Source organism: Arthrobacter celericrescens (genome assembly GCF_003614925.1).
GTDB classification, from domain to species: domain Bacteria; phylum Actinomycetota; class Actinomycetes; order Actinomycetales; family Micrococcaceae; genus Arthrobacter; species Arthrobacter celericrescens.
Map to the genome: position 1 here is coordinate 57,672 of NZ_QYLP01000031.1, position 57,227 is coordinate 114,898.

General features: G+C 63.7%; 53 protein-coding genes, 1 tRNA gene, 1 pseudogene and 1 riboswitch (2 of these 56 cut by a window edge). Of the genes and pseudogenes, 10 read left to right on the forward strand and 45 right to left on the reverse strand.

The window, feature by feature from the left end; genetic code table 11:
• From D3654_RS06980 to D3654_RS07040, 13 genes are all read right to left on the reverse strand, one after another.
• Positions 1-279 carry the beginning of an AAA family ATPase gene (locus D3654_RS06980; protein WP_120520792.1) on the reverse strand. Its footprint begins 1,662 nt before the window's first position, so the window shows 279 of its 1,941 coding nt (coding positions 1-279); the start codon lies at positions 277-279; its stop codon lies off the left edge, out of view.
• Positions 276-1,004, reverse strand: a complete 729-nt coding sequence (locus D3654_RS06985; RefSeq protein ID WP_120520793.1) for a M48 family metallopeptidase — start codon at positions 1,002-1,004, stop codon at positions 276-278. The genes D3654_RS06980 and D3654_RS06985 overlap by 4 nt, the downstream gene beginning before the upstream one ends.
• A complete protein-coding gene (locus tag D3654_RS06990; RefSeq protein ID WP_120520794.1) occupies positions 991-4,089 on the reverse strand; it encodes a type I restriction endonuclease subunit R in 3,099 nt (1,032 codons plus the stop codon). Before D3654_RS06990 ends, D3654_RS06985 begins: the two co-directional genes overlap by 14 nt.
• Positions 4,090-4,126: 37 nt before the next feature.
• Positions 4,127-5,374, reverse strand: a complete 1,248-nt coding sequence (locus tag D3654_RS06995) for a restriction endonuclease subunit S (RefSeq protein WP_120520795.1) — start codon at positions 5,372-5,374, stop codon at positions 4,127-4,129.
• Positions 5,371-7,887 (reverse strand): type I restriction-modification system subunit M, encoded by a 2,517-nt coding sequence (locus D3654_RS07000; protein WP_120520796.1) that lies wholly within the window; start codon positions 7,885-7,887, stop codon positions 5,371-5,373. The genes D3654_RS06995 and D3654_RS07000 overlap by 4 nt, the downstream gene beginning before the upstream one ends.
• A gap of 270 nt (positions 7,888-8,157) precedes the next feature.
• Entirely contained in the window at positions 8,158-8,670 is a 513-nt protein-coding gene (locus D3654_RS07005) for a single-stranded DNA-binding protein (RefSeq protein ID WP_120520797.1), read from the reverse strand.
• Positions 8,671-8,723: 53 nt separating this feature from the next.
• A complete protein-coding gene (locus tag D3654_RS07010; protein WP_162943662.1) occupies positions 8,724-9,842 on the reverse strand; it encodes an ArdC-like ssDNA-binding domain-containing protein in 1,119 nt (372 codons plus the stop codon).
• 135 nt (positions 9,843-9,977) lie between these two features.
• Positions 9,978-10,547: a hypothetical protein gene (locus tag D3654_RS07015; RefSeq protein WP_162943663.1), complete on the reverse strand. Its 570-nt coding sequence runs from the start codon at positions 10,545-10,547 to the stop codon at positions 9,978-9,980.
• The gene (locus tag D3654_RS07020) at positions 10,474-12,255 is read right to left on the reverse strand and encodes a type IV secretory system conjugative DNA transfer family protein (RefSeq protein WP_162943664.1); all 1,782 of its coding nucleotides are present in this window, start codon (positions 12,253-12,255) and stop codon (positions 10,474-10,476) included. The genes D3654_RS07015 and D3654_RS07020 overlap by 74 nt, the downstream gene beginning before the upstream one ends.
• Before the next feature lie 36 nt (positions 12,256-12,291).
• Positions 12,292-13,554 carry an ATP-binding protein gene (locus D3654_RS07025; RefSeq protein ID WP_120520801.1) on the reverse strand — a complete coding sequence of 421 codons (1,263 nt, stop codon included), beginning with the start codon at positions 13,552-13,554 and terminating at the stop codon, positions 12,292-12,294.
• Between the two features lie 191 nt (positions 13,555-13,745).
• Entirely contained in the window at positions 13,746-15,206 is a 1,461-nt protein-coding gene (locus tag D3654_RS07030) for an SCO6880 family protein (protein ID WP_120520802.1), read from the reverse strand.
• Positions 15,199-16,575 (reverse strand): type IV secretion system protein, encoded by a 1,377-nt coding sequence (locus D3654_RS07035; protein WP_120520803.1) that lies wholly within the window; start codon positions 16,573-16,575, stop codon positions 15,199-15,201. Before D3654_RS07035 ends, D3654_RS07030 begins: the two co-directional genes overlap by 8 nt.
• Positions 16,576-16,581: 6 nt before the next feature.
• On the reverse strand, positions 16,582-16,869 hold the full coding sequence (locus D3654_RS07040; protein ID WP_115787455.1) for a hypothetical protein: 288 nt from the start codon (positions 16,867-16,869) through the stop codon (positions 16,582-16,584).
• 207 nt (positions 16,870-17,076) lie between these two features.
• On the opposite strand from D3654_RS07040, the gene D3654_RS20420 reads away from it, so the two are divergent.
• On the forward strand, positions 17,077-17,709 hold the full coding sequence (locus D3654_RS20420) for a GIY-YIG nuclease family protein (protein ID WP_162943665.1): 633 nt from the start codon (positions 17,077-17,079) through the stop codon (positions 17,707-17,709).
• A gap of 39 nt (positions 17,710-17,748) precedes the next feature.
• Here D3654_RS20420 and D3654_RS20425 read toward each other — a convergent pair whose 3' ends face one another.
• The 4 genes from D3654_RS20425 to D3654_RS07060 form a co-directional block, all read right to left on the reverse strand.
• Positions 17,749-18,510, reverse strand: a complete 762-nt coding sequence (locus D3654_RS20425; RefSeq protein WP_162943666.1) for a DUF5677 domain-containing protein — start codon at positions 18,508-18,510, stop codon at positions 17,749-17,751.
• A gap of 121 nt (positions 18,511-18,631) precedes the next feature.
• Positions 18,632-19,840 carry a hypothetical protein gene (locus D3654_RS07045; RefSeq protein WP_120520804.1) on the reverse strand — a complete coding sequence of 403 codons (1,209 nt, stop codon included), beginning with the start codon at positions 19,838-19,840 and terminating at the stop codon, positions 18,632-18,634.
• A gap of 53 nt (positions 19,841-19,893) precedes the next feature.
• Positions 19,894-20,826 (reverse strand): C40 family peptidase, encoded by a 933-nt coding sequence (locus D3654_RS20765; protein ID WP_162943667.1) that lies wholly within the window; start codon positions 20,824-20,826, stop codon positions 19,894-19,896.
• A gap of 995 nt (positions 20,827-21,821) precedes the next feature.
• On the reverse strand, positions 21,822-22,817 hold the full coding sequence (locus D3654_RS07060) for an RNA polymerase sigma factor (protein WP_162943668.1): 996 nt from the start codon (positions 22,815-22,817) through the stop codon (positions 21,822-21,824).
• Between the two features lie 98 nt (positions 22,818-22,915).
• Here D3654_RS07060 and D3654_RS21010 point away from each other — a divergent pair, with 98 nt between their 5' ends.
• The gene (locus D3654_RS21010; protein WP_120520808.1) at positions 22,916-23,239 is read left to right on the forward strand and encodes an ArsR/SmtB family transcription factor; all 324 of its coding nucleotides are present in this window, start codon (positions 22,916-22,918) and stop codon (positions 23,237-23,239) included.
• On the opposite strand, the gene D3654_RS07070 is transcribed toward D3654_RS21010, so the two are convergent.
• Positions 23,193-23,633 carry a hypothetical protein gene (locus tag D3654_RS07070; protein ID WP_245413130.1) on the reverse strand — a complete coding sequence of 147 codons (441 nt, stop codon included), beginning with the start codon at positions 23,631-23,633 and terminating at the stop codon, positions 23,193-23,195. The genes D3654_RS21010 and D3654_RS07070 overlap by 47 nt on opposite strands.
• Positions 23,634-23,755: 122 nt before the next feature.
• Positions 23,756-24,100, reverse strand: coding sequence for a hypothetical protein (locus D3654_RS07075; RefSeq protein WP_120520809.1), 345 nt, complete (start codon positions 24,098-24,100; stop codon positions 23,756-23,758).
• Positions 24,101-24,264: 164 nt separating this feature from the next.
• Here D3654_RS07075 and D3654_RS21015 point away from each other — a divergent pair, with 164 nt between their 5' ends.
• The 6 genes from D3654_RS21015 to D3654_RS20435 all read left to right on the forward strand — a co-directional run bounded on the left by D3654_RS21015 (position 24,265) and on the right by D3654_RS20435 (position 29,140).
• A complete protein-coding gene (locus D3654_RS21015) occupies positions 24,265-24,519 on the forward strand; it encodes a winged helix-turn-helix domain-containing protein (protein WP_425359398.1) in 255 nt (84 codons plus the stop codon).
• A 36-nt stretch (positions 24,520-24,555) separates the two neighbouring features.
• A complete protein-coding gene (locus D3654_RS07085) occupies positions 24,556-24,801 on the forward strand; it encodes a hypothetical protein (protein ID WP_120520811.1) in 246 nt (81 codons plus the stop codon).
• Positions 24,802-25,675: 874 nt separating this feature from the next.
• The gene (locus D3654_RS07090; RefSeq protein ID WP_120520812.1) at positions 25,676-26,533 is read left to right on the forward strand and encodes a hypothetical protein; all 858 of its coding nucleotides are present in this window, start codon (positions 25,676-25,678) and stop codon (positions 26,531-26,533) included.
• 281 nt (positions 26,534-26,814) lie between these two features.
• Complete coding sequence (locus D3654_RS07095; RefSeq protein WP_162943669.1) at positions 26,815-27,747, forward strand: restriction endonuclease; 933 nt, start codon at positions 26,815-26,817, stop codon at positions 27,745-27,747.
• A gap of 101 nt (positions 27,748-27,848) precedes the next feature.
• Positions 27,849-28,004 (forward strand): CPBP family intramembrane glutamic endopeptidase, encoded by a 156-nt coding sequence (locus D3654_RS20430; RefSeq protein WP_162943670.1) that lies wholly within the window; start codon positions 27,849-27,851, stop codon positions 28,002-28,004.
• Positions 28,005-28,087: 83 nt separating this feature from the next.
• The gene (locus tag D3654_RS20435) at positions 28,088-29,140 is read left to right on the forward strand and encodes a hypothetical protein (RefSeq protein WP_162943671.1); all 1,053 of its coding nucleotides are present in this window, start codon (positions 28,088-28,090) and stop codon (positions 29,138-29,140) included.
• Positions 29,141-29,187: 47 nt separating this feature from the next.
• Here the strand turns inward: D3654_RS20435 and D3654_RS20770 are convergent.
• The 3 genes and pseudogenes from D3654_RS20770 to D3654_RS07110 all read right to left on the reverse strand — a co-directional run.
• Positions 29,188-29,471, reverse strand: a pseudogene (locus tag D3654_RS20770) (IS21 family transposase); the annotation flags it as partial.
• A gap of 237 nt (positions 29,472-29,708) precedes the next feature.
• Positions 29,709-30,839: a tyrosine-type recombinase/integrase gene (locus D3654_RS07105; RefSeq protein ID WP_120520815.1), complete on the reverse strand. Its 1,131-nt coding sequence runs from the start codon at positions 30,837-30,839 to the stop codon at positions 29,709-29,711.
• 88 nt (positions 30,840-30,927) lie between these two features.
• Positions 30,928-31,009 (reverse strand) — tRNA-Leu (locus D3654_RS07110).
• 179 nt (positions 31,010-31,188) lie between these two features.
• Here D3654_RS07110 and D3654_RS07115 point away from each other — a divergent pair.
• Complete coding sequence (locus D3654_RS07115) at positions 31,189-31,794, forward strand: ANTAR domain-containing response regulator (protein ID WP_120520816.1); 606 nt, start codon at positions 31,189-31,191, stop codon at positions 31,792-31,794.
• Positions 31,795-31,948: 154 nt separating this feature from the next.
• On the opposite strand, the gene pyk is transcribed toward D3654_RS07115, so the two are convergent.
• From pyk to hisI, 11 genes are all read right to left on the reverse strand, one after another.
• On the reverse strand, positions 31,949-33,445 hold the full coding sequence (pyk, locus tag D3654_RS07120; protein ID WP_120520817.1) for a pyruvate kinase: 1,497 nt from the start codon (positions 33,443-33,445) through the stop codon (positions 31,949-31,951).
• Positions 33,446-33,497: 52 nt separating this feature from the next.
• Positions 33,498-34,955 carry a glutamate synthase subunit beta gene (locus D3654_RS07125; protein ID WP_120520818.1) on the reverse strand — a complete coding sequence of 486 codons (1,458 nt, stop codon included), beginning with the start codon at positions 34,953-34,955 and terminating at the stop codon, positions 33,498-33,500.
• On the reverse strand, positions 34,948-39,561 hold the full coding sequence (gene gltB, locus D3654_RS07130) for a glutamate synthase large subunit (RefSeq protein WP_120520819.1): 4,614 nt from the start codon (positions 39,559-39,561) through the stop codon (positions 34,948-34,950). Before gltB ends, D3654_RS07125 begins: the two co-directional genes overlap by 8 nt.
• Before the next feature lie 259 nt (positions 39,562-39,820).
• Positions 39,821-40,954, reverse strand: a complete 1,134-nt coding sequence (lgt, locus tag D3654_RS07135) for a prolipoprotein diacylglyceryl transferase (protein ID WP_120520820.1) — start codon at positions 40,952-40,954, stop codon at positions 39,821-39,823.
• A gap of 46 nt (positions 40,955-41,000) precedes the next feature.
• Positions 41,001-41,810 (reverse strand): tryptophan synthase subunit alpha, encoded by an 810-nt coding sequence (trpA, locus tag D3654_RS07140; protein ID WP_120520821.1) that lies wholly within the window; start codon positions 41,808-41,810, stop codon positions 41,001-41,003.
• Entirely contained in the window at positions 41,807-43,201 is a 1,395-nt protein-coding gene (trpB, locus tag D3654_RS07145) for a tryptophan synthase subunit beta (protein ID WP_120520822.1), read from the reverse strand. The genes trpA and trpB overlap by 4 nt, the downstream gene beginning before the upstream one ends.
• An 87-nt stretch (positions 43,202-43,288) precedes the next feature.
• Positions 43,289-44,107: an indole-3-glycerol phosphate synthase TrpC gene (gene trpC / locus D3654_RS07150; protein WP_120520823.1), complete on the reverse strand. Its 819-nt coding sequence runs from the start codon at positions 44,105-44,107 to the stop codon at positions 43,289-43,291.
• A gap of 2 nt (positions 44,108-44,109) precedes the next feature.
• The gene (locus D3654_RS07155; RefSeq protein WP_120520824.1) at positions 44,110-44,382 is read right to left on the reverse strand and encodes an HGxxPAAW family protein; all 273 of its coding nucleotides are present in this window, start codon (positions 44,380-44,382) and stop codon (positions 44,110-44,112) included.
• Between the two features lie 88 nt (positions 44,383-44,470).
• Positions 44,471-45,085, reverse strand: coding sequence for a Trp biosynthesis-associated membrane protein (locus tag D3654_RS07160; RefSeq protein ID WP_205571751.1), 615 nt, complete (start codon positions 45,083-45,085; stop codon positions 44,471-44,473).
• Positions 45,082-46,686, reverse strand: coding sequence for an anthranilate synthase component I (locus D3654_RS07165; protein ID WP_120520825.1), 1,605 nt, complete (start codon positions 46,684-46,686; stop codon positions 45,082-45,084). Before D3654_RS07165 ends, D3654_RS07160 begins: the two co-directional genes overlap by 4 nt.
• 68 nt (positions 46,687-46,754) lie before the next feature.
• A complete protein-coding gene (hisI, locus tag D3654_RS07170; protein WP_120520826.1) occupies positions 46,755-47,147 on the reverse strand; it encodes a phosphoribosyl-AMP cyclohydrolase in 393 nt (130 codons plus the stop codon).
• A gap of 89 nt (positions 47,148-47,236) precedes the next feature.
• Here hisI and D3654_RS07175 point away from each other — a divergent pair, with 89 nt between their 5' ends.
• Complete coding sequence (locus D3654_RS07175; RefSeq protein ID WP_120520827.1) at positions 47,237-47,881, forward strand: TIGR03085 family metal-binding protein; 645 nt, start codon at positions 47,237-47,239, stop codon at positions 47,879-47,881.
• A 70-nt stretch (positions 47,882-47,951) separates the two neighbouring features.
• On the opposite strand, the gene hisF is transcribed toward D3654_RS07175, so the two are convergent.
• The 12 genes from hisF to fmt all read right to left on the reverse strand — a co-directional run.
• A complete protein-coding gene (gene hisF / locus D3654_RS07180) occupies positions 47,952-48,728 on the reverse strand; it encodes an imidazole glycerol phosphate synthase subunit HisF (protein WP_120520828.1) in 777 nt (258 codons plus the stop codon).
• 30 nt (positions 48,729-48,758) lie between these two features.
• Positions 48,759-49,619, reverse strand: a complete 861-nt coding sequence (gene hisG / locus D3654_RS07185; RefSeq protein ID WP_120520829.1) for an ATP phosphoribosyltransferase — start codon at positions 49,617-49,619, stop codon at positions 48,759-48,761.
• A gap of 64 nt (positions 49,620-49,683) precedes the next feature.
• Positions 49,684-49,947, reverse strand: coding sequence for a phosphoribosyl-ATP diphosphatase (locus D3654_RS07190; protein ID WP_074587631.1), 264 nt, complete (start codon positions 49,945-49,947; stop codon positions 49,684-49,686).
• A gap of 134 nt (positions 49,948-50,081) precedes the next feature.
• Positions 50,082-50,573: a 6,7-dimethyl-8-ribityllumazine synthase gene (gene ribH, locus D3654_RS07195; RefSeq protein WP_120520830.1), complete on the reverse strand. Its 492-nt coding sequence runs from the start codon at positions 50,571-50,573 to the stop codon at positions 50,082-50,084.
• 50 nt (positions 50,574-50,623) lie between these two features.
• Complete coding sequence (ribA, locus tag D3654_RS07200; RefSeq protein ID WP_120520831.1) at positions 50,624-51,325, reverse strand: GTP cyclohydrolase II; 702 nt, start codon at positions 51,323-51,325, stop codon at positions 50,624-50,626.
• Positions 51,322-51,927: a 3,4-dihydroxy-2-butanone-4-phosphate synthase gene (gene ribB, locus D3654_RS07205; protein WP_245413136.1), complete on the reverse strand. Its 606-nt coding sequence runs from the start codon at positions 51,925-51,927 to the stop codon at positions 51,322-51,324. The genes ribA and ribB overlap by 4 nt, the downstream gene beginning before the upstream one ends.
• A 71-nt stretch (positions 51,928-51,998) precedes the next feature.
• Complete coding sequence (locus D3654_RS07210) at positions 51,999-52,667, reverse strand: riboflavin synthase (RefSeq protein WP_120520833.1); 669 nt, start codon at positions 52,665-52,667, stop codon at positions 51,999-52,001.
• The gene (gene ribD, locus D3654_RS07215; protein ID WP_120520834.1) at positions 52,668-53,786 is read right to left on the reverse strand and encodes a bifunctional diaminohydroxyphosphoribosylaminopyrimidine deaminase/5-amino-6-(5-phosphoribosylamino)uracil reductase RibD; all 1,119 of its coding nucleotides are present in this window, start codon (positions 53,784-53,786) and stop codon (positions 52,668-52,670) included. It abuts the gene before it with no gap.
• Positions 53,783-54,475, reverse strand: a complete 693-nt coding sequence (pnuC, locus tag D3654_RS07220; protein ID WP_120520835.1) for a nicotinamide riboside transporter PnuC — start codon at positions 54,473-54,475, stop codon at positions 53,783-53,785. The genes ribD and pnuC overlap by 4 nt, the downstream gene beginning before the upstream one ends.
• 89 nt (positions 54,476-54,564) lie before the next feature.
• A riboswitch (FMN riboswitch) is annotated at positions 54,565-54,714 on the reverse strand.
• Between the two features lie 100 nt (positions 54,715-54,814).
• A complete protein-coding gene (gene rpe / locus D3654_RS07225; RefSeq protein ID WP_120520836.1) occupies positions 54,815-55,486 on the reverse strand; it encodes a ribulose-phosphate 3-epimerase in 672 nt (223 codons plus the stop codon).
• Between the two features lie 42 nt (positions 55,487-55,528).
• Positions 55,529-57,085: an RsmB/NOP family class I SAM-dependent RNA methyltransferase gene (locus tag D3654_RS07230; RefSeq protein WP_120520837.1), complete on the reverse strand. Its 1,557-nt coding sequence runs from the start codon at positions 57,083-57,085 to the stop codon at positions 55,529-55,531.
• On the reverse strand, positions 57,082-57,227 hold the end of the coding sequence (fmt, locus tag D3654_RS07235) for a methionyl-tRNA formyltransferase (protein WP_120520838.1). The gene runs 772 nt beyond the window's last position; 146 of the gene's 918 nt are visible here — the last part of the coding sequence; its start codon lies off the right edge, out of view; the stop codon is at positions 57,082-57,084. The genes D3654_RS07230 and fmt overlap by 4 nt, the downstream gene beginning before the upstream one ends.

Genomic DNA, 57,227 nt, shown 5'->3' on the forward strand with positions numbered 1-57,227 from the left:
TGGGGGCTCATCGAGCATGAGATCCGCGACCGATTTCCGGTCCTGGTCATCGAGGATGTACTTTAATGACACGACCGTTGCGTCATCAGCAACCTGACTGCCTCGCGCTCTCTGGGGGATCAGTACTGGCGCATCTGAACCGGCATGAGCAAGAGCTTTGAGCAGGGTGGTCTTGCCTGCCTCGTTAGGGCCAACGATGGCGATAACTTTGCTGTCGAGGTTGATCTTGGCATCGACAAGTCGACCATAGCCCTTGATATACGCGCTAGTCAATCTCATTGATGCCCCCAATCTTCAGATCGAAGCGGCGCCGAGTTCAGCTCGTCACGCCTCGCCCGCCAGTCCGGCAGGAACTTGTCCATCAGTTCGTTAAACGCATCATCGTGGGCCCGCTGCAGATAGTGAGTCATCTCGTGGACCACGATGTACTCCAGGCAGCGCGGGTGCTTCTTGGCCAGTTCTAGATTCAGCCAGATGTGTCCGGACTCCCGGTTGCACGTACCCCATTTTGTCTTCATTCGACGGACGGTCCACTTGGGCACCTGCCGGCCAATAACAGGCTCCCATTTGGCGATAAGTTCGGGGATCGCGTCCTTGAGTTGCTGGCGATACCAGCGTTCCAATGCTGCTAATCGCTGTTCTGGTGTGCTCTCGGCGCGGGTCGATAACCGAAGGCGTGCACCTGCGGTTGCGAAGGTAGTCCGACCTTTGGATTCGACAATCTGGAGCCGATAACGTCTCCCCCAAACAAAGTGGGATTCACCTGCAACCATCTCGCGCTCGGTCTGGCGTACGGCGCTCCTCAGCTGCTCACGTTGCTTCTTGATCCACGGCAGGCGTTGCACGACAGCCAGGCGGATGGCGTCATCGTCTAGGCGCTCTGGGGCAGCTACGCGGACGCGGCCAAGAGGAGGGTAGACGGCGATGTGCAGGTTCTTGATGTTCTTGTAGATAACGTCGACGTCGATGCCGGAAACCGTGAGGTAAGGGCTAGCGGTACTCATTGCGTGCCTTTACCAAATCAAAGAGCTCGTCGAACCGGTCGAAGCCATCCGGCAGCACTTGCTTGATGGCCCGGGCGACGACCTTCTCTTTCATCTTGTTGCCAACCCAGTCGTGCGGCTTGCTGAGTCGAACGGCGGTGTCGACCTGAACCGGTGTGGCTGGATCTGTCCAGCCGAAATCGACGATGGCTCGCTGAGCTCCGTTGACGGCCCACTCAGGGTAGACAGTGTCGGATTCTTTTGAACCGACTTTCTTCGCGTGAGCAATGAGCCGCTCGAGATATGCCTTGTAGTCCAAGGCACCCTGGCGTCGCTGCTCAATGATGGCATCGAGCAAACTAGACATGCTGTCGTAGTACTTCGGATTCATCGCGTGCTCGTCGACGATGACCTTGCGGATGTTGTTGGCGATGGTCTCGGCCACGGCCACGGGGTCCTTCTTGATCCCAGCCGGGAGCTTGTCGATCGCACCAGCGCCTTCCTGGACGATCAGCTGGACGAGGCCCACGTTCTGGAAGTCAGCGACCAGTTCGGAGCCATCGGCATGGATGTAGGTGTCGAGGAGGAACCGCATGCCGGCTTCGTATTGTTTGAAGTCAACGTTTTCGCCGGCACCGAGTTTTACCTCGTCACGGACGGCAGCGTAGTGGGCGACTTCTTTGCTGATTGCCGATGCTTCTGCATCTGAGTAGCCGGCCTCCGCCATGTCGTTGGCGATGGCTGCGTAGCTACGGGTGAGACCAGCAACCGACTTGTAGAGCTCGACACGTTTGGCTTCGTTGTGTTTGATCTGCTCGGCATTGCCCTGGTCAATAGCGCAGAAGTAGTGCTGGTACTGAAGCGTTCCCTTCGGAGGCTCCACTGCTTCACAGAGCGCCCGGATTCGCTCAAGGGCTTCCTCAAGATCTTCGCGGGCCTGCTGGACACGGTCCTTCAGCAGCCCGTCGATGTCGTTCTTTTCGTAGCCGTCGAGCGCGCCGGAGGTGTAGTCCGTGATGGCGTCTTCGAGAGAGTTGAAGAGGTCCTGGTAGTCGACGATGTAGCCGTAGTCTTTGTCGTCACCATCGAGGCGGTTGACGCGGCAAATGGCTTGGAAAAGGCCGTGATCGCGCATGGACTTGTCGATGTACAAGTACGTCGCCGACGGCGCGTCAAAACCCGTCAGGAGCTTGTCGACCACGATGAGCAGGCGCATCTGGCCCGGTTCCTTGATGAATCGTTCCTTGACGTCTTTTTCGAACTGTTCGATCTTTGCCACGGCCTGGTCGGCCGGTTCGTCGTAGTGGTCTGACAGCATTTGCCGGTAGATGTCGTACTGGCGCAGCTTCTCGGTGGCTCCGTGGCCCGAGTCCTCCTTGGAGATATCGCCGGCCTGCGGGTTGTAGCTGGTGACAATGGCGCATTTGCCCTTGAACCCGGCCTGGCGGAACATCTCGTAGAACTTGCAGGCCTGGTAGATGCTGGCGCTGACAAGCATGGCGTTGCCGCGCCCGTCCATCAGACGGGGCTTGGTTTCCATATCGAGCAAAATGTCATTGACGATCTGCTTGGCGCGCGGTTCGGAGCTGACCACTTTTTGCATGGTGCCCCAACGCTTCTTCAGTTCGGCCTTAGACAGATCCGTCATGCCCTTGGTCTTGGCATCGAACCACTGATCGATCTTTGCAGGCGAGGTCAGGTCTTGGTCGATATTGCGGGCCTCGTAGCGAAGGTCCAGGACGACACCGTCATCTACGGCTTCGTTGAATTTGTACGTGTGGATGAAGCTACCGAACGTCTCAATACTTGTTGCCTTGTCCGCTTTTAGCAGCGGCGTGCCCGTGAACCCGATAAACATGGCACCTGGCAGCAGTTGCTTCATGGCCTTGTGCATCTTGCCAGATTGGGTGCGGTGAGCCTCGTCGACAAAGACGAACAGATTGCCCTTGGCAGAGAACCCGGCCGGGATCTTGGAATTGAGCTCGGCAATGAAGTCACCCTCGGCCTCGTCCTGGGCCGCGTCATCGTCGCTGCCACGGAACTTATGGACAAGAGAACAGACCAGCCACGGGTCATGGCTGTTCAAGACGCCGATCAGGTCGGCTCCCGACGTGGTTCGGTAGATGTCTTCGTTGACTCCGGCGAAGACATTCTTTATCTGGTCATCGAGTTCGGTGCGGTCGGTGATAATCAGAACGCGAGCTTGCTTGTCGCCTTGCGTCTGGTGTTCGCGGATCCATTTGGCCAGCCATACCATGGTCAGCGACTTGCCCGAACCCTGCGTATGCCAGATGATGCCGCCCTCACGCTTAGCGATGCGGTCCTGAGATGCTTTGACGCCAAAGAACTGGTTGTGGCGACATGTCTTCTTTGTTCCGGCGTCGAAGACCATGAAGTCGTGGATGATTTCGAGGAATCGTTCCTTTGAGCACATTTGCACCAGGGCGCGGTCCAGTGGCTCCTGAATGTCGGACGGCTCTTTCCATTCGAGCCAGTACTTCTCCGGAGTGTCAATCACGCCATAGCGAAGGCCTTCGACGTCGTTGCCGGCCATCACCAACTGCACCGTAGTGAAGAACGGGCGGATAAAGTCCTTCTTCTGATTGCCGATGTTCTGGCGGATGCCCTCAGAAACGGCCACTTTGGAACGCTTGAGTTCGATGACTCCCAGCGCCAAACCATTGATATACAGGACGACGTCAGGGCGTTTAGAGTGCTCACCCTTGATAGATACTTCCTCGGCTACCACAAAATGGTTGGCCTCGGGACTGTGCCAGTCAACCAACCAGACTGTCTCAGTCTGCTCTCCGATTCCAGGCCGGACCTTCACGCCATAGCGCAGCAGGTCGTAGACCTCTCGGTTCGCTTCGTACAACTTGCGGCCGCCACCAAGGGAAGCCGACTTCTTCAGTTGTTCAATCGCCCTGTTGGACAGGTTGCTGTCGTAGCCACGGGCCAGGAGGTTCTGCTCGAGCAGGCTGGTCTCTATGTGCGAGTTATCTGGGCGCTGCTCCCAGCTACCGGCATACTCGTAGCCAAGCTGCTCCTCAAACAGCTCGACCACTCGCTCCTGCGTCCTACGTTCAATCTGTCCAACGGTACTCATGATTCATGCCCCCAAAAAGTATGTTCAATATCCTGCCTCATGACGAGGCCTCCACAGGCTGCAATCGCGTGCGGCCAGTCAGGAGTTCCTGCATCATTCCTTGCTTGAGTGACTGTGCTTTGGAGAGCCGAGCACGCAATGCCCCTAGCTCTGCATCAGCGTCATAAAGTGTCTTGACGATGGCATGCTGTTCCTCCAACGTTGGGGGCACATCCAGAACAAGGCCTACGAGGTCCCGCTGATACAGGTGGGAAATAGTCGATCCCGCAGTAAGCCTTGATAGGAATTCGTCAAAACTCCTGGAGCGGAGCATGTAGTAGAGGAAGTGTGAGTCATACGCCTTCTTGGTGGGCCGAATCACAAAGACGCCGCTATTTAGTGTGCATGGGCCAGGCAGTTCATCAACGAAGGCAGTTTTACCAATTGTGCCATCCTTCGTCAGGAGTACATCACCCTCGCGCAGTTGTATTCCAGAATCCTGGTCATAGCGCCACCGGTCGACAAACGGCGTACGACTCCAGTCAACTCGCCCATCCGAGAACTCCGTCCCTCCTACTAGCCGATGCTCACCGTCGAACCTATATTCGTCGGCAGTAAGTCCTTGCCATCCGATTCGTGCCCTTAAGGTTGAATTTGAAGCAACGTGCAGCGATGTCCAGTCTCCCGAGAATCCGGGCAATCGTGTCTGACCGGTAAGGAGTTGCTGCATCATTCCTTGCTTGATTGAGCGCTTCTTCGAAATTAGGCGCTCCAATCCGGACGCAAGAGCATCTATGTCGTCCAGAGCATCAGCAATACGAGCCTGTTCCTTCCTTGCAATTATTGGAATCTCGAAATCACGTACTTGTTCCAGCGAAAGGTTTGCTTGGGCCGCTTGAACGTTTATTTCGACAATTCGCCGCTGAACCATGCTGCCTCGCAGCTGCCAAAGCAAGTATCTGGAACAGACGTTATTGCGTTTTGAGGGTCGAATGATAGCAAAAGCCTGATTTGTGTTCGCCGGTAGCCATTCGGGCTTGACGACTGTCGTTCGTCCAAGTGCGCCAGCGATAGAGAAAAGGATGTCTCCAGTCTGGAGTTGCGATCTACGAAGGAGTCCATGTGTTTCGTAGTCGATGAAGGCTTCCTTGCCCGCAATGAACTCGCCGTCGGACGCAATGGTTTCGACTTTGATAAACGTAACGCCACGTGCTACGAACGGGCGCCCAAGGGAAGTCGGCGTTGTTCCCTTGGTGACGAGATCGCTAAGCTGCCGAACTGGCCTCAATACAACATTGCCAATCACTGGACCCCCATTTCTGCCAGATGCAGCGAAACCCTATTTCCGAGATCTGCAAGGTCCGATTCCAAGTCTCCGACGGTTTTGTCATAGCGCTCACCGAGTTCCTTGATGCGGGCGACTAGATTATGAGTCAGCTTCGCTATTTCACCGTCGATGCCGCTTGCAATCGTCGCCTGCCATTTGTCGTCAAGAATGAGCGCCTTCACATCTTGTTCGGTGAGATTGCCGTATTGCGACAGCACCGAATTGTCCAGCTTGAATTGAGCGTCCTTCACGAGTTTCTTGGCAGCCGCTTCGCCATGGTAAAGCTTCATCAGATGTTCGAGAGCTTTGACCTCTTCAAGGTCGCCGTCTTCACGCTTGAATTCTTTGAGTCGCGCAGCAGCTAGGACCTTACTAATCTTCCCGTCGTCCATGGCATCGGCGAGAAGACCTTCTTCGACGGCGTGCTCTTCGGTGTACTCCTCGACCTGGCGAGCTGCGTCGTCCGCGATGGCAGTCAGCTGGTCAATGTAAGCCTGTTCCTTCGTGAAATAGCGGTTGACGATCAGAGCGGGCGGGATCAAGTCCATCTTGTACTTGATAGCCGACCGGCCGGCACCAACCACCAGGTCAGGTGTTTCGGAGATCTTCCGGTCTTTGTCTTCGATGGTCTTGCGTGGTTTAGCCGCATTTACCCAGCCCTCGTGCATGACCAAGAAGATGTCGTCATGGATCGTGCCATGCCAGTACGTCATGAGCTGCTCATAGACGTCGTACTCATCCAGCAGTGCCATACCCTTGAAGCGCGCGAGCAGGTCGTCGCCCAGTTCGGCGACCAAATCGTTGGGCTTCGTGTCCTCGTCGATTGATTCCAGCGCCGAACGGTGAGCGGTGTACCAGGCCCCAAGCTCCGTCCGGGCTTTGTCCGAGAATCCGGCGAATTCCTCCGAATCCAGAATGGCCTGCTGTACCTCCGAGATATCGACGGTCAGTTCGCTGTATCCCTCGCGTCCTGTGTTCTTGAACAACTGCTGCCGCAGTGACGGGAACGCGTCCCAGCTGGCGCTCAGGGCATCAATGTCGCGGTTCGGGATGCCGCCATGTAGGTGCGCGTAAAGGTCCTGGATGTCTTCAGGTTCAGAGGAATCGATGTAGCGCGGGATGTTAAGGTTGAAGTCATTGGCGTCATTGCCAATCTCAGATAGCGGCACCATGCGCGAATACCGCTTGACTTCCTGCTGTCTGGTGAAGACATCGACGATCTTGTGCATGTCCTGGGAGCGGAGGCGGTTTTTGTTGCCGTCTTTCAGGAAGCCCTTGGACGCGTCGATCACGAAGACGCCGGTCCGGCTCTGGGCGTTTTCCTTGTCAAGCACGATGATGCAGGCCGGGATCCCGGTGCCATAGAAGAGGTTGGCAGGCAGGCCAATGATGCCCTTGATGAAACCCCGCTTGAGGAGTTGCTTGCGGATGGTGGCCTCAGCGTTGCCGCGGAACAGCACGCCGTGGGGAAGGATGACCGCGGCCTTGCCGGTGCTCTTCATCGATTTCAGGATGTGGAGAAGAAACGCGTAGTCGCCGTTTTTTTCAGGTGGTGTGCCGTATTCAAAGCGGCCGAATTCGTTCTCCAAACCGTTGCTCCAGGATTTTATGGAGAACGGTGGGTTGGCAACAATAAAGTCGAAAGTATCCAGGCTGTCGCCCTTGGTGAACTGCGGGCTGGTGATCGTATCGCCTTTGCGGATGTCAGCGATCTCATTGCCGTGCAGGATCATGTTCATCTTGGACAGTGCCCAGGTGGCATTGTCCTTCTCCTGGCCATAAATCGTCAGGCCGTTGCGTGATTCAGCGGCAACCTTGAGCAGCAGCGAGCCGGACCCACAGGTCGGGTCGTAGACCGTGGCTGAACGTGGCGTATCCGGAGTGACGCTGATCAGCTTCGCGAGCACTCGTGAGACCTCGGCCGGGGTATAGAACTGTCCCTTTGACTTGCCGGACTCGGTGGCGAAGTGACGCATGAGGTATTCGTAGGCATCGCCGAGAAGGTCGTCGCCTTCTGCACGGGAGCCACGGAAGTCGAGTTCCTGGAAGATAGTGACGAGCTTGGAGAGGCGGTCCTGCATCTCTTTGCCTTTGCCGAGTTTTTCCTCGTCATTGAAGTCGGCAAGATCGATGACCTTTTGCAGGTCGTTGGCATCGGCGAGCTTGGCGATGATCTTGTTGACCTTGTCGCCGATCTCCTTGTCGCCCTTGAGCGCGATCATGTTGTCGAAGGAGCCGCCGGCAGGGACGTCGATCAGCGAATTCGGATCGGTCTTGGCTTTGTCGGAGACGTACTTCAAGAACAGCATCGTCAGGATGTAGTCCTTGTATTGGCTGGCATCCATGCCCCCGCGCAGTTCGTCGCAGCTCTTCCATAGCGAGCTGTACAGGTCCGACTTCTTGAGAGCCACTACCACATCACCACCGATCGGATAGCTTCCGCTGCCAGCTGATGTCCGACTGAGTTCTGGTGGTAGACGCTCTTCATTCATTCACTCCATTTGCCCCATCGCAGTCGCTGGGCGACGCGTAAATACCCAATACGAGCCTACTTGCTGCCTCTGACATTACGGGCAGACGTCCCACAGCGCGAGAAGGCGCCGTCTTGGACCAGACGACGCCCAAACTTTTTCAGTTTCATGGGTTGGCGATGCTCCAGCGATGACGCCAGCCGGAGCATTCGCGTCCTGCCGAATTCAGGATCCCAGCAAGCGCAAGGATCCTGCCCGCAACCAAAGCACAGCCGCCAGGGCCCACCAAGTTCAGTAATTCATCTCATTCCCCGCTGCGGTTCCGAAAGGGCGCACCACCGCCGGATCCTTTGAGATGACGTTGTACACGGGCGCGGGGGCCTCCGCAGCAGCTGACACTTCCGGGGCAACTTGAACCTCAACGTCTGGCCCTGTGGCCGCCGTGTGCGACGCGCGCTGGTAGACAGCCGTTCCAAAGCGAAGGTCCGGCCCGATCGTGTCGGCGACGATGCGGCGGGCCTCGCGGCGTTCACCGTCTTTCTCGTAAGTGCGGAATTCAAGCTCGCCCGCCACCGTGACTGGATCGCCCTTCTTCAGAGAGTTCGCGGCGTTCTCGGCGAGCGCGCGGAATGCCGAGACGTTGTGGAAGACCGGCTCACCGTCTTGCCACGCTCCGTCGGCTCCTTGGACTCGTTGGTTGACTGCCACGCGCAGCTTGGCGTGGGCAACACCTGATTCGCCATAACTGAGCTCGGGAGCGGCAACGAGGTTGCCGGCGATGGTGACAGGGATCTTGGTGCTCATTGTTTGTCCTTTCTGATGCCAGCGGGACTCTCCCGCCGAACAGGTAGTTGGAGTTAGACTCCTGGGCCGGCGATCGCTGGCCCGTCGATTGACGGTGCGGGCAGCCCCACACCGACACCGACATAGGACACTGCCTCTTTCGGCCGTGGGTCGGCTGCGGCAGTCGGAACCTTGCCCCCGAAACCGGGTGGATGGGTCTGTTCGAGGATCCCCTTCGTTGCTGCGGTGACTCGCCCAAGGACTGACTTCGCAATGTCCACCCGCGACGCCGGCAGCTTGCTGCCTGCGTCGCGCTCCGAAGCGCCGTGCTCAGTCTCAATGACGGCGTCCGCCCACCCGGCGAGGTACGAAGCGGATTGTGGCCCACGATCGATCCCGTGCGCCCGCAGCACCGTGTAGGCAACCGACTCAGCCTCCACCTCAGCCAGCCCGCGATGGTCCGCACTGCTGCCGTAAAGCCGCCCGACGGCGTCGTCCGGGCCGTGCAGCAGCACGTGTCCGAGCTCGTGGGCGAGCACCGCGGTGCGTTCCTCCGGGCTCAGCCAGGCACCTACTTGGACAAGGTGCTTGGCGAAGTCCGTATAGCCGCTGGTGAGGCCGTATTGGGCATCGTCGACGCGGACTTCAAAGCCGTGGGATTGCGCGACGTCCCTCAGCGATGCAAAAAGGTCGGACGCCACCGCGCCAAGCCCAACTTGAGTCCTTGGCACCAGCAACGGCGCCCCTTGAGTTTGCGAGACGTCGAAGACCGCTTGCCCGCGCCACCCAATGATGACGGTCTTCTTGCCACCCTCGACGGCGCCTTGCGGAGGCTTCTCCCCGATGCGCATCCTCTGTCGAGTCCCATCGGGCAGCGTGAATTCCTGCATGCGAGCCGTGCGAGGCGCGATCACCCAGAGCGCATGTTCGCCCTTCAGCACTGCGCGGCCGTGGCGCTCCCATTCTCTGAACCCAGCCACAAGCGTGGGTTCCTCGGTGCCGCGCTGCGCCATCTGCATCATGAGCAGGGCCACGTTGCCCCCGGAGTATCGCCAAAGGGTGGCAGACGCATCCAGGAGCACCTGCCAGTGAGACGGGGACTCAACGGCCCTTTCGAGAATCGTGTGCAGGCCATCCGTAAGTGCAGCGATGCGCTCCTCAGGTGTCAGGCGTGAAGCGCCGAGTTCGGCCAAGCCGACTTCTGCGTCTCGTTGCTTAGAACGCGAAGCGCCCTCGCTTCTGGGAGCCACGACGGCCACCTCCATGCCTCTTGGGATCCGCAGACGCGGATATCTGTTCATGTCCCCAGGTGAACGGACAGCATGACTTCAGGACTCGGCCCCAAACTGGTGGTGGGCGGTCCGCCATTCCTGGAACCCCGGGGAATCAACGGAAAGGATTCGGGGGGCGGGTTCCTTGTGCGTCTGCAGCCCGACACAGCCCGCCGTCCGGGTAAGGAGCCGCAAGCGCTCGACGGCGTGCGGCAGCCTTTCGTGAAAGGCGAGCGGCCCGAAACCGGAATCGTCAGCGGAAAACGAAGCCTGCTCCGCGAGCTGAAGAGCATAAAGCTCGGCCACGATCTCGGAGTGCCGCCACCAGCAGTCCGGGATCACCGACGTCGTGAGCTGGTACGTGGAGACAAACCACCTCACCCACGCAGCCAGGGAAGTCCAAACCCTTTCCGCCTGCGCGGACGTCAAGTCCCGCCAGCGAAGTGTCCCACCAGATCCGCGTCCGGGTGGCCGGAACGCGGCGCGGAAAAGCTCGGCCGTCAGTTCGTCGTCATCCGTCACTGTTGAAGGTGTTTCAAAGCGTTCGAGGTCATCACGGCTGTCCATCGTTTGCCCCCTCAGCGATTTGCTGTCGCACCCGATGGCCTGCCGCCAGGACTTGCTCAAGCTCGGCCTTGGATCGGCCGAGCTCCGCGGCGTCTTTCCGCTTGTGCCATTCACGCAGATCCAACAGAATCGGCCGGGTTCGACGCCCCAGCATGAGGGCTGTGCCGGCCGGTAAGCGCCTGATCTCGTGAAGCGGTAGGACGGGACTCTCCCTGATCTGTTCGCCGTCCTGGCGACCCTGCGCGGACCATGAGCGGGTGTTCAGGGTCAGGCTTCGCTCCCCCAGCAACCCGGCGAGTGAGCGGAGATCGCGCTCGTCGGATCCGCCGCCGAAGATCACCTTGATAATCGCGGAATCCCAGATGGTCGCGGCCTCATCGATGGACCAGCCAGTCCTCGCTTGAGACAGCGACTGCAGCACCACAAGGGTGGAAATGCCGATGCCTCCTCCGTCAGAGAGTGCAATCGGCAGCCCTGGCCACGGCGCCAGGTTGGCAATCTCATCAAGGATCAGCGACAGAGGCGGATCCAGCCTGCCTCCGGGCGAGACGAACGCCATTTCCCGCGCAGCGTTGTCGATATCGTCGATCAGGGCCGATAGGTAAGGACCTGCCGCGGCAGCGCCGGCCCGGGTTCCGATCAAGTACAAGGTGCCACGGTCGTGGATGAAAGATTTCGGATCGAACTCCTCTGATTCATCCCGGGGATCCAAGGCGGCCAACACCTTCGGCGATGACAACGGCGCCACGGCAGCCGAAACACCGATCCAGGAATTGGACGTGTTCCGGGGATCGTCCTCCAGGATTCCCATCAGGTCGGCCTGCCAGCCCAGCGCAGCTCCGGGCTCGCTGAGCACCTCCATTGCCTCGCGCGCCAAAACGGGGCTCGACGACCATCGACGGAACGCCCGAACGCCTTCCCCGGATAAGGCAGCGGCGTGCAGGAGGCATTGCAGGATAATCAGCGAACGCTTCTGCCACGCGGCATTCTCACCTTTCATCTCGGTATCCGCTGTGATGACGAGGGCCCGACGTGTGGCAACGTCCGGATCTTGGCAACCGCGCACAGGGGACCAGCGAAGGGTTGAGGGAAGTCCGGACATGCCTTGCGGATCGAAAACGGTCACCGGCCTGCCGCCACCGGCACGCGCATTCATCGTGACCACCAGGTTGTCCGCACGGGTGGAGGTAGTGACGACGGCACCGGGTGCATCGAGGATGGCATTGATCACCACATAGAGCCCTTTGCCCGAGCGTGGCGCTCCTTGGATCACCATCGATTCCTCTGTCGAGACATGGATCGTCACCCCGCGGGAGCGGCCCAGGGTCCACGCGACATCCTGGATCCGAGGTTTGGCCAGGCCCGGGCGGGTGAATTTGCCGCGCCGGCGAACTGACCGGGCTCCAAAATCCTGCAGGATCTCAGCCCGTTTCGCGATGCCGTCGCGGTTCAGGATGTCCTGGCGCAGCCACGCGCCGGACTGTCTCCACCTCCGCCAAAGCACCAACGACCCGACGGCGAGCGCGGCCATCAGAAACAGCGCCGGGCCAAGCAGCCACCAGACATCGACTGTCCCAACACCGCACCCTTGCGGCAGTCGGGCGATCCAATCGATCCTGCCAGCAAAAAGCCCGACGGCGGCGGCCGGGTTTAACGGCGACGGCGGACTGCCACCACAACGCCAGACCATCAGAAGATGCGCCGACCCCTGCGCCAGGAGGCACAGAAAAGCGTAACTGGAGACCGCGAGCAGCCCTGCCGTGACCAAGGGCGTGTTGTCGCCTCGCCGCGAACTCATGACCGCTCAGACCATCCGCTCGTCGGTGCCGAAGACTTCCAGTTCATCGGTGGTAATCCGGTTGGCAACGATGAACGACCGGTTTCCGACCTTCCAGAGCCCGACGCCTTTCGGCAGATTCTCCACGTGCTCGCACTCGGCCTCGGACAACCCCAGGGCTTCCTTGGTTAAGCGCATGGCATCGTGCTTTTGCCGGTAGATAATCCTGGTATCCGCCTCCGTAAGGAGGCCGAGTGCCTTCTGTCGGTGGCCGCTGCTGCTGTCGCCAATCTCGTTCAGGTCAGCTACCTTGTGCATGATGAGCAGGTTCGCAATGCCATAGGTACGGGCAAGCCGCCATTGCTCGCTCATCTTGGCGAGCATGTAAGGGTCAGCAAGCATCCGCCAACCCTCGTCGTAGACCACCAGCCGTTTGCCGCCGTCGGGATTCGTGACGGCAGCTTCCAGCCAAGTGGCGCCGCACGCCGCGGCAAGCGAAAGAGCTTGCTCCGAAGCGCCGATGAGGGCCGCGGTGTCCATCACCATCATGGGCGCGTCGGCGTCGAAGGCGACCGTGGACGGAGCATCGAACATGCCTTCCAGATCGCCCGAGACGGTGCGCCGCAAAGAGTGGCTGACCGCCAATCCGCCGTCCTTGCCGACCAACCCGATCGTTTCCTTGGACGGGTTCAACAAGTGGTCCAGGACCATCGGGAGCGTGGGGTTCGAGTTCTCTGCAACGGTTTCCATCAAGGCCATGTCCAGGGCAGTGTGCTCGACTGGCCGCAGGGGCATGCCCTGCCGCATTAGGGAGACCAAGGCAACAAGCAGAAATCGACGGCGCTGGCGCACCACCGCTTGCCACTGGGCCTCCGTCAGGGCGCTGGACCGTGGTCCGGCGTCCAATGGATTGACGCGGGCGGCGCGGCCTGGGCCGACCGAAATGACCTTTCCGCCCACGGCATTGGCGACGGCGACCCACTCCCCCTTGGGATCGGAAGCGACGGCAGCCTTCCGGCCCAGCGTGATTGACCGGGCAACCAAGGATTTTCCGCACATCGATTTCCCGGTCCCGACAGTGCCGATGACGACAATCGAAGGGCCGCTGATGACGCCTTTGTCATAGAGAATCCATGGGTCGTAGGAGAAGGCTCCGGATCCGAACACGTCAGTGCCGATGTACGTCCCCTCGTGCCCCAGCCCGGATTCGGTGATGAACGGATAAGCAGCCGCGAACGTCAGGGTCGAGGCGCGGTGCGGTGCCGGCCGCAAGCGGTGCGGACCGCGCAAGGAGTTGGGTTCTTTGCTCCCCCAGTCCCCGCCGGGCTCTGTGCTTTCAAGCCGTGTACCGAGAACCTCGCCGGCCCGGCGAAGAGCCGCACCCCACCGATGGATCTGCGCGGGGGGCCCGTGCCGCCGTCGCGCTTTCTGTTCCTCCCGGCCGCCATTCGGAACGTATTGAACCACCTGGCTTACCCGCGTCATCGCAGTCCCCTGCCGAACGGCAGCGCACCGGCGACAAAAGCCGCCCATTGTTGGCCGGCCAGGAGACGCAGTTCGACAAAAGCCCCTGCGGCCGCCGATTCAAGTTCCTGCCTATGCCTCGCCAATTCATCGGTTGTTTCGGCAGTGATGGTCACGTAGGCAGCCGGCCTTACATCTCCATGGCCAGCGACAATCTCTTCCTCTCGCTGGGCAACTTCCTCCTCTTCGGCCTTTTGCTCGCGGGTCAACGGCCGGTCGAAGCGCGCATTGATCCGCCGTCTTGTCTCGTGCGCTTCCTGGGCGGAACGGATGTCCCGAAGTGCCTCGCTGGTCGGAACGGCACGGATCACCTCGGTTACCGTGTGGCGGAAATCGCCGACGTAGATCAATGGGTGCAGAAAGCCCGGGAAAACCTTCTGCCTGGGCCATTCTGCGATCCAGAACGTTTGATGGAATCCGGAGTCTGTCCGAAGGTAGCTCCAGTGCTCTTCAACGGCCATGGGACCCGAGGGTCTTGCCTCTCCGGGCTTTGCCTGCCCATGGTGGCCAGCAACTGCAGCAGGATCGAAGGCGCCGCGAACGACGTCGAGGAGGCCGCCTTCTGGCAGCCACTCCTCCACCTTCACGCCGTGTGTCCCCAGGGCGGTCCTCATGGCATCGACTTCGAGGCGAAGCACATGTTCAATACCGGCCATTCCCCCGCCGGACTCCCGGATCCTGCGCCGGGCCTTGGCGGTATCCAGGACGAGGGCGATCAGGAGATCGTGGCTCATCGCGGACCCGGCGGCCGAGATCAAATCCTCGTACGCACGCCGCCCCCAGCCTGGCCCATTGGCTTCGCCTTGTTGCGGAACCGCTTGTTCATAGAAGTCACGCAACGCGGTCGACGGATACGGGACCGTGTAGTCCTGAACGGAGATTCTCGCGATGCTCGTCCGCTGCGCCAAACCCGCCTGCACCCGGGACCACGCCTGCACAGCCCAGGCCTTGTCATCGGCATCCAAGAGCGCAAAAGACCTGGTACTGCAGCGCAGAACCGCGATCGCTTCCCTGCCACGGGCGTCCACGATGAACGACTCCCCACAGGCCGTCCGGCGAAGTACCAAGTTGCCCAACCCGCCAGGAAGAGTCAGTTTCCCTGCCAGGGCAGCCCGCTCGGGTCTGACCAGAAACCGTGTCTGGCTGGTTGTCGCGCGGTGGAAGAACAGCACCGCGTGGCCAAGCCAAACAGGATATGGGATCCGGGAGTACTGCAACAGCCCGAGCAGCACCAGCGTGAGCCACAGTGGTCCGGAGACAAACAGGCCGCTCGGTCCGCCGGCGGCGGACGCCACGCTCGCGATCACAACCCCGCCTGCAAGCAATAGCAATTGGTACCACTTGAGGCCCATGAACAGTCCCCGGCGCTCGTAGCGGGGAAACTTCACGGGCTCAAGGGCTCGAGTGTTTTCAGACATGGGGATCTCCATTACTCGGAGGACGGACGACATGATGGTGGACAGGCGGTGGTGGAACCATCGGGGGCTGGGACCGTGCTTGTGTCGCTGGAGACGGCGGGTGCGGGCTCACACTGGAGGCTTTACCGCCGGTTCCGGTTCCAGATGCATCCGGAACCGGTCTCTGGCTGTTCGCCCCCTGTACCCGAGGCGAGCTTGAGCCGGATGGCGAGGCGCCGCCGTCGAGCATCAACGTTGTGCCTCCTCTAGGTCCGCGCGGCGGCGCAGTCACTGCAGAGCCGGGCAGCGGAACCCTGGGCGGCAGCGTTCGGGTTGGAAACTGCGGACGGCTCGACTGGATGGGGCGCGGAGCCGCCCGGCGTCCGGCCAGGCTGGCGAGCGTTAATCGGCCGCCAAGCTGCCGGCTGATCTGCCGTGCAGTAATGCTGGAACCGCGCGAGAGAACGTGACCGCCACCGGCAGTTTGGGCGGCCGCAGCGAGCTCGCCTCCGGCGAAACTCACCAACCTCAGGGCCATGAGGGGTGCCCCGCATGCCAGGGCCATACCAACGACGCCACCGGCGAGGCCCGCGAATGATTTGGATTCGGCGAAGAGCTTGATTGCTACCGCCAGGACAGTTGCCGCGAGCGGTTTGGCGAGCAGAAGTGCGACGACGATTTCGCACCAGCGCCGTGCCCAGGACTTTGTCTGTTCCCAGGGCATGAGCATGAGGGCAACCGGGGCGACCGCCGCAAGCACGATCAGCGCGAACGATCGGAAAATCATCGAACACATCAGGATGAACGCCAGGATCCAGACAACGATGGTGGCCATCGCGGTGACGATGACCGCGCCGACGGCACCGCTGCTGGTGCCCGGCGACAGGGAGACGACGTTCCATTCCCGGCCAGAATCCGCTGGCGCCCTCTCGAAGCCAAAGAGGCGCATGAACACCATGTACGGATCGGTTCCGAGCGAGCTGAGAATCGCCGTCGACGCCGAGTCGCCGACTCTCGTGAGCTGCCGGACAAAATAGACAGCAGCAGCCACCATCGGAACCGCGGCCGCGGCCCCGATCAGAGCTCGGCCTATGCGGCGGGGCTGCTGGCTGATCAGGCCGGACAAGAGTTGGAGGATCATGACGACGACGAGCGGCGTCATCATGACGATGACCCACCAATTCGTCAGTCCCGCGACTGCGGTCCATTGGGAGTCATCGACGTCCGAGACGCTGAAGGCGCCCGTGATGAACGACCAGATCCACGAGGCGACATTCTGAAGAATGTTTGCAAACAGCGAGGTGATTGATCCTTGGACGCCATCGTTGGCCTGAGAGACGAGTCCGCATCCGGGCGGCCACCATCCGTTCAGGTCGCACTGAACTGGCATGACTGCCTAGAAGCCGAGCGGGAAGGCGGTCTGGGACCACAGGATGTAGCCGTTGATGCCGCCCAGGATGGCAGCGACGGGCCCAGTCCAGAGCAGGATCATGCCGCCACCCGAAGCAAGCCGCGATGACTGGCTGAGCTTGCCGGTCAAGAGCATCGCCGCACCGATGATCGCCACGATCGCGATTACAACGAAGGCGCCGACAAGGATGCCTCCGCCGATCTGTTTCAACGACTCAAGGAATGGGAAGTCCGCATTTGGGGTGATTCCAGGATCCACAGCTGCCAGCAACATTCGCGTGCTCCGTCCGTCGTCTTCCATTAGCAGTGAGGGGTTCACGACTTCATGGAAGGAACAGGGTGGGACGACGTGACCAGGCACACCACGATTGGGATCATATTCGGTTGGTAAGTGGGCGTCTGCCAAAGTGAAAAATGGCAGCACAGCGCAAGGGTCGCCACACCCGTCGCGGGATAGCTTCTTCGGGCGTATCGTGCGGTCATGAGTGAATTTGAGGACAGCTTGTTAGTTGCAGTAGTCCAATCGCTGTCCGGCAACCGTTACTCCATCTCAGCGGCAACAACCGCCATCCCGAACAACCCGGGCCTGTACGCAGTTCATGGTGGGGAAGACGTGTGGGCAGCATTGGGGCTGGAGCGGCGTCCCACCGACGTGCCGTTGTACGTCGGAAAAGCTGAGGACAGTTTGATAACCCGCGATCTCAAAACTCATTTCGCTGTTGATCCGGACCATGCACCAAGAACAGGGTCTTCCACCTTGCGGCGATCTTTGGCTGCGCTTCTCCATGATCGTCTCGGCCTCCGGGGAGTACCTCGGAACAAAGCAGATCCTGGATACTTCCACAACTTTGGACTTGAGCAGGATGCCGACCGTCGGCTGACTGACTGGATGCAGCGTCATCTAACGCTCGCATGTTGGCCGAAGCCTCCCGACCTTCGACTGAAGCTACGAGACATAGAGCGGCTTGTGCTAGAGCATTGGGATCCACCGATCAACCTGCGGGACTCGCCAACAAAGCTGCCTCAGCTCGTTGCCGCCCGAGCTTTTATGGCAAATCAGGCCCGAGCTTGGGCTGTGGAGCATGGCGGCGAAGACTTCTCCAATGATTCCTGACAGACGTGAATTCGAGCTATCAACTGTTCTTGCGACAACCTAGGTTGACGTAAGTTCGCCCTTCAATGTGAAGTCGATTCCGGTCTCCATGAGCATCTTCAGCGTTTCCAGCTTCGGCTGGAGCGGCCTCCCGTGGCGAAGTTTGTCCGTGGCGTTAACAGCCCAAACCAACGGAGCGATCGCTGTTCCAAGGTGATCATTGACGGCGTTGTGAGGACTTGGAACGTTGATGGATAGATTACCGTCTCCATCGTCCACGACATAGCTGTTCGCGAGCCTCAGTGAGGCATGGGCATAGTCGCTGTAAAGTCTATAAAGGGCATACAAGTCCGTCGCTCCTGCTTCCAGCGATGCCACGCGATCTTCGAAATTCCTAGCCTGATTCGCAAGTTTCGGTGCCGGCCCGAGCACTCCCCCAAGGCGAGCTTCAGCTGATTCTTTGACCTTTTCCTTCAACGGTCCGGCCAGCAGCGTCTTAGCCAGGGCTCTTTGTTGACGCTTCTGCTCGTATTCAAGCGCGGCGAGGCCTTCGGGTCCTTGCAGCGATAGCCAAACACAGGTGATTCCGAGCTCAAATATGGATCTGGCCAGGATTCCGCGGGGCGTACGGTTGTCCTTGTCAGCGTCGAGGAAGGTAAGTGAGCACTCCGCGGCGGCGTGGACGAATCCAATGCAGTTGAGAAGCACATTGATGTCTCCATCCTCGGCGTCATCATCAGCCGGCCGAGCTCCCTCCAGACTGAACCAGCTGCCTATGAGTATCCTTACGTGGCGCTCTAGGTTCTGGTCTGTGGTTTTCACGAACCGGACTCCCCTCTGTGAACCACCAGTGCGCCCTTAAAGCCACGATGCTACGTCTCTGGCTCAGATAGCGCGCCACAGCCAGCACCTGATGGCCCGTCGGACGATGCTTCTCGTTCACTCAGCTTTCTTCTGCCGTTCCCTCATTCTGAAACACCTTTCCGGCGACGCCGATCAATCCAGCCAACCCCAAACCTATTCCAACGACGGGTGCGGCTTCCCTCGACTTCTGGATCACGTGGGATCCAAAGTTCTCGGCGGACCCGAGCTGCCTGGCCTGCCACGACCGGGGCTCGGACTCGATTCTAAGGAGCCCGTGAAAGTCATGGATGCCGGCCCCGAGGTGGTTGGACGATTCCACTACTTCCAGAGACTTGGCTCGATTCCAAACTATTCTTGCATTTGCCGTACCAACTGCCTCGTCCATACGATCAAGCAAATTCCGAGTGTGTCCGGAGATAATTTCTCTTCGGTTCTCTTTGGCGCGCTTCATCCCACGCTTATACGCAGGTACCTTTTCCGGGGTCCCGACCATTGTCCGGTCAAGTTCAATGACATCGATTGCATCCTGCAGTTGGAAGCAGCGAGCCAGAACGGCAAGCCACCTCGGAACCTCGGATTCTGCGCGCTTGGCTGCCTTTGCGAGGCCACCGACACTTGTGCTCTCAAGCTTCCTCGCGATTGCATCGAGTTGATCGAGCGCATAGTTCTGAGCGGCCCCGATCGTCTGATGCGACTGAGCCACCGTAGACCAAAGAGTCTCGTTGACCTCGACGGTCTCCTCGCGGATGGTCATCGCCCGATCAATCGCGTGGCCGACGCCAACCAATTTCGCCACCTCAGCGTCATCCTGCTTGCGAAGTACATCGTCAACTTGCTCGACGATTGCGGCCAAGTAATCGGTGATCTCGGCCATGGTCTGCTGCGCCGCAACTTGGCTCATGATTCCTGCAATGCCAGTAAGTACCGCGGGGTTAGTTACAAACGCTCCCGCTCCATTGTCGATCTTGAGCCACCCGCCGATCTTGCCCGGATCTCCGAGCATCGCGTAGCTGATTCCTGGCGTGTTGGTCGCCATCAGTCCCAACTCTTTGACAAGTTCTGCCGACTCCGGGGTGAGCTTCAAGTACCGGCCCGAATTTGCGGCAATCTTGGAGGCCGTCTCAGCGACTACCGCCCCAGCATTTAGCACCGATCCCAGCCGGTTCAATCCGAGGTCAGTCGACAGCGAAAGTAGTCCCAGCGAGTCAAGGAAACGTTCAACAGTCTTCATGTCTCCGACGACAGCCAAGCCATCGGCATCGCTGATCAGCTCAACCTTGTTTTCCACAATCGGCTCCTAGGTGCTCGAGGAGACGGGTCGCCCCTCCGGGTACGGACAGATTATCTCTTGTGTCCGGCGCTGCCGTCGTTATTGGAAAAACGATGCCCGTTCAAGTTCAAAACATCGAAATACTTCGTGTCTGAATTCCACACGGTCGGGTGCAGCAGGGTCCCCACCGCAGGGTTGAGGGCGCTGTACATCATGCCGTTGCCGGCGTAGAGGCCGACATGCCCCCAGTGATTCGGTCCGTCGGCATTCTGAACAACCAGGTCCCCCGGCTGCGGTTTTTCGGTTCTCGCTCCAACAGCCCATTGCTCAGTCCGTGGCAGGTTGATCCCGACCTGCCGGTAGATCCACTGAACGTAGCCCGAGCAATCCCATGCCTTGTACGCGGTACCACCCCAGATATACGTTCCGCCCACGCCCTCTTGGGCAAACCGCAGGACGTCTTTACGGATCTGAGCGAGATCCGCCACATCGGGCGTCCGGGCAAGAACGCCCTTGGCGACAAGACACTCGGGCAGCGCCACGCCACCATCTAGCGCCTCGACAATCGCGGTAGCTTGAGGCTCCCAGCGCTCGTATAGCTCAGGAAACGCCGACACCTGGACGGCCTGCGCCGCTTGGCCCTTGCTCATTGTTTGCCAGCCCTGAATATCCAACAGACCCGGCGGGCTGCCATGGTTTGGACCGGCCGGCCCGCCATAGAAGGCCTTTACGTTGTATGCGGGATTCATCAGCTGTGCCACGGTCCCCCACCCTGCCGCCGGACGTTGTTGGGCCGTACCAAGGGAGTCATGGTCGCTGCCCACGCCGTCGTGCGGGTACCTGAGCGAAGCGGGCACATTCACATTCGCCAAGACGCGAAGGCTGGATTCCTGCAGCGCCATCATGATCGCGATGATCTGCCCCTCCCGCGGCACGCCCAGTTGTCGGCCGATCGACACGTAGTCCCTCGCAATAGCCATCTGCCGCGCTGTGAAGGTTGCCAACGTCTCCTTACGAGTACGCACGGCCAGGGCTTCGGGTTCAGGCGCGGTCCGCGTGCCTCCCAAATCCAGCGAACAAACCTCCGAAGGGTTCGCAGCATTGGCTCCGAGCAGGGCAACACCAGCGCAGAACGCAAAGGCGCCCACAAACGTCGCAGCCGTGACAGCTGCCGCGCAAGCCCGAACAAGAGCCCGGCGCCTGACCAGCCCGACAACCAACGCTTGAACCGCCATCAGTAGACAATCCTGTCCGGCGTGGCATAGAAGCCGACCATGACGCATCTGTCGGCTGGGGCCGTGGGCGCTGGCGGACAATTCATCATCACGCTGACAGGCGCGGTGTACGTGTTGCGGGAAGCCGCTGCCTGATCGACAACCCGGACTGAGACAGTGCACACATGCAGGCCCACCCATGGCGCCGGCCGCTCCCGCACTTTAGCCAGTTCGCCATCGCACTTCAAGGATTGAACCGTGGCCGAGCGAAAAGCCTGCTGTCCCGCGAGCGATGTGTAGCTTCCAGCGTTGATGCCTGTGGCTTCAAACTCCTGCACCAAAACGGCTAGCGGATTGGAACCATCCGGCAAAACGTGCCACCAGCTGCGAAGGCGCGAGTAGACGTCAGAGTACGACGCTGACCGAGTGTCCCAGCTGTAAATCAAGGTTGCTGCCGCGGTAGCGAGTTTGCGGAAGTCCGTGGTGGAAGGTGCGCCGGCCGGCGCCTGAACGGTCGCCGCCGTCGTTGGTTCCGTCATAGGCGATGGGGATGTTTCCGCCGAACTCCTGAAAGTCGGCTCCGCCGTCGGGCTGACCGGCAGCGATTCCCTGGCCGGTCCCGGCGTTGGGCGTGAAAGGGCAAACAGCACAACCGCCGCGCTTAGGACTGTGACCACCGCCAACCACACCCAGCGACCGCTCGATCTCGAGAGCCCACCTCTTCGCGAATTCAGCATTCCGCCTCCTCACCCGCCCATCGCAAGACGGCGGGCCCACAACATGACTCAGCGAGCCGCCTGCAGGGCTGCCTGGAGGATCCTCCACGCAGCCTGATACAACCGGCGTGCAAAGCCGATCTGCACAGCGATGTAGCGCTCGGAAACGCCAAGTTCGATAGCCAAAACTTCAATGGCCCTGTTTCGCTCCGGGCCTCGAAGCCCGGGCCGAACAATGGTTTCGGCGATCCTGCGGAGTACCGCCGTCGGCAGACACCCGGGCGCGCGGCGGCTCACATCATCGACGTCGTGGACTGTCGACCGGTCAACATCCAATGCGTTCTGAACTGTCCGTGCCGTCTGGCGTACGACTGTGACCGCATGCCAGCGACGGCGATCCTGCGACGACGGCGGACCGTACCGGCGTGGGCCTGTGAGGCTATCGAGAGCAAGACGCCAAACCTCCCTTGGCACATTTGTCTTGGTCAGTTCAATGATCGTTCGGGCCCATTGCTGGTCGATGATCCTGTCGGCACTTTGATCCCCGTTCTCAACGATGCCGAGAACGGCCTGGGCATCGATCGCTGCGGGTCCATTGTTCTCGCTCGGCTCCGCGAGAAGCGGAAGAGCCTGGTGGCTCAATTCCCGGCGAACGTGGGAAGCACACACGTTCGCGCACACTCCTTGCACCCAGGCACCGAACGGAATACCCGGGAGCTGGCGATAGTGCCCGCGAGTTAGTCCGTCCCAAACCGCGACCCGGATGTCCTGCATGACGTCATCGACGTCGCATGCTCGTCCTATGCGTGAGAGATGCGACATGACATACCGCCGCACACCGTCGACGGCGACCATGATCTGGTCCACCGGGACCGCGGCCTCAAGCGCCGACGGCGCCCCACGTAAGGCAAGATCGACGGTGCTTGGGACTGGTTCATTCTCTTGGGTTGATTTGCCCTTGGCTTCGATACCCATGGTGTTTACCACTTCGACTGACAGATCCGATACTTCTGGCGCCAGCACGGCTGGCGCCTTTGAGTGGCGGCCGCGTTCCGGGTCGACCACGACGAAGGAAAGCTATACAAGATATTTTCAAAGATACTTAAAGTATCGTCAAGACTGTCAGTCTTACTTTTCAGCGTTTGTTCGGTAAGAATGGTGCCATGCCAAGGATCACGCAGCCCCAAGACCATGCATGGTCCGCGGACGTCGAGGCTGCCGTTGCGACGTTTGGCAACCGATCGAGAAACGAGATTCTTCGCTACCTCTCAGCGCACGGCCCTGCAACGCGCGGCGACATTGTGGCGGCTGTCAGCGCGGGTGAACCCAGCGTTGCCAAGCACTTGCTGGCCCTGGAGGAGGCTGGCGCAATCGTGGTTGACCTGGAACCAGGCCGAAGGCATGGCCGTTCCCCCCGATATTCAGCCAACAGCCTCCGAATCAAGGAGTTGCTGGATGCTCATCTTCGGTATCTTCTGGAGGGCTAGCAGCAGCCTGCTCGGCGCTAGGGTAACGACCGATATCCCTGTTGAGGAACTCGGAAATGACCCTCAGCGTCTCTGGGGAAACGTCGCCGAGGGTTCTGGCCGCGAACGACTTCACCCGCGCGGCCCGAAGGGACTTCACAAACTCCAGTTGCGAGTCGATGCGTTCAGGTAGAGCGGCGTCACCGCCGGCCAGGTATTCGGGATCGACCCCAAATATGTCGCAGAGACCTTCCAAGAGCTCCGGGTCGCTGACCAGGCGCCCGGTCCCCTCTTTCATATAGAACCAGCGGGCACGAGACAAATTGATGCCTCTGGAGGCAAGCTCTCCCTGTACTTCGCGAAAGGTCACCGGCTTGCCACGCTCGGCCACGACGACGTCGAGCAGCAGGTTCAAACGACGAGCGAGTTGGGCTTGCGGCGACAAAGGGTTGCCTGGGCTTGAAGCCTCATCCCGCATCGCTCACCCCTCGATCACCCATTGGACGCGCGGTCATCCGGTTAGTCACGGCGGCGCCTTTAGGCCCAAGTATTCCCCGACTCATTCTGCTCGGCAATCAACTGCTCAATTCGGCGGTCCAGGCATGACATCAAAATGACTTCGGCCGAAGGTTGGATTGGCAGATGCCGAAGCACGGGCGCTGCAAAGTCCTGGCACGCTCTCAATAGTTCGAATGGCAGCACGTCGTTATGGTCCAGGTGGTAGCAAACCTCGGTCAACAATTCACCGAGGGCACGAAGGAACTCGACCTGTTCTCCCTTCGAGCGATACTGCCAATACCGCTCGGAACGGAGCGCCACTGCAGCCTCGGAAAACATCTTGATCTGTGGATGCTCTTGCACGTCGACCTCCTCAAAAGTCACGCCGAGCAGAGCCTCTCCGCCTGGCTACTCAATTGGGGTTCCATCGGTAGGACCAGGGTCTTTCAACATGACGCTGGGAGGCGTAACCTGCTGCTGTAGACCCGTCTACAGCCAGACGGACATACAGCACTTCTCGGATTGCGGTCTCCATGTCGAACATCTTGATGAACCGAACGCGAAGCCAGATCATTCGTTTCCTGCTCAGGAGCGGCCCGTCCACTTGTGGCGAAATCGGCGACGGGGTGGGAGCCTCTCCATCGAGCGTTCGGAGGCAGCTAGGCATCCTACAAGACGCCGGCCTCGTAAAAGGCTCATTCGGTCATTTCGTGGCTTCGCCACATGATGTTCATCTTCACGTCGAAGCATTTGCCTCTGGCTTCCAAGCACCGTCATGCTGCCGCACATCGCTGACTCCATGAGTTGGGAAAGACTCGCACCAAAGGGCGGAGCAGCAAATGAAACTCGAATTCTTCGAACCGGCTGAGGCCGCCTCAGTTCTGAAGTGCACTGAAGCATGGCTCCGCGAAGGTGCCGCGAAGGGCGAATTCCCGCACGCCGTCTGGGGCAAGGGAAAGATCATCTTCACGTCAGGCCATTTGAAGGAGATCGCACAGCTGCGGGAGGTCCGGTCCAATGGTCCTGCAGCATCCACTGTTCGTATGATCGGGACCCGTGCTCGGACAAAGCAGAAATACTCCTAGAAACCCTTCTCAGGCTAGGCAGAACCCTGACTGTTGCCTTTGTTGAAATGAGCGAGTGAGTGAGACTGCTTCCGGGCACTGCCGATACCGGTGCGCCCCTACCAGGACGAGACAACTCGCTCCTTCATCCGGCGGCTCGAAACCTGCCGCCATCGCCTCACCCTTCCGTCCCGGATCGCCCACTCACGCTAACCGGACATCTTTTTGAAGGAGCAGAGATGACGTCACCGAAGGCTGGTCCCCGAGCGGGACCCGCTGCCGCACCGGATGGATGCCGACTGGCTACCACGATTCCGCGGCTCCAACGCGATCCGCCCAACCACGCCCCGCTGATCTGCACCCACTACGAAAAGCACCGGCACCCGGGACTCAGATCCTTGTTCCGCATACGGTCACCTCACCGGGCATTTTCGCGGGCGGTTCTTATGGGAATCGGCTGGTCGTGGAAACACAGGGATCAGATCCGGCATCTTTCAACGGCACGTGTCCCGTTGATCGACCGGCTTACGGACGCCTCGTCGACTGGCCCGGACTTCGGCGGTGCTTCTGCGACCACCCGTTCGGCCCACGAGAGCGACGAGCCGGCCGGCGCTCGGGGCCGTTCCGGATGCCGGGCGGTACCGCATGTAAGCCTGCGTGGAAAACCAAAGGTTTCGCGTACTCTGCCTGTAAAGACCGATTACGAAGACCTGGACGCCACGGTGGTGGATGCGCTTCGTTACGACGTAATGGGCGAGGCCCTGGCCCAGGCCCAGGCCGCCCACGAAGTCCTGGACCGGACACCGGACTGTCCATCCCAGCCAAGCCTTCGGTCTAGAGACGTGGCCGAACAGCGGACGCCAAATACACGATTAACGCCCCTTAGAATGGGCACGTGGATGCAGTATCCCGGGTCGAGTACGAGAGCGCAGCATTAGAGAGGTTGTTGCACGCAGCCGATCTTTTCCAGTCCCTCGAGCGCGAGATCGACGAATGGAACAGGAAAAATGTCCTGCTCGCACCGACAAGGCGCAACGCATCGGACCCCCGGGAATTGGAGATCTTCATACCGCGGGAGCCTCGACTTCCGCTTTCCCGCTGGAGCAACAGTTTTGGCGACGGAGTGCACAGCTTGCGTTCCTCGCTCGACAGGCTCGCCTTCGAACTTTGCCATCTGACCGACCAAGAACCCGAGAAGCCCACACAGATCTATTTCCCAATCGCCGAGAAACCGGGCGAGTGGAGGGACAAGATCAAGCATCTCGGGTCGATACCGGAGAGGATTCTGGAGCGCCTCGAGCAGGTGCAGCCCTGGCACTCAGCCAATCCGAAAACGCACTTACTGACTCTTATCCACGGCCTGGACATCATGGACAAACACCGGACCAAGGTCGATGTGATCGCGCTCCCGGCCGGATGGTCGCCGGAGAGGCTGCAGCCATGGCCAGGGGGCGAGGAGTACCCGGAGGCGTGGGAGAACCCTTGGATGCGGGTCACATATGACGGCCCTGTGGGCTGCGTCGCGGAGCCTGCACTGTGGGACGTCGACGCATGGCCATTGGTCCATTTCGAAGGTCGTATGGCGCTCCTGGGCCGGCTCCAGCCATGGCTCTACCAGGAGACCATGCGCATTTTCCTATTCGTCACGTCCGGCGAGTGGCCCGAGTCAACCAATCCCGTACCCGAACCGGAATGGGTCGTACTACCGCCCTGGGGCATCCAGCCTTATGCCAAACGTCCCCGAGGTACCTAACCGGATCGGCTTTGGAGTAGCCATTCGAGTCGCAAAACGGACAGAGCCCACCTGACATCCGCCCGGTAAGGGATCCCCTTGCGGGCTTCTCCAAGCGACAAACAGCGTGCGAAAAAGCCGCCATTTACCGCCGAAGTCGCAGCAGCCGGGTGACGATGACGTCGGCCGCTGCGACAGAATCAACCGATTACGGCGCCGCGCATGCAGCCCGTCCATTTCATTTCAGGCCACCGTCATTCCTGGTCCTGTATCTTGTCGATGCGGTCAAGCAATATAGGAGGATGCCCATTGACCAGAGCAATGAAAACAACTCCACGTCTGAGCCCGTAACGGGTAAGGACGATTCGGCTGACTCGGGCGAGCCGGCCGACAAGGACCACGCAAGTGGGCCAAGCCCTGCAACCGGGACAGAACACGAAATTGAGATCGGCAATCCACCCAACGACATTGTGATCTCGACGGACGACGTAGCCCTCGGGTCGCTGGATTTCGAGCCGCTGACACCGACAGACTTCGAAGAGTTCTGTTTCGATCTAATGTCGGCCGTCGGTTTCATCAACGTCGACTGGCGAAAAGGGACTCCGCTTCCCTCCTCACCGTCGGACAGCGGGCGCGACATTGTTGGCCTGCGTGAACATTATGACGTGGACGGGCACAAGTACACAGAGACGTGGTTCGTAGACTGCAAGCACTACAAGCGTGGTGTCCCGCCGGATGCGCTGCAGGGCACCCTTGCCTGGGCCCAGGCGGAGCGTCCGGCGGTCGTTCTCTTCATCGCGTCTGGCTACTTGACAAACGGTGCGAAAGACTGGTTGGCAACCTATATGCGAGAGAATAGGCCTGCCTTTCGCATCCGAGTCTGGGAAAAGCCACAGCTCCGCAGCATGGTTGAGCAACATCTCGATGTTGCATTCAAGCACGACGTCGCCACGGCAACTCTTAGACGCATCTCTGAGATCCTCGCAGCGGAGGCTGCTCTAGTTGATCAGCTTTGGTATGGGCGGAAGCCGCTTGACGAGAACATGAGCCTTCAAGGCTGGTCGCAGGAGACCATTTCGGCTGTTCTGAGATCCAAACGCCAGATGGAGGAGCAGTACGGTCGCGAGGTGCTCGACGAAAACGTAGAGGACGACTGGCACTGGGGCTACTTGTCGGGTCGGGTGGCTGCCCTTCGCTGGGTACTCGGCTGGGATTGGGGCATGCTGGACAGCTGACGAGCCCCGCGTGACGGCTTAGACGGCCTCGCCGCTAAGCCTGCGCCCAGCAAATGCCTTCTCGACTTTCTAGACAGGGCCACGGACGAAACTGATCGGCGATGCGCGTTTCCACCCGGCAGCAGTCGACCGACCGACAGTTGGCAGACCTTCTGGTGGCCGGTGGTGCCGCGTTCACATGGCTCGCCCTGCGCTACCAAACGCTGCCCCCAGGCCTCATGATGCACGCCCTCTACAACGCCATTCCAGAATTCTGACGGCAACCTAAATGACGAAACGACCGATAGCGGCCCAACTCACGTCCCTTGGATGCGAGTCAACGGACGCCCATACTTAGGGCGTGGTATTTGATGACTTAACCCGGAAGGCGATTGGTGAGGTCGAAGCGCTCTCTAAAAGCGTCGTCAGTGACCTGGATGAATCCGCCGGCGGGATCGGCTGGTGGTCTGGCTACGGGCTTCAAGCTGAGACCATGGCGGGGCTGTCGGACTATCTCATTGACGCGATCCGGGGAGTCGGTCGCGCCTTGGGCATGGCAGATTTCACCCTTCATGATTACGCACAAGAACGCGAGAGCGCCGATTCCAAGATGCGCACCCGCATGAAGAATAACCGCGGGGATTTTCTCGCACGAGGGACCGATAAACCGGCAGACGAAGCTTCCCGACTGCACCTGCAATCGTGCGTTTACTCGTTCCTCAATCTTGGGTGCTCCGTCCTGGACACTCTGGCAGGCACGGTAATCGGCATCGCTGCATTGAAGCTTCCACTCGTCAAAGCAGACCTTGCGAAGTTCACACCCTTCTCAAAAGCGCCCGAATACCCGTCCGCTCAGAGGATCCGGAATACCCTGCACCCACATGCGGAAGCACAGGCTTTTCAATTGGGGCTCATTCGTTCCTTCAGAACATCAGTGATGGATGCCGGGCCCGAGGGTTGGTATGTCTGGCTCGACCATAAGCGCAATCAACTCGCCCACCGGGGTCCCCGCCTGCAAATTTCTGCCTTTGTCCCTGTAGAGCCAGGACCGCGCGTCATTCTGCTGGAGCGCGAACCTGACAAAACAACCATCCAAGGCTTTCAAGGTGACAAGCCCAACGTAGAGAGCATCTACCTTCTTGAGGACGAGCTGACAACCATGAAGGGCCTGTTGAAGTCGCTAAATGCGGCCACTATCGGGACCACCCTTGCCGCCAGGTCCGCGTGGGACCAACGCCGTGAAAACCCGCACCTGGTACCCCAGCCGCATAGCCAGTGGCATCAGCCCAAAACCAGTGGGTTCAAGGGCTATGAACCGGCTCCGGAGCTGTTCAAGAATGTCACTGCAGCAATCATCAACCCAATCGATGCGGCACGGTTGAATACCGCCCGCGCGCTCGATGGCACTGCATGAACGGCCTGGAAACAGATATGCTGCTGGGCTTGGGCAAACGCATAGAGCAGGGGCGTCAGGATCCTCCCGGCGGTGTGGCGCTGTTTCCGCGGTGCCGTCGTGTCCTCGATCAGCATCTGATCAGTCGCGGCCTTGAACGGTTCCAGGCGATGCGGTACCCCGCGGCGGGGTTTCCCTCCGGCGGCTCAGCTGATTCAAGGGCCTGTCGCACGATCCGTCGATGGAAGCTATGGCGGCGTGTGAGTTCACGGATCGACAAACCCTCAATCCTGGCATCCCTACGGATCCTCGCGAACAACTCCACCCGTGCACCGACCCGGACCTCTAACAAAGGGCTCGTTCCAATCGGATGGAACAAGCCTCAGGTGGGGCCACTTATAACCGTCATAACCACGAGCGAGTCAGGAAGCGGGGCCAGAAATAAGCGTCCTACCGGCGTGATTGTGTCAACTTCACTGGAGCCCACCATGACGCTCAGGTGGGCACCGTTCCATGGTCGGCTCCGATCAGACTGACATATTCACCTAGCCGTAGTCATCTGCGCTGGTTCACCCCCGTTTCTGGCCTATCAGCCTCTCCAAGCCACCGCAGACCGCTCGACGGCGTCCGCAGCGTCCTGCAGAGCCTGCGGCATCAGGTGACCGTAGACCTGCTCCGTCGTCCGCGTGGAAGCATGCCCCAGCCTCCGGGAAACCGTGAACAAGGAGACACCATCCTGGATTAGCCATGACGCGTGAGTATGGCGCAGATCGTGGATACGAGGAGACTTCTTGAGGCCTCGAGCCTGCGCTGCTTCCACGGCCGGCACCCAGTAATGGTGCCAATACAGCTTGTGGACGATCCGCTCACCCTTCGGAGTCGTGAACAAGAGGTCCGAGCCAGGCCGGCTGGCCACCAAAGGAATCAGGAGCTCCACAAGCTGCGGATTCAGCGAGACAGTCCGTTTGCCGGCACCGGTCTTCGTGGCGCCGACGTAGTACTCGGAATCCGCGCCGCGCTTCCATGCTTTGTTAATCCGGATGGTGGCCGGCTTGGACATCAGATCCACGTCTGCGACCGTCACAGCGGTGGCCTCACCAAAGCGGGTTCCAGTCATGACCAGGAACTCGGTGAATGCCTTGTATCGCTCCCCCATGCATTCAAGGATCAAGCCGAATTCAGCGTGAGTCAGGAAGCGGGCCTCGTCCTCAGCCTTCTCGCCGGACGGGAGCTGAACACCCCGGCACGGATTGTCCTTCCGGTACCGCAACATCACGGCCGTTTCCATGGCGGCAAAGATCAACCCGTGGTTGTTCTTGATGGTCTTGGGCGAGCGGCCCTTCTTCTGCATCGTCTTGATCCAGTAGGTGATGTGCCGGTAGTCCAGCTTGTCGACCGGAATGTGCCCGATCACGTCGGCGATGTGGAGCTTCAGCATCGTCTGGTACGTGTGCACGGTGCCAACGGAGGGCCGCACCAAGAGATCGATGTGTTCCTGGACCACGGCCGCAACAGTGGGCGCCTTGGTCTGGTTCTTGACCATCGCATGCTGGGCGATTTCGAAGGACTGATTGTTGGCGTCGAGAAGACGCTTCAGGGTCTCGGCTTCAGCCGCCGTCGCGAGGGTGATGTTTTCTTGCTTGCGCGTCTCGGGATTGCGCCAACGGACCGTGAACGACGACGATCCGTCCGATTTTTTGCGCTCCCAAATGCTGGCCATGCACAAAATTTTAGGCTTCGTGTGCACAGAAAACGAGATTTTGTGCACACTCAGAAGCCTAAAACCGCTCTGACCTGCGGAAACACTGTGCCCGAGGTGGGACTCGAACCCACACACCTTTCGATACCGCATTTTGAGTGCGGCGCGTCTGCCAATTCCGCCACTCGGGCGCGGAACACCCCGACAAGACCACGGCTGCAGAACATCCGCCCCTGTTGGAGTGCGCGAAACTACTCTACATGCAGATAGTCTGAATCCCAGAACCGACCCGGCCGAGCAATAAATCATACGCACGAAACCGGGGCCACTAAGATGGTGGAGAACCCGCCGTACCCTCCAAGGAGATCCTGTGTCAGAACAGACGGAATCCAAGCCCGCTTCCCAGCCTGTCCGCCGCGTTGTTGTCGCAGAAGATGAGACCCTCATCCGCCTCGACATCATCGAAATCCTGAAGGGCGAGGGCTTCGACGTCGTCGGCGAAGCGGACAACGGCGAGAAGGCCGTGGAACTGGCCGAGGAGCTCACCCCGGACCTCGTGCTCATGGACGTCAAGATGCCCGTCATGGACGGCATCTCCGCCGCCGAAAAGATCGTCAAGGCCCGCATCGCCCCGGTGGTCCTGCTGACCGCCTTCAGCCAGAAGGAACTGGTGGAGCGTGCCCGCGACGCCGGCGCCATGGCCTACGTCGTCAAGCCCTTCACCCCGGCCGACCTCATCCCGGCGATCGAGATCGCCCTCTCCCGCCACGAGGAGATCAAGGCCCTCGAAAGCGAAGTTTCCGACCTGCAGGAGCAGTTCGCCACCCGCAAGCTCGTGGAGCGCGCCAAGAGCCTGCTGACCACCAAGATGGGCCTGACCGAGCCGGAAGCCTTCCGCTGGATCCAGAAGACCTCCATGGACCGCCGCCTGAGCATGCGCGAAGTGGCCGAAACCATCATCAACCAGGTCAACTAAGCGTCACGCCGCAAAGAGGCGTCCGGAAGCCGTACGACGGCGGCCGGGCGCCTTTTTCGCATACCGCACCGACCGCCGTCGTACTTGAGGAAGAAACAGCAAAGGAAGCCCCCGCCAAAACGGCGGGAGCCTCCTTTGCTGTAGCGGAAGAAGATCAGGCCTTGGCCGGCTTCTTCTTCTTCTTTTCCGGCCACGGGCCGAGCTTTTCCTTGCGCTCCGCACTTGCCTTGGAGGTGTCGGCAAGGTCGCCGACCTTGTGCACCTTCAGGGAGTTCGTGGAACCGGCCTGTCCGGGAGGCGAACCGGCAGCGATGACCACGAGGTCGCCGTTGTCGACGAGCTTCATGTCCAGCAGGCTGCGGTCGACCTGTGCGGTCATGGCGTCCGTGTGGTCCACGGTGGAGACCAGCACCGGCCGGATGCCCCAGGTGAGGGCCAGCTGGTTCCAGACGTGCTCCACCGGGGTGAAGGCGAAGACCGGCTTGATCGGGCGCAGGCGGGACAGGCGGCGTGCGGAGTCACCGGACTGGGTGAAGGTACAGATGTACTTCGCTTCCAGCTGGTCGGCGATTTCGACGGCGGCGCGGGTGATTGCGCCGCCGCGGGTCTTGGGCTTGGTGCCCAGCGGAGGAACGCGCTCCAGTCCGTGCTCCTCAGTGGACTCGATGATCCGCGCCATGGTCTTGACGGTCTCGATCGGGTACTTGCCCACGCTGGTCTCGCCGGAGAGCATGACGGCGTCGGCACCGTCGAGCACGGCGTTGGCGCAGTCAGAGGCCTCGGCGCGGGTCGGGCGCGGGTTGTCGATCATGGATTCGAGGACCTGGGTGGCAACGATGACCGGCTTGGCCCAGCGGCGGGCCAGTTCGATGGCGCGCTTCTGGACGATCGGCACCTCTTCGAGCGGCAGCTCGACGCCGAGGTCGCCACGGGCCACCATGATCGCGTCGAACGCGTCGATGATCTCGTGCAACTGGTCCACGGCCTGCGGCTTTTCGATCTTGGCGATCACCGGAACGCGGCGGCCTTCTTCGTCCATGATCTCGTGCACGCGCTTGATGTCGGCCGCATCACGGACGAAGGAGAGCGCCACGAGGTCGACCCCGCGCTTGATGGCCCAGCGGAGATCGTCCTCGTCCTTTTCGCTCAGTGCGGGGACGTTGACGGCGACGCCGGGCAGGTTGATGCCCTTGTTGTTGGACACCATGCCGCCGACGGTGACGGTGGCGACGACCTTGACGTCGTCCACCGCGGTCGCGCGCAGGGACACCTTGCCGTCGTCGATCAGGAGGGTGTCTCCAACCTTGACGTCTTCGGTGAGGCTCTTGAGCGTGGTGGAGCAGATGTCCTTGGTACCGGGGACGTCCTCGGTGGTGATGGTGAAGGTGTCACCGACCTCGAGGGCGTGCGGGCCCTCGACGAAACGGCCCAGGCGGATCTTCGGTCCCTGCAGGTCGGCCATGATGGCGACCGGCTTGTGCAACTGGGCGGAGGCCTTGCGGACGTTCTCGTAAGTGTTGTCGTGAACGGAGTAGTCGCCGTGGCTCATGTTCATGCGGGCGACATCGACGCCGGCCTCGAGCACCGCGAGGGTGTTGTCGAAGCTGGAGATGGCCGGGCCGAAGGTTGCCACGATTTTCGCGCGTCTCATATACCTACCCTAGTAATTGTGCTGCTGGATGTGGATGGGGAACTTGCGGTGCCTACAGGACGGAGATCGCCCGGTCCGTAGGAGCGACAGGTGCCGGGAGGATGGTGCTTCCCATGAGGTGCTTGTCGACGGCGGCCGCGCAGGCGCGTCCCTCGGCAATGGCCCAGACGATGAGGGACTGTCCGCGTCCGGCATCGCCCGCCACGAATACACCTTCGGTGTTGGTCATGTAGTAGCCGTCGCGGGCCACGTTCCCGCGGCCGTCGAACTCGGCGTGCACCTGTTCGGTGATGCCGGCCGGTTCGGCCCCGGTGAAGCCCAGGCTCAGGAAGACCAGGTCCGCCCGGATGACGCGCTCGGTGCCGGCCTTGGGCAGGCGCTTGCCGTCCACGAACTCGGTCTCGGCGACCTTGACGCCGGTGAGCCTGCCGTTTTCGCCGACGAAGCCGACCGTGGAGGCCAGGTACGTGCGTTCGCCGCCTTCTTCGTGGGCGCTTGCGACCTCGAACAGGGTCGGGAAGGTCGGCCACGGCTGGTGCGCTGCACGCTCCAGCGGCGGCTGCTTGCCGATCGCCAGGGTGGTGACGGACGCGGCGCCGTGGCGGTGCGCGGTGCCGAGGCAGTCGGCGCCGGTGTCGCCGCCGCCCAGGATCACCACGTGCTTGCCGCGGGCGTCGATCTGGTGTTCCACGGTCTCCCCCGCAACCGCGCGGTTGGCCGGAACCAGGTAGTCCATGGCGAAATGGATGCCTTCAAGCTCGCGGCCCGGGATGGGCAGGTCGCGCGGCACGGTGGCACCTGTGGCGATGACGACGGCGTCGTAACGGCGGCGCAACTGCTCCCAGGTGACGTCGGTGCCGACGTTCACGCCGGTGCGGAAACGGGTGCCTTCGGCCTTCATCTGCTCGATGCGGCGGTCGACCTGTTCCTTCTCCATCTTGAAGTCGGGGATGCCGTAGCGCAGCAGGCCGCCGATCTTGTCGTCACGCTCGTAGACGGCGACAGTGTGGCCCACGCGGGTCAACTGCTGGGCAGCGGCGAGCCCGGCGGGGCCGGAACCGACCACCGCGACGGTCTTGCCGGACAGGCGGGTGGGCGGCAACGGCTGGACCCAGCCGTTTTCGAACGCCTCGTCGATGATCGAGACTTCCACCTGCTTGATGGTGACCGCGGGCTGGTTGATGCCCAGCACGCAGGACGCCTCGCAGGGGGCCGGGCACAGGCGGCCGGTCCACTCCGGGAAGTTGTTCGTGGCGTGCAGGCGCTCGATGGCTTCCTCGCCCTTGCCGCGCCACGTGAGGTCGTTCCATTCGGGGATCAGGTTTCCGAGCGGGCACCCCTGGTGGCAGAACGGCACGCCGCAGTCCATGCAGCGGCCTGCCTGGCTCTTGAGCACGCCCTTGTCCTGGGCTTCGTACACTTCCTTCCAGTCCATGATGCGGACCGGAACGGGGCGGCGTGGCTGCGTTTCGCGCTGCCGGACTTTCAAGAATCCGCGTGGATCAGCCACCGGTTACCTCCAGAATTCGGGACCAGACTTCTTCGCCGTCGGGGTCGAGGCCCTCTTCGATGGCTGAGAGACGGGTCTGCAGGACTGCAGCGTAGTCGCGCGGCAGTACCTTGGTGATACGGGCGGCCGTGTCGTCGAAGTTCTCGAGCAGGCGGCCGGCCAGGACAGATTCGGTTTCCTCAAGGTGCTTGACCAGCAGGCCGTGCACGATGTCACGGTCCTCGGCGTCGAGTTCAAGGAGCTGGAGCTCACCGGAGTCCAGCGCTTCCTTGTTGACGCGTGCGGGCTGCAGGTCCAGCACGTAGGCGGTGCCGCCGGACATGCCGGCGCCGAAGTTGCGGCCGGTGCGGCCGATGATCAGGGTCTGGCCACCGGTCATGTACTCACAGCCGTGGTCGCCGATTCCTTCGACGACGGCGGTGGCACCGGAGTTGCGGACCAGGAAGCGTTCGCCCACCTGGCCGCGCAGGAACATTTCGCCGCTCGTGGCGCCGTAGCCGATCACGTTGCCGGCGATGACGTTGCGTTCGGCCTGGAACACGTTGTTGCGGTCCGGGCGGACGATGATCCGGCCGCCGGAGAGGCCCTTGCCGACGTAGTCGTTGGAGTCGCCGAACATGCGCAGGGTGATGCCCGCGGGCAGGAAAGCGCCCAGGGACTGGCCGGCGGTGCCGTTGAGCGTGATGTCGATGGTGTCCGTGGCCAGCACATCGGTGCCGAAGGTCTTGGTCACCACGTGTCCGAGCATCGTGCCCACGGAGCGGTCCGTGTTGATGACGTCGAGCGAGATCCTGACGGGCGACCGGTCGCTGAGCGCCTCGGCTGCCATCGTGATGAGCCGCTGGTCGAAGTGCTTGTCCAGCTCATGGTTCTGGCCGGTCAGGTTGCGCAGCGGAACGTCGTCGTCGAACTCGAGGCCGTGCAGGATCGGATCGAGGTCCAGTCCGTCGGCCTTCCAGTGGTCGATCGCCTCACGGGAGTCGAGCACCTCGGCGTGGCCGATGGCCTCTTCGAGGCTGCGGAAGCCCAGTTCGGCCAGCAGTTCGCGCACTTCCTCGGCAAGGAATTCGAAGAAGTTGACCACGAATTCGGGCTTGCCGGTGAAGCGGGAGCGCAGCTCGGGGTTCTGCGTGGCGACGCCCACGGGGCAAGTGTCCAGGTGGCAAACGCGCATCATGATGCAGCCCGAAACCACCAGCGGAGCCGTGGCGAAGCCGTACTCTTCAGCGCCGAGGAGCGCAGCGATGACGACGTCGCGGCCGGTCTTGAGCTGGCCGTCCACCTGCACCACCACGCGGTCGCGCAGGCCGTTGAGCATGAGGGTCTGCTGGGTCTCGGCGAGGCCGAGCTCCCACGGGACACCCGCGTGCTTGAGCGAGTTCAGCGGCGAGGCACCGGTCCCGCCGTCATGGCCGGAAACCAGCACGACGTCGGCCTTCGCCTTGGTTACGCCTGACGCCACCGTGCCGATGCCGACCTCGGACACCAGCTTCACGTGCACCCGCGCCGAGGGGTTCGCGCGCTTGGCATCGTAGATGAGCTGCGCGAGGTCCTCGATCGAATAGATGTCGTGGTGCGGGGGCGGGGAGATGAGTCCGACACCGGGGGTCGAGTGGCGCGTGCGCGCAACCCAGGGGTAGACCTTCTGGGCCATGAGCTGGCCGCCTTCGCCGGGCTTGGCGCCTTGGGCCATCTTGATCTGGATGTCCTCGGCGTTGCTCAGGTACAGGCTGGTCACACCGAAACGTCCGGACGCGATCTGCTTGATGGCGGAGCGGCGCTCCGGGTCCAGCAGGCGGTCCACGTCCTCGCCGCCTTCACCGGTGTTGGACTTCGCGCCCAGCCGGTTCATGGCGATGGCAAGGGTTTCGTGGGCTTCCTTGGAGATGGAGCCGTAGCTCATCGCACCGGTGGAGAAGCGCTTGACGATGCTGGAGACCGGCTCGACTTCCTCGAGCGGCACCGGCTGGCGGAGGCCGTCCTTGAACTTGAGCAGGCCGCGCAGGGTCATCAGGTTCTTCGACTGGTCGTCGATGCCCTGGGTGTAGGACTTGAAGATGTCGTAGCGGCGCTCACGGGTGGCGTGCTGCAGGCGGAACACCGTCTCCGGGTTGAAGAGGTGCGGTTCGCCGTCGCGGCGCCACTGGTACTCGCCGCCGCCGAGCAGCGGGCGGTGCGGCTGCTCGATGCCGCCCTCCGGGTAAGCCATCTGGTGGCGCGCCGACACTTCCGCGGCGATGACGTCCAGGCCCACGCCGCCCAGTTGGGAGTGCGTGCCGGAGAAGAATTCGTCCACGAGTTCCTGGGACAGGCCCAGGGCTTCGAAGGTCTGGGCACCGGTGTAGGAGGCCACCGTGGAGATGCCCATCTTGGACATGATCTTCAGGACGCCCTTGCCGAGGCCCTTGATCAGGTTGTAGACGCCGTCCTCGGGAGTGACCCCGACGACTTCGCCGGTGCTGATCAGCTGCTCCACGGATTCCATCGCCAGGTACGGGTTCACGGCGGCGGCACCGTAGCCGACCAGGACGGCGACGTGGTGCGTTTCGCGAACGTCACCGGCCTCCACCACCAGCGCGGTCTTGGTGCGGTTGGCGCTGCGCAGCAGGTGGTGGTGCACAGCGCTGACCAGCAGCAGGGACGGGATCGGGGCCCACTGCGCGTTGGAATCACGGTCCGAGAGCACGATGTACTGCACGCCGCGGTTGATCGCGCCGGAAACCTGTTCGCAGATCTCGGTGAGGCGGGCACGCAGGGCCGCTTCGCCGCCTTCGGGGCGGTAAAGGCCGCGGACCTTCATGGCGATCTTGTCGCCGTCGGCGTTCTCGATGTTCGCAATCTTGGCGAGTTGGTCGTTGTTGATCACCGGGAAGGAAAGGGACACCTGCGGCTGGCGGACCTGTCCGACATCGAGCAGGTTCCCGTTGGGTCCGATGGCACATTTAAGGGACGTGACCAGTTCCTCGCGGATGGCGTCCAGCGGCGGGTTGGTGACCTGCGCGAAGGACTGCACGAAGTAGTCGAACAGCAGGCGCGGGCGCTTGGACAGCACGGCCACCGGGGTGTCCGAGCCCATCGCGCCGAGCGGCTCGGCGCCGGTGCGGGCCATCGGACCAAGCAGGATCTTCAGCTCTTCGGTGGTGTACCCGAAGGTGCGCTGGCGGATGTTCACGGACGCGGCGGTGTGCACGACGTGCTCGCGCTCGGGAAGATCGTTGAGATCGATCAGGTTGTCCTTGAGCCACTCGGCCCACGGGTTGGCGGCGGCCACCTCGGCCTTGACCTCGGCGTCGTCGATGATCCGGCCGGCCTCGGTGTCCACGAGGAACATCTTGCCCGGGGAGACGCGGCCCTTCTTGACCACGTTGGACGGTTCGACGTCGATCACGCCCACCTCGGAGGCGAACACGATCAGGCCATCTTCGGTGATCCAGTAGCGCCCGGGGCGCAGGCCGTTGCGGTCCAGGGTGGCGCCAACCAGGTTGCCGTCCGTGAAGGACACGGCGGCGGGGCCGTCCCACGGCTCCATGAGCAGCGAGTGGTACTCGTAGAAGGCACGGCGTGCCGGGTCCATGGTGGCGTGGTTTTCCCAGGCCTCCGGGATCATCATCATGATCGAGTGCGTGATCGGGCGGCCGGAAAGCCACAGGAGCTCGGCCACCTCGTCGAAGGACGCGGAGTCGGAGGCGCCCGGGGTGCAGATCGGGTACAGCTCCTCCGGGGCGTCGCCGAGCAGCGGGTTTGCCAGCTGCGACTGGCGCGCACGCATCCAGTTCCGGTTGCCCTTGACGGTGTTGATTTCACCGTTGTGCGCGATGGTGCGGAAGGGCTGGGCCAGCGGCCAGGACGGGAAGGTGTTCGTGGAGAAGCGCGAGTGGACGATCGCCAGCTTGGTCTTGAAGCGCTTGTCCGACAGATCCGGGTAGAACGGCTCCAGCTGTGCGGTGGTCAGCATACCCTTGTACACGATGGTGCGCGAGGACAGGGACGGGAAGTACACGCCGAACTTGTTCTGGGCGCGCTTGCGGATGCGCCAGGCGCGGGAGTCCAGCTCGTTGCGGTCCAGGGTCTCGCCGGTGGCGGAGGCGAAGAACGGCTGGGCGAAGTACGGCATGCAGGCGCGGGCCATGGCGCCGACGAGGTCGGCCACGACGGGAACCTCACGCCAGCCTAGGACGGCCAGGCCCTCATCGGCGGCAAGTCCTTCGATGCCGGCCTTGGCGGTCTCCGCCTCGCGGCCTTCGGCCGGCAGGAAAGCGGTGCCCACCACGTACTGGCCGGGGGCAGGCAGTTCGAATTCGGCGACAGCGCGGAAGAATTCGTCCGGGATCTGCATGAGCAGGCCGGCGCCGTCGCCGGTTCCTTCGTCAGCGCCGACGGCGCCGCGGTGTTCGAGGGCGCGCAGTGCGGTCAGGGCCGCATCCACGATGTCGTAGCCGGGTTCTCCACGCAGCGTGGCGATGATTGCCAGGCCGCAGGCGTCCTTCTCCTGCTCCGGGTTGTACAGGCCGCGGGCCTCCGGGAGCGCAGCGAAACGCTTGAAGGGAGAGATGGCTCCCTGCGGCTCAACCGTTCCGGTCTGGCTGGGGCGATGAAGACGGGTCATGAAGACGTCCTTCCTCGAGATCGTGCGAATGGAAGGGACAACGTTGGCCCCACCTTGTCTGCCGTGTGACGGGCACAACAAAGCGCTGAATTACTGAAATTGTAGGCCAGCCACCAACGCGCAGCGAAGAGTTACGCATGGGCTCCGGCCCGTCTTGACCCTGGCGGCGATCGTATGCTGCCCGGTTGTCACGAAGGTGCCACGACGCTGTGGCGGGGGTTCTTGGCGGTAGCCCGGTGCCCCGGGGCCGCGGCGTCGGCTAGGTGGTCCTGCCTGCGTCCGGCCCGGATTCGGACCCGGCCTCCCCCGTGCCTCCGGCGGGCCGCTGCGCGGCTTCCGAAGGGGTGTCCGAGGGGGTTTTCCCGTCCGCGTCCGAGGGCGCCGAGGGGTGGGTCAGATCACTGTTCTTCTCCGGGAGATTACCACGCGAACCACTATCTGAGACAGAACTGTCCGAATCATGACCGGTGAGAGTGGTCACGTCGCGGTCCGGTCCGTGGCCCGCCAGGTAAACCGAATCGGGGGCTTTGGCGGCCCGGATTCCGAGCAGGACAAAGATGATGAGGGCCGCGAGGAAGACGAAAATGCTGGTCCAGACGTTCAGGCGGGTGCTGATCCCGAACAGGGTGATCTGCTCGGCGTCGTCGATCCTCAGCGCCTCGATCCAGACCCGGCCGAGCGTGTAGTACATCGCGTACAGCCAGAACAGCCGGCCGCGGCGGAAGTGGAAGCGGCGGTCCAGGAGGAGCAGGATTGCGACACCGGCCAGGTTCCAGAGCGATTCGTAGAGGAACGTCGGGTGGAAGAGCGTGTCGGCCGGCATTCCGGCCGGGAAGTTCGGGCTGGCGGGGTCGATCTGCAGGCCCCAGGGCAGGCTGGTCGGCCCGCCGAAGAGCTCCTGGTTGAACCAGTTGCCCCAGCGCCCGATAGCCTGGGCCAGCAGCAGCCCCGGGGCGGCTGCGTCCAGGAAGGCAGTGAGCTTGAGGCCAAGCCGGCGGCAGCCGATCCAGGCACCGACGGCGCCGAGGACCACGGCACCCCAGATGCCCAGGCCGCCGCGCCAGACCTGCGGGATCAGCCTGAGGTCACCCGTGCCGTCGAAGCCAGGGCCGAAGTAGGCGTCGGGCGAGGAGAACACATGGTAGAGCCGTCCGCCGATGATCCCGAAGGGGATGGCCCAGATGGCGATGTCCCACAGGCTGCCTTCGGGCGCGCCGCGGCGCTTCCAGCGGACCGCGGTCAGCCACAAGCCGACGACGATGCCGAGCAGGATGCACAGCGCGTAAGCGTGGATACGCAAAGTCCCCCACGGCAGCGGGATGTCGAATCCGGACCAGCCCGGACTGGGAATGCTCAGTGGGGCCGCTGCTGCTGCGTGGAGGAGGCTCTGCATGTGCTTAGGTTGTTCCTTTTCCTGGGGCTGCGCTCGATACTGGCGGTCAGGCCTGCGCGGTTTCCCGGCGGAGGCCGGCGCTGAGGTCCTTGGTGAGCTTCCCGACGGCGTCCACGCCGCCGTCGCGCACGGCCGCTACCAGCGCGCTGCCGACGATCACGCCGTCGGCGTAGGCCGCGATTTCGCGGACGTGCTCGGGGGTGGAGACCCCCAGGCCGACGCAGACGCGTTCGGCACCTGCGGCGTGGGTGTCGGCGACGAGCTTCTCGGCGCTGCCGCTGACGGCCTGGCGGGTGCCGGTGATGCCCATGATGGACACCGCATAGACGAAGCCGCGGCTGGCCTTGACGGTCATTTCCAGGCGCTCGGGCGTTGAGGAGGGCGCCACGAGGAACACCCGGTCCAGTCCGTACTTGTCCGAGGCCTCGAGCCATTCGGCGGCCTCGTCCGGGATGAGGTCGGGCGTGATGAGGCCCGCTCCCCCGGCTTCGGCGAGGCGGCGGGAGAACTCGTCCACGCCCATGCGCATGACGGGGTTCCAGTAAGTCATGACCAGCACGGCGGCATCGGTGACGGCGGTGATGCCGGCCACGACGTCGAAGACGCTGGCCACGCGGAAGCCGTTGGCGATCGCCTCGGTGGTGGCGGCCTGGATGACGGGGCCGTCCATGACGGGGTCCGAGTACGGGATGCCGATCTCGATGAGGTCGGCGCCGTTGCGGGCCAGGGCGATGCCGGCGTCGATGCTGGCCTGCACGTCCGGGTAGCCGGCGGGCAGGTAGCCGATGAGGGCAGCGCGTCCCTCGGCCTTGGCGCGGTCGATCGCGGCAGCGGACTTGCTGGTGGTTTCGCTCATCGGTTCTGCTCCTCCGTGCTGCGCTGGTCCTCCGTGCTGCGCTGGTCCTCTGAGCCACGCTCGGCAGGTCCCTTGGGTGCGCGGGTGGAAAGTGTGGTGCCCTTGACGTTGCCGTCTTCGTCGAGCATGTCGAACCAGGCGGCCGCCGTCTCGACGTCCTTGTCACCGCGTCCGGAGAGGTTCACGATGATCGAGACCTCCGACGGGTCTGCCTTGCCTTCGGTGAGGCGCTGGCCCACCTTGATGGCGCCGGCCAGGGCGTGGGCGGACTCGATGGCGGGCAGGATGCCTTCGGTACGGCACAGGAGCCGGAACGCGTCCATTGCCTCGGTATCCGTGATCGGTTCGTAGCTGACGCGGCCGATGTCGGCGAGGTAGGAATGCTCCGGGCCGACGCTCGGGTAGTCCAGGCCGGCGGAGATCGAGTGCGATTCGACGGTCTGGCCGTCTTCGTCCTGCATGAGGTACGAGCGGGCACCGTGCAGCACACCGGGGCGGCCCAGGGTGATGGCAGCGGCGTGGCGGCCGGTCTCGACGCCGTCGCCGCCGGCCTCGAAGCCGTAGATCTTCACGGAGGAGTCGTCCAGGAAGGCGTGGAAGAGGCCGATCGCGTTCGATCCGCCGCCGATGCAGGCGCAGACGGCGTCGGGCAGCTTGCCGGTCTGGTCCAGGATCTGGGCGCGGGCTTCCTCGCCGATGACCTCGTGGAAGAAGCGCACCATGGCCGGGAAGGGGTGGGCTCCGGCCGCGGTGCCCAGCAGGTAGTGGGTGTTTTCGACGTTGGTGACCCAGTCGCGCAGGGCGTCGTTGATGGCGTCCTTGAGGGTCTGGGAGCCGTTGGTCACCGGGACCACCGTGGCACCGAGCAGCTGCATGCGTGCCACGTTCAGGGCCTGGCGGCGGCAGTCTTCGGCGCCCATGTAGACGACGCATTCCAAGCCGAGCAGGGCTGCCGCGGTGGCGCTGGCGACACCGTGCTGGCCGGCGCCGGTTTCGGCGATCACGCGGGTCTTGCCCATGCGCTTGGCAAGCAGGGCCTGGCCGAGGACGTTGTTGATCTTGTGCGAACCGGTGTGGTTGAGGTCTTCGCGCTTGAGGAAGATCCGGGCTCCGCCGGCGTGCTCGGAGAAACGCTTGGCTTCGGTGAGCAGGGACGGGCGGCCCGAGTAGTTCTTGTTCAGGTCATTGAGCTGGGCAATGAACTCGGGATCGGCCTTGGCCTTCTCGAAGGTGTCCTGCACCTCGTCCAGGGCCGCGATGAGCGACTCCGGCATCCAGCGTCCGCCGTAGGAACCGAAGTAGGGCCCGCTCGCGTTACGCAGCGAAGCTCCGCCCTGCAGGAATGCGTCGGCCGCATTCTGCTCCGGCTTGGATGTTGGTGCGTCCACCAAAGGTCTCACCGTCCTGTTCAATTAGTGCTCGGGTCAGTTGATGGTTCGGGTCCTCCCAGGCGGCGCAGCGCCGCCCGGGAGCTGGCGTCAGCGGCTGACGGCCATGGCGGCCGCGCCGGCCGCCTTGAATTCGGCGATGCGTTCCCGGGGCGTCGAGTCGCTGACCAGCGCCTCTCCCACGAGGATCGCGTGGGCGCCGTTGCCCGCGTAGTGTGCGACGTCGTCGGCGTTCCGCACGCCCGATTCCGCCACGACGACGGCGCCCGCAGGAATGTTTCCGGCAAGCGAGGCGAAAAGGGAACGGTCGACGTCGAGCGTCTTGAGGTTGCGCACGTTCACGCCGATGATGCGCGCCTGGGCGGCGGCCGCACGCTCGATTTCCTCGGGCGTGTGGGTCTCGACCAGCACGTTCATGCCGAGCTCGTGGCTCAGGGCGCTGAACTCCTGCAGTTGGGCGTCGGACAGGGCCGCGACGATCAGCAGGATCAGGTCCGCGCCGTGGGCGCGGGCTTCCCAGATCTGGTACTCGTCCACCGTGAAGTCCTTGCGGAGCAGCGGGATGTCGACGGCGGCCCGTACGGTGTCCAGGTCGGCGAGCGAACCGTTGAAGCGGCGTTCCTCGGTGAGGACGCTGATCACGGAGGCACCGCCGTCGGCGTACTGCACGGCGAGGGCGGCGGGGTCTGTGATCGAGGCGAGGTGACCCTTGGAGGGGCTGCGGCGCTTGATCTCAGCGATGACCTTCAGCTCATCGCGCTGCGCCGCGGGCCCGCCGAGGGCGGTCCAGGCGTCCAGTGCCGGGGCCGCCGCGAGGGCGCGTTCCTTGACCTCGGCGAGGCTGCTCAGCCGCTGGCGGGCAGCCATGTCCTCCCTGACACCGACGATGATGTCATCAAGAACGGTCACAGTCAGTGGCCGGCGTTCTTCAGCTTGCTGCCGCCGACGCCGTAACCGGCCTTACGCATGGCCCAGCCGGCGATGAGGCCGGCGACCATCACCACTGCGCCGGCGATGAACACCGGGGTGTTGGCGATGACGAAAGCAATGGAGGACACGAGGGCCCCGACGAGCATGACAATCACGCAAGTCCACGCGGCCGGGCTGTTGCCGTGGCCGATGGCGTCGCTGTGGCTGGCGGCGGTTTCGGGGGCTTTGCTGGCGGACAAGGTGGTTTTGCTCATGGTGGAATCTCCTCAGGATGGATACTGCTTACATTCTGCCATTTATTGGCAGGCCCCGGGACACGGCCGGCGCCGTGGCCCGCACACGTTACGTCGGGTCTTCGCCGCGGGAGAGGCTGTCCCAGCTGTCGATCTCGTCAACGGGGCCGCTGCCGGCGCGGGCGGTCTGCCCGCGGTCGTACTTGGTCCGCGTCTTCCAGTAGCGGCCGGCCGCAGGCAGCCCCAGTGCGCACAGTGCCAGGAGCGAGGCGGCGACGACGGCGAGGACCGGGAAGGGCGTGGCGCTCACTGCGGCCTGGCCGCCGGAGATGCCCGTGCTGGCGGCGATGGTGCCCTGGGCGGCGCCGAGCGGATCGGCGAGCACGGTTGCGGCCGCAACGATGATTCCGGCCGAGGCCAGCAGGACGAGCGCGGCGATGATCCATCGCGCGATCCTGCCGGCGATCGAGGCCGCCAGTCCCCCGGCGAGGGCCACCAGGGCCAGGGCGGTCACCGCGGTGGCCGCCTTGCTGCCCTGGACGTGGAGCTCGGCGTTGGCTGCGGCCGCGGGGTCCAGGCGGACGTCGATCCAGCTTTGGGTGGTGGTGCCGAACACCGCCAGGGCGAACACGGCCGTGGCCAGCACAAGGTTTGCCTTGCGCGCCCAGAACGGCGGCTTCACGGGCCGTTCCGTTCCCGCGCCGCGGGCATCTGCGGACGTCACTTGGCACTTGCCCCGCTGCTGCCGGTTCCGGCTCCCCCGGAGCTGCCGGCGCCGCCGTCGACCGATTCGGCCGAGATGTTGCGCAGCGACGCGGCGATGTGCGCGGCGCGCAGCGGTGCCGCCGCCTTGTTCACGGTTTCCAGCGCTTCGGCGGGCTTGTGCGAATCGGCGACGATGCCGCCGCCGGCCTGGACGTAGGCCCGGCCTTCACGCAGCAGGGCCGAGCGGATCGCGATGGCCATGTCCATGTCGCCGGCGAAGTCGAGGTACCCCACCACGCCGCCGTAGATGCCACGGCGGTGCGGTTCGAGTTCGTCCAGCAGGCGCAGGGCGCGCGGCTTGGGCGCCCCGGACAACGTGCCGGCCGGGAAGGTGGCCTTCAGGACGTCATATGCGGTGGCTCCGGGTGCGAGGTCGCCGACGACGGTGGAGACGAGGTGCATGATGTGGCTGAAGCGCTCGACCTCCATGAACTGGGTGACGTCCACGGTGCCCGCGACGCAGACCTTCGAGAGGTCGTTGCGGGACAGGTCCACCAGCATGAGGTGCTCGGCGCGTTCCTTCTGGTCCGCGAGCAGTTCTGTGGCCAGGGCCTTGTCCGCTTCGACGGTCTTGCCACGGGGGCGCGAACCGGCGATGGGGTGGGTGATGACCTCCCCGTCCTTCACGGTGACGAGGGCTTCCGGGGACGAGCCCACGATCGTGTAGGCCCGCCCGTCGGCGTCCTCGAGGCTGAAGAGGTACATGTACGGGCTCGGGTTGGTGTTGCGCAGCACCCGGTACACGTCCAGCGGGTCGGCGGCGCACTCCAGTTCGAAGCGGCGCGAGATGACCACCTGGAACACCTCGCCGTCCACGATCGCTTCCTTGCCGCGGTCGATGGCGTTCAGGTATTCCTGCTCGTCCCACCGCTCCTGCACGCTGGAGGCGAAGTCGAGCGCCTCGTTGGCCAGGACTGAAACAGGCTGCGCCACGGGGGTGCTGATCCGTTCGAGCAGGGCCTTCACCCGGGCGACGGCGTCGTGCCAGGCTTCGTCCACCCGCTCGGAGCTGTTGTCGAAGTTGATGGCGTTGGCGATCAGCAGGACGGTGCCGTCCATGTTGTCGTGCACGGCCATGTCCGTGACGAGGTTCAGCGCCATTTCGGGCAGCTGGAGGTCGTCCTCGGGCGGGCTGGTCAGCTTCTCCCAGTGCCGCACGGTCTCCCAGCCGAGGAAGCCCACCAGGCCGGAGGTGAACGGCGGCAGGCCCGGGAAACGCTCGGTCTGGAGCGCGGCCACGGTGTCCCGGACGGCGTCGACGGGGCTGCCGTCAACGGGCACGCCGACGGGCGGTTCGCCGATCCAGTGGGCCTGGCCGTCCTTGCTGGTCAGGGTGGCGCGGGACCGTGCGCCGATGAACGAATAGCGGGACCACACGCCGCCCACGGCGGCCGATTCCATCAGGAAGGTGCCGGGCTCGCCCTGCGCCAGCTTGCGGTAGAGCCCGATCGGGGTCTCCGCGTCGGCCAGCACCTTCAGGCGGACCGGAATGACCCTGCTGTGTGCGGCGAGTTCGCGGAACTCCTCCAGGCCCGGGCTGATGATTCCAAGGTCCTGCATGGCTATTCTTCTCCGCCTCTTCTTGTGTCGGGGTGGGGGCAGTGGGGTGGCTCAGTCGCGGGCGCCGGTCACTGGGCCGAAGCAACGGCCCCGAGGTCCCGGCCGTCAAAGCAGGTCCGGGTTCCGGTGTGGCAGGCGGCGCCGACCTGGTCGACGCGGACCAGCAGGGCGTCGCCGTCGCAGTCCAGGGCGACTGATTTGACGAACTGGACGTGCCCGGACGTGTCTCCCTTGCGCCAGTACTCCTGGCGGGACCGGGAGTAGAACGTGACGCGCCCGCTGGTCAGGGTGCGGTGCAGGGCTTCGTCGTCCATCCAGCCCAGCATGAGCACTTCGCCGCTGTCATGCTGCTGGATGATGGCGGCCACCAGGCCGGCAGGATCGCGTTTCAGGGCAGCGGCAATTTCCTCCGGGAGGGGGCCTGCGGCAAGGGCGGTGCTGGGTACTGGCTGATCAGACATCGGATCAAGTCTAGTGCCTTCGGGAGTCCGGGAATCCAGCGGCGGTTCCAGTGCGCATCCGGGCTGCTCTCGTGCTAATTTCACAAGTGATGCATTTCGTCGATCCCTCCCGTGAAGTATTGGCCGAAACCCTTCTGGCGGCCGGTCCTGACTCACCCACGCTCTGCGAAGGGTGGCAGACCCGGGACCTCGCCGCGCACCTGTATCTGCGCGAACGGAAAGCGGCCGTGGGGATCGGCCTGCTGGTGAAGGGGCTGGCCAAGGCCTCGGACAAGGCCACCGCCAAGCTCGCGGCCAGGCTCGATTCGCCGGACGCCTACGCAGAACTCGTCAACACCTTCCGTAGCGGCCCGCCGGCACTCTCGCCGCTGCGCATCAAGGCCCTGGACGAGTCCTCCAACCTCATCGAGTATTTCGTGCACACCGAGGACATCCGCCGCGCCGGCGACCGCTGGGCACCCCGGGCCCTGGACGAGGCATACTCGGACGCACTGTGGGACGAACTGATCAAGCGCGCCGCGATCCTCTACCGAGGAGTGGACCTCGGCATTGTGCTGGTCCGCCCCACCGGCCCGCGCCATGTGGCCAAGCGGGCCCCGGTGTCGGTGGCGATCGTCGGCGACCCGGGCGAATTGCTGATGCACGCCCACGGCCGGACCCGGCACGCGCTGGTCACCTTCGAGGGCCAGCCGGACGCCGTCGCGCTCCTGCAGTCGGCCGAAGTCGGTCTCTGACGGCACCGCTCACTTAACGACGACGGCGGGCCACCGGATTTCCGGTGGCCCGCCGTTCGTTTGGGGTGTGTCAGCGGACCTCGAAGCCCGCCGTGCGGATCGCGGTCTTGACCTGGGCGATCATGTCGTCCGGGCCGAAGTGGAAGACGGAGGCGGCCAGGACGGCGTCGGCCCCGGCTTCCACGGCGGGCGGGAAGTGCGCGGGCTCGCCGGCGCCGCCCGAGGCGATGATCGGGATGGTCACGGCCGCCCGGACCAGGCGGATCAGCTCGAGGTCGAAGCCGTCCTTGGTGCCGTCGGCGTCGATGGAGTTCAGGAGGATCTCCCCCACGCCCCGGTCCGCGGCTTCCTTCGCCCAGGCGATGGCGTCGATCCCGGTGCCCTGGCGGCCGCCGTGGGTGGTCACCTCGAAGCCGGAGGGCGTGGGTTCGGAGCCCGGGCGGGTGCGGCGGGCGTCCACCGAAAGGACCAGCACCTGGGAGCCGAAGTGCCGGGTGATCTCGTTGATCACGTCCGGCCGGGCCACTGCGGCGGTGTTGATGGAGGCCTTGTCCGCGCCGTAGCGCAGCAGTTTGTCCACTTCGGCCACGCCGCGCACGCCGCCGCCGACAGTCAGCGGGATGAAGACCTCTTCGGCGGTGCGGCGCACGACGTCGAAGGTGGTCTCACGGTTCCCGGACGAGGCGGTGACGTCAAGGAAGGTCAGTTCGTCGGCCCCGCCGTTGTCGTAGCGGTGGGCAAGCTCCACCGGGTCGCCGGCGTCGCGGAGGCCTTCGAAGTTGATCCCCTTGACCACCCGCCCGGCGTCGACGTCCAGGCACGGGATGACACGTACGGCTACAGCCATGGTTGCTCCTGTGGGTTCGTGGAATCCGGACTAGATGCGGCAGGCGTGGATGCTGCTGACCAGGATGGCGCGGGCGCCGAGGTCGTACAGCTCGTCCATGATCCGGTTGGTTTCCTTCTTCGGAACCATGGAGCGCACGGCCACCCAGTCGGAGTCGCGCAGCGGGGAGACCGTGGGCGATTCCAGGCCGGGGGTGAGGGCGGCGGCGTCTTCCACCAGGTCCTTGCGGATGTCGTAGTCCATGAGCACGTACTGGCGGGCGACCAGCACGCCCTGCAGGCGGCGGATCAGCACTTCGATTTCCTTGGCGGTGCCGTTGGCCGCGCCGCCTTCACCGGTGCGGCGGATGAGGACCGCTTCGGAGCGGAGGATCGGTTCGCCGAAGATTTCCATGCCGGCGGCTTTGAGGGTGTTGCCGGTCTCCACGACGTCGGCGATGGCGTCCGCGACGCCGAGCCGCACCGAAGACTCCACGGCGCCGTCGAGGCGGACCACCTTGGCGTTGACGCCGCGTTCGGCGAGGTAGTCCCGCAGCAGGCCGTCGTAGCTGGTGGCGAGGCGCTTGCCTTCGAGCTGCTCGACGCCGGAGAAGTTGCCCACGGGTCCGGCGAAGCGGAAGGTCGAGGCGGCGAAGCCCAATGGCAGCAGTTCCTCGGCCTCCACCTGTGCGTCCAGGAGCAGGTCGCGGCCGGTGATTCCGACGTCGAGGGTTCCCTGGCCGACGTACACGGCGATGTCGCGGGGGCGCAGGAAGAAGAACTCGATTTCGTTGTCGGGATCGACCATGACCAGTTCGCGGGAGTCGCGGCGCTGGCGGTATCCCGCCTCGCTGAGCATCGCGGAGGCGGCTTCGGACAGGGATCCCTTGTTGGGGACGGCTACTCGCAGCATGGGGAGTCTTTCTGGGGATTCTTGTGGAGGGGTTGGTTTTCAAGCATGGGCCACGCGTGCGCGGCTACAGATGCTTGTAAACATCCTCCAGGTTCAGTCCCTTTGCCAGCATGAGGACCTGCAGGTGGTACAGCAGCTGGGAGATTTCCTCGGCCGCGGCCTCGTCGGATTCGTATTCTGCAGCCATCCAGACTTCGGCGGCTTCTTCGACGACCTTCTTGCCGATGCCGTGGATTCCGGAGTCCAGTTCGGCGACGGTACGGGACCCTGCCGGACGGCTCGCTGCCTTTTCGCTCAGTTCTGCGAACAGCGTCTCGAAATTCTTCACGCCCTACAGCCTACTTGTTCGGCGGGCGGAGCCGCTTCCCGGGGCCTTGCATGACGAAGGGGATGTGAGCGAACACACAGCGCGCACCGCCCACATCCCCTTCGCTTCCGCAGGATCCTGTCTTTCCGTCGGCCTCAGGCGGCGGAGTACTGCTTGAGGGTCAGCGCAGTGGCCAGGGCAGCCGTGACTGCTTCGTGGCCCTTGTCCTCGGAAGAGCCTGGCAGGCCAGCACGGTCCAGGCCCTGCTGCTCGGTGTCGCAGGTGAGTACGCCGAAGCCGACCGGCACGCCGGTGCGGACGCTGACGTCGGTGAGTCCCGACGTCGCGGCCTGGCAGACGTAGTCGAAGTGCGGCGTGCCGCCGCGGATGACCACGCCGAGGGCAACCACGGCGTCGAAGTGCGGTGCGAGCCGGGCGGCGGCGACGGGCAGTTCGAAGGAACCCGGCACGCGCAGCACGGCGGGTTCGGCGATGCCTGCTTCCTTTGCCGCGCGGAGGGCTCCGTCGAGGAGTCCGTCCATGATCTGGGTGTGCCAGCTGGCCGCTACGATGGCGAGCTTGAGCTGGGAGCTTTCTTCCGGGTTGAGGGTGGTGAGGTCGATGGTGGGGGCGCCGTGTCCGCTCATGGGGTGTATGTTTTTCCGTTCAGTCTTGTTCGTGGTCAGTCTTGACGTGTTCAGTCTTGTTCGTGGTCAAAGGAGCCGGTGCCTGCGGCAGCAGGGTCGGCGAGGGTCAGCCGGTGGTCCATGCGCTCCTTCTTGGTCTGCAGGTAGCGCAGGTTCTCTTCCCGCGAGGGGACTTCGGTGGGGACCATTTCGACGACCTTCACGCCGGCCTGGGCGAGGCGGTTCTGCTTGTCCGGGTTGTTGCTGAGCAGCCTGATCTCATGCAGGCCCATCTCGGCGAGGATCTGCGCGGCGGCCTTGTAGCAGCGGGCATCCACCGGCAGGCCGAGCTGTTCGTTGGCTTCCACGGTGTCGAAGCCTGCTTCCTGGAGGGCGTAGGCCTTGATCTTGTTGGCCAGCCCGATCCCCCGGCCTTCCTGTCCGCGCAGGTAAAGCAGGGTACCGCCCTCGTCGCGGATCAGTTCCAGGGCGTAGGCCAGCTGTTCGCCGCAATCGCAGCGGTAGGAGCCGAAGACGTCGCCGGTGAGGCATTCGGAGTGCAGGCGCACCAAGGGCAAGGTGCCGTTGCGGGGAGGGTTCGGGGAACTCACCGCGAGGTGCTCCACGCCGGTGGCTTCGTCGATCCAGGCCTGCGCAATGAACTCGCCGAAGGCGGTGGGCAGCTGGACCACCGGGCCGCCGCTGACCGGATGCTTCCGGTGCGCCGTGCCGCGGTCGCTGGTGCCGCCGTCGCCGTAACGCTGTGCGGTCATCGTGTCTCCTCTTCTCCTGCCTGGCTGTCGGCCCCTGCCGCCACGTATGCCACAAGATCCTCGATCGAGATCAAGGGGCACCCATGTTCCGCGGCGAAGTCCCGGAGGCTGTCCAGGCGCATCATCTCACCATCATCGTGAACCACTTCGGCGATCACGCCTACCGGGGCAAGCCCGGCCAGGCGGCATAGGTCCACTGCCGCCTCCGTGTGTCCGGGGCGTTCACGCACTCCACCGTTAACGGCGCGGAGCGGGAAAATATGCCCCGGGCGGGTAATCGACGACGGCGTGCTGGCCGGGTCCGCGAGGATCCTGGCGGTCAGCGCCCGGTCGCCGGCGGAGATTCCGGTGCTCACGCCCGTGGCCGCATCGCAGGACACGGTGTAGGCGGTGCCCTTGGAGTCCTGGTTGTCTTCGACCATGGGCGGCAGCTGGAGGGCGTCGGCGCGGGAACCTTCCAGCGGAACGCAGATCACCCCGGAGCTGTAGCGGATGGTCCAGCCCATGAGTGCGGAGGTGGCATGCTCGGCAGCGAAGATGATGTCGCCTTCGTTCTCGCGGTCTTCGTTGTCGACCACCACCACGGCACGGCCGGCGGCCATCGCAGCGATGGCGTCCTCCACCGGGTCCAGTCCGTGGCGCACGGCGGTGCCGCTTTCCTCGGGGAAGGTGCTCACTTGGCGTCGCCTCCGTTCGCGCCGTGACCGGCGGCGTGGTTGCCGGCACCCGGGCGGGCGGCGAAGGACAGCAGCCGTTCTGTGTACTTGGCCAGCACGTCCACCTCCAGGTTGACGCGTCCGCCGATCACCTTGGCGCCGAGGCCGGTTTCCTCGAGGGTGGTGGGGATCAGCCCGACCTCGAACCAGGGCTCGTTTTCCTGGGCGGGGCTCACGGCGGTCACGGTGAGGGAGACGCCGTCGACGGCGATGGAGCCTTTTTCGGCGATGTAGCGGGCCAGCTGCGCCGGGACGCCGAAGCGGAGCCTGTCCCAGTTGCCCTGGGACTCGCGCTCCAGGAGCTGTCCGACGCCGTCGACGTGGCCCTGGACCACATGGCCGTCAAGCCGCCCGCCCGCAGGGACGCAACGCTCAAGGTTGACGACGTCGCCCGGGGCGAGTTCGCCGATGGTCGTGCGGACGAGGGTCTCCCCCATCACGTCGACGCTGAACTCCTGGCCGTCGATCTCGGTTGCCGTGAGGCAAACCCCGTTGACGGCGATCGAGCCGCCGAGCTCAAGCCCGTCCGTGGTGCTGGGCGCCGAGAGGCGCAGCGTGGCGCTCACAGTGCCCTGGTGGCCGATGGACAAGACCTTGCCCTGTTCGGCGACGATTCCGGTAAACATTCAGTGTTCTCCTTCGGTGGCGTCCGCGGCGTCCTTGCCGGGGGTGTGGTCTTCGGTGGCTTCCGCCAAGGGTTTCAGGTGCAGCCGTAGGTCGCGGCCGAGGGCCTGGATTGCTCCGCCGCCGGCGTCGTCCCAGGTCCAGTGCTGGGCATCGGCGAGGGTGCCGATGCCCAGGTCATGTAGGGCGGGCGTGCCGCTGCCAAGCAAGGTGGGCGCCAAGTAGACGATCAGTTCGTCCACCAGTCCGGCCGCCAGGAAGGCGCTCAGGATCCGGGAGCCGCCTTCGACCATCAGGTGGCGGATGTCCCGGTCGTAGAGCACGGCCAGGGCTTCGGCGGGATCCCGGGTGGCAAGGTGCACGAAGTTGCCGTCGGAGCCACGGATTGCGGCGTCCCCGGGGACGCCGCGCAGACCCATGACCACACGCAGCGGCTGCTTACCGGATTCTTCGCCCTCGGCGTTGCGTGCCGTGAGGCGCGGATTGTCCACCAGCACGGTCTCGGTTCCCACCAGGATCGCGTCGATCAGTCCACGCAGCTCGTGGTTGTCCGCGAGCGACTCGGGGCTGGAGATCCACTGGCTGGTGCCGTCGCTGGCGGCGATCCGGCTGTCCAGGGTCTGGGCGATGTGGAGGGTCACGAAGGGGCGGCGGTGCCGGACGGCGTCGAACCATTCGCGGTTCAGCGCGGTGGCCTGTTCGCCGCCCAGGCCGGACGCGACGTCCACCCCGGCCGTACGGAGCGTGACGGCGCCGCCGGCAGCGTGGTGGTGCGGGTCATCGACGGCGTACACCACCCGGGAGACGCCGGCAGCGATGATCGCCTGGGCGCACGGGCCGGTGCGCCCGGAGTGGTTGCAGGGTTCCAGGGTGACCACCATGGTGGTGCCGTTGAGGTCGATCCCGGCGGCCCGGGCCTCGGCGATGGCGTCGGCCTCGGCGTGGGCCGTGCCGGCACCCCGGTGGTAGCCGGTGACGAGCTGTGTGCCGTCCGGGCCGAGCACCACGGCCCCGACCAGGGGGTTGGCTCCGCGCGGGCCGAGGAGGGCCGCGGCCAGGGCGGCGTCCATGGCCGCCTGCTCGGCCTCCGTGAAGACGGTCGTGTTGAGGGCGGTGCTCATGAGGCGGCTCCGGCCGGTACGGCGGCGGGCTGCACGGAAAGGCCCTCCCGGCGTCCCGCGCGCCACCAGACAAAGAACCCTGCCAGCGTGAAGAAGCCATAGAAGAGGTACATGAAGGCGCTGGCGAAGTAGCCGGCACTGAAGAGCAGCGGCACGCCGACGATGTCCACGGCCACCCAGATCAGCCAGAACTCGGTCCAGCCCCGTGCCATGCCGTAGGTGGCCAGCAGGGAACCGGTGAAGGTCCAGGCGTCGGCCCAGACCGGCGGGTACGAGCCCAGCGAGTCGAACAGCGGTGTGAGGGCGGCAGTACCGGCGAACAGCGCGGCGACGAGCGCGATGCGGACCTTTGCAGATGCCCAGGACGGCACCACGGCGCGGCCCTGGGTGGCGGAGGTTCGTCCTTCGCGCCAGCGGTACCAGCCGTAGGCGGCGACGGCGATAAACATCACCTGCCGTCCGGCCTGGCCCCAGAGGGTCGCCGGAGTCGCGGCGCCGAATACGTTGCCGAGGAAGACCGTGAGGAGGAGCAGGTTGCCCGCGATACCCACGGGCCATGCCCAGACTTTGCGGCGCATTCCGCCGAGGGCACTGGCCAGCCCGAAAATGTTTCCCAGCACTTCGCGTAGAACAAGCGCAGACCCGCCAATCGGAATCTGTGCCTCGAAGAGCCATCGCAGAAAATCCATGCCGTTCCTTCCCTGAAAGCCGCGATGGCTCCGGGGGTGTACGACAGCGCAATGCCGGCCGCCCGAAAAACGGACGCCGCAGCATGACTGTACGTGCTTCTCCCATCCAGACTTTGACTGTCGGTACTGGAATTCCACCAGTTCAACCGTCCGCCGCCGCTTCCGGATTGGAAACGATGGCTCGCGGGTCGCGGACTATGACCGCCGGTTCGGAATTACACCGACCCCGGAGCACGTAATGTGTGTTTGCTATTGTGGCACAACTTCGACGGCGGCCCGGCTATTCCCCGGGCCGCGCGGTCAACAGTTCGTCACGGTTGGCGTTTCAGCGCCGGCAGCCTAGCGCCGCGCGGCGGCGCCAATGCCTGCTTCGCGGAGCCGGTCGATGGCCGCGGCAGGGTCGTCCTGGCCGTACACGGCGGAGCCGGCCACGAACACGTTGGCCCCGGCTTCGGCCGCACGCAGGATGGTTTCCTCCGTGATGCCGCCGTCCACCTGCAGGGCCACGCCGATCCCGGAGCCGTCGATGGCCGCGCGCGCCCGGCGGATCTTGGGCAGGGTCACATCGAGGAAGGACTGGCCGCCGAAGCCCGGTTCCACGGTCATGATCAGGAGCATGTCGAGTTCGCTGAGCATGTCCAGGTACGGCTCCACCGGGGTCGCCGGGCGCAGGGCCATGCCGGCCTTCGCGCCGCGCGCCCGCAGCTCGCGCGCGAGTTTGATCGGCGCGATGGCCGCCTCGGCGTGGAAGGTCACGGACGCGACGCCGGCGTCGGCGTAGGCAGGCGCCCAGCGGTCGGCGTCGGCGATCATCAGGTGGGCGTCCAGCGGGACCGGACTGACCGCCTGGATGCGCTCCACGACCGGCAGCCCGAGCGTCAGGTTCGGCACGAAATGGTTGTCCATGACGTCGACGTGGACGGCGTCGGCGTTGCTGATCCGCTTCAGCTCCGCCTCCAGGTTCACGAAGTCGGCGGACAGGATGCTCGGGTTGATGCAGCACGTGGTCAAAGTTCGTTCCCCTTGGCGTTGGTGGTCGGGTGCGGGTGGAGCTTAGGGCTTCTTGCGGATGAGGGCCATGAACATGGCATCCGTCCGGTGCAGGTGCGGCCAGAGCTGAGCGGTGAGCTCGTTTCCGGCACCGAGGTTCCCTTGGAGGCTGACGGCATCCAGTGCCGCGCCGGCGTCGAGCAGTTCGAGGTCCTCCCGCTTGGCCAGGGCGTCGCTGACGACGGCGGTGGTCTCGGCGGGGTGCGGTGAGCAAGTCACGTACGCCACGACACCGCCGGGCCGGACGGCGTCGATGGCGGATTCGAGCAGCTCACGCTGCAGCGGGCCCAGCTCGGCGAGGTCCTTGGGCGTGCGGCGCCAGCGGGATTCAGGCCGGCGGCGGAGGGCTCCCAGACCGGTGCAGGGAACGTCGGCGAGGACCCGGTCGAAGGCGCCGGGTTGTTCCTTGCCGAGGTCCCGGCCGTCGCCGGTGCGGACCGACCAGGCGGAGCCGGGCACGGCGGCCAGCGCCTGGCTGACCAGTTTGGCCCGATGTGCCGCCGGTTCGTTGGCGAGCAGGCTGGCGCCGGACTCGTTGGCGAGGGCGGCGAGCAGCGCGGCTTTTCCGCCGGGGCCGGCACAGAGGTCCAGCCACTTCTCGCCCGTGTTTCCGCCGGAGGTGCCGAGCTCGACGGCGGCGACCGCGCGGGCCACCAGCTGGGAACCGACGTCCTGGACGCGGGTGGTACCGGCCCGGACCGAGGAGAGCCGGCCGAGGTCGCCGCCGCTGGACAGCGCCGAACCGGCGACGAGCGGGCCCGGGGTCGCACCGTTCTCCAGCGCTTCGTCGAGGCTGCCGAGGCCTGGGAGCGCCACGAGGTTCACCACGGGGGCTGCGTTGTCCGCTTCGAGCAGCGCGGTGATTTCGGCGGCCGGGCGGCCGTGGGCCACGAGCGACTGGCGGAGCGCCCGCACGATCCACTCGGGATGGGCGTGGCGCACGGCATCGATCCTGACGGCGTCCGTCTCGCCCTCAAGGAGGTGGTCCAGCCATTCGGGCAGCGAGCGGGCCGTGACCCTGCGGAGCACAGCGTTGATAAGGGAGGAGGGGCCGGCGCCGATGACGGCACGGGCCAGCCCGACGGTCTGGTCCAGCGCGGCGTGCGCGGGAACCCGCATGGCCAGGAGCTGGTGGGCGCCGAGCCGCAGGGCGTCCAGCACCGCCGGGTCCAGCTTGGCCAGCGGCCGGTCCACGCAGGCCGCCAGGATGGCGTCATAGGTGCCTTGGCCGCGCAGCGCACCGTAGCTCAGTTCCGTGGCGAAGCCGGCGTCCCGCTTGTCGAGGTGGTGGTGCCGGATCCGGGCAGGCAGCACAAGGTTGGCGTAGGCGTCCTCGGAGGCGACGGCCCGGAGCACCTCGAAGGCCACGAGGCGAGCGGGGTCGGCGCGCCGGGTGCGCTGCGAGGGTGCGCTGGCCGAAAAGCCGCGCTGCGGCCCGCGGTTGCGTTCGCGACCCTTGGCGTCGCGGCGCACGTTGCTGCGGTCGCCCTGGCTCCGTTCGCGGCTGCCGCCGTCGCGGCCGCCATGGTTTGCCGGGTTCCGTCGTCCGGACTCGCTCATTCGAATTCCACGCTTTCCACTGCCACCCCGCGGGCCCAGTCGGCCGAAGCCATCATTTTCTTGCCGGCCGGCTGGATGCGGCCAAGCTGCACGGCATGCGAACCGGTACCGGCCAGCACACTCTTGCCGTCGAAGCGAAGCC

Excerpts from the sequence above, each read along its gene's own strand:
- D3654_RS06985 (WP_120520793.1), bottom strand. The coding sequence starts at position 1,004 with ATGAGTACCGCTAGCCCTTACCTCACGGTTTCCGGCATCGACGTCGAC.
- D3654_RS06990 (WP_120520794.1), bottom strand. The coding sequence starts at position 4,089 with ATGAGTACCGTTGGACAGATTGAACGTAGGACGCAGGAGCGAGTGGTC.
- D3654_RS07000 (WP_120520796.1), bottom strand. The coding sequence starts at position 7,887 with ATGAATGAAGAGCGTCTACCACCAGAACTCAGTCGGACATCAGCTGGC.
- D3654_RS07005 (WP_120520797.1), bottom strand. The coding sequence starts at position 8,670 with ATGAGCACCAAGATCCCTGTCACCATCGCCGGCAACCTCGTTGCCGCT.
- D3654_RS07030 (WP_120520802.1), bottom strand. The coding sequence starts at position 15,206 with ATGTCTGAAAACACTCGAGCCCTTGAGCCCGTGAAGTTTCCCCGCTAC.
- D3654_RS07035 (WP_120520803.1), bottom strand. The coding sequence starts at position 16,575 with ATGCCAGTTCAGTGCGACCTGAACGGATGGTGGCCGCCCGGATGCGGA.
- D3654_RS07040 (WP_115787455.1), bottom strand. The coding sequence starts at position 16,869 with ATGTTGCTGGCAGCTGTGGATCCTGGAATCACCCCAAATGCGGACTTC.
- D3654_RS20420 (WP_162943665.1), top strand. The coding sequence starts at position 17,077 with ATGAGTGAATTTGAGGACAGCTTGTTAGTTGCAGTAGTCCAATCGCTG.
- D3654_RS21010 (WP_120520808.1), top strand. The coding sequence starts at position 22,916 with ATGCCAAGGATCACGCAGCCCCAAGACCATGCATGGTCCGCGGACGTC.
- D3654_RS21015 (WP_425359398.1), top strand. The coding sequence starts at position 24,265 with ATGAACCGAACGCGAAGCCAGATCATTCGTTTCCTGCTCAGGAGCGGC.
- D3654_RS07085 (WP_120520811.1), top strand. The coding sequence starts at position 24,556 with ATGAAACTCGAATTCTTCGAACCGGCTGAGGCCGCCTCAGTTCTGAAG.
- D3654_RS07095 (WP_162943669.1), top strand. The coding sequence starts at position 26,815 with ATGCCCATTGACCAGAGCAATGAAAACAACTCCACGTCTGAGCCCGTA.
- D3654_RS20430 (WP_162943670.1), top strand. The coding sequence starts at position 27,849 with ATGCGCGTTTCCACCCGGCAGCAGTCGACCGACCGACAGTTGGCAGAC.
- D3654_RS07105 (WP_120520815.1), bottom strand. The coding sequence starts at position 30,839 with ATGGCCAGCATTTGGGAGCGCAAAAAATCGGACGGATCGTCGTCGTTC.
- pyk (WP_120520817.1), bottom strand. The coding sequence starts at position 33,445 with ATGAGACGCGCGAAAATCGTGGCAACCTTCGGCCCGGCCATCTCCAGC.
- gltB (WP_120520819.1), bottom strand. The coding sequence starts at position 39,561 with ATGACCCGTCTTCATCGCCCCAGCCAGACCGGAACGGTTGAGCCGCAG.
- lgt (WP_120520820.1), bottom strand. The coding sequence starts at position 40,954 with ATGCAGAGCCTCCTCCACGCAGCAGCAGCGGCCCCACTGAGCATTCCC.
- trpA (WP_120520821.1), bottom strand. The coding sequence starts at position 41,810 with ATGAGCGAAACCACCAGCAAGTCCGCTGCCGCGATCGACCGCGCCAAG.
- D3654_RS07155 (WP_120520824.1), bottom strand. The coding sequence starts at position 44,382 with ATGAGCAAAACCACCTTGTCCGCCAGCAAAGCCCCCGAAACCGCCGCC.
- D3654_RS07165 (WP_120520825.1), bottom strand. The coding sequence starts at position 46,686 with ATGCAGGACCTTGGAATCATCAGCCCGGGCCTGGAGGAGTTCCGCGAA.
- hisI (WP_120520826.1), bottom strand. The coding sequence starts at position 47,147 with ATGTCTGATCAGCCAGTACCCAGCACCGCCCTTGCCGCAGGCCCCCTC.
- D3654_RS07175 (WP_120520827.1), top strand. The coding sequence starts at position 47,237 with ATGCATTTCGTCGATCCCTCCCGTGAAGTATTGGCCGAAACCCTTCTG.
- hisF (WP_120520828.1), bottom strand. The coding sequence starts at position 48,728 with ATGGCTGTAGCCGTACGTGTCATCCCGTGCCTGGACGTCGACGCCGGG.
- hisG (WP_120520829.1), bottom strand. The coding sequence starts at position 49,619 with ATGCTGCGAGTAGCCGTCCCCAACAAGGGATCCCTGTCCGAAGCCGCC.
- ribH (WP_120520830.1), bottom strand. The coding sequence starts at position 50,573 with ATGAGCGGACACGGCGCCCCCACCATCGACCTCACCACCCTCAACCCG.
- ribA (WP_120520831.1), bottom strand. The coding sequence starts at position 51,325 with ATGACCGCACAGCGTTACGGCGACGGCGGCACCAGCGACCGCGGCACG.
- ribB (WP_245413136.1), bottom strand. The coding sequence starts at position 51,927 with ATGGCCGCCGGCCGTGCCGTGGTGGTGGTCGACAACGAAGACCGCGAG.
- D3654_RS07210 (WP_120520833.1), bottom strand. The coding sequence starts at position 52,667 with ATGTTTACCGGAATCGTCGCCGAACAGGGCAAGGTCTTGTCCATCGGC.
- ribD (WP_120520834.1), bottom strand. The coding sequence starts at position 53,786 with ATGAGCACCGCCCTCAACACGACCGTCTTCACGGAGGCCGAGCAGGCG.
- pnuC (WP_120520835.1), bottom strand. The coding sequence starts at position 54,475 with ATGGATTTTCTGCGATGGCTCTTCGAGGCACAGATTCCGATTGGCGGG.
- D3654_RS07230 (WP_120520837.1), bottom strand. The coding sequence starts at position 57,085 with ATGAGCGAGTCCGGACGACGGAACCCGGCAAACCATGGCGGCCGCGAC.